At 68.8% G+C, this 47,937-nt stretch carries 40 protein-coding genes (1 of these 40 running past the window's edge); 6 read left to right on the forward strand and 34 right to left on the reverse strand.

Going from position 1 to position 47,937, the window contains the following annotated elements:
* The 3 genes in view from ACSVC7_RS06940 to ACSVC7_RS06950 are tightly spaced (at most 50 nt apart) and all read right to left on the reverse strand, a layout consistent with a single transcriptional unit that may run on beyond the window.
* Positions 1 to 414 carry the 5' end (the start) of a glycosyltransferase gene (locus tag ACSVC7_RS06940; RefSeq protein ID WP_448203923.1) on the reverse strand. 612 nt of this gene lie to the left of the window's left edge, so the window shows 414 of its 1,026 coding nt (coding positions 1-414); it begins with the start codon at positions 412 to 414; its stop codon lies beyond the left edge, outside the window.
* Positions 415 to 464: 50 nt separating this feature from the next.
* Positions 465 to 1,874, reverse strand: coding sequence for a hypothetical protein (locus ACSVC7_RS06945; RefSeq protein WP_448203924.1), 1,410 nt, complete (start codon positions 1,872 to 1,874; stop codon positions 465 to 467).
* Positions 1,875 to 1,920: 46 nt separating this feature from the next.
* Positions 1,921 to 2,400, reverse strand: coding sequence for a hypothetical protein (locus tag ACSVC7_RS06950; RefSeq protein WP_448203925.1), 480 nt, complete (start codon positions 2,398 to 2,400; stop codon positions 1,921 to 1,923).
* On the opposite strand from ACSVC7_RS06950, the gene oxlT reads away from it, so the two are divergent.
* On the forward strand, positions 2,399 to 3,616 hold the full coding sequence (gene oxlT / locus ACSVC7_RS06955; RefSeq protein WP_448203926.1) for an oxalate/formate MFS antiporter: 1,218 nt from the start codon (positions 2,399 to 2,401) through the stop codon (positions 3,614 to 3,616). The genes ACSVC7_RS06950 and oxlT overlap by 2 nt on opposite strands.
* Before the next feature lie 321 nt (positions 3,617 to 3,937).
* Here the strand turns inward: oxlT and lipA are convergent, their stop codons facing one another.
* From lipA to ACSVC7_RS07005, 10 genes are all read right to left on the reverse strand, one after another.
* Positions 3,938 to 4,852: a lipoyl synthase gene (lipA, locus tag ACSVC7_RS06960; protein ID WP_448203927.1), complete on the reverse strand. Its 915-nt coding sequence runs from the start codon at positions 4,850 to 4,852 to the stop codon at positions 3,938 to 3,940.
* A gap of 5 nt (positions 4,853 to 4,857) precedes the next feature.
* A complete protein-coding gene (locus tag ACSVC7_RS06965; RefSeq protein WP_448203928.1) occupies positions 4,858 to 5,946 on the reverse strand; it encodes a 2,3-butanediol dehydrogenase in 1,089 nt (362 codons plus the stop codon).
* 62 nt (positions 5,947 to 6,008) lie between these two features.
* On the reverse strand, positions 6,009 to 6,794 hold the full coding sequence (locus tag ACSVC7_RS06970; RefSeq protein WP_448203929.1) for an SDR family NAD(P)-dependent oxidoreductase: 786 nt from the start codon (positions 6,792 to 6,794) through the stop codon (positions 6,009 to 6,011).
* Between the two features lie 60 nt (positions 6,795 to 6,854).
* The gene (locus ACSVC7_RS06975) at positions 6,855 to 7,988 is read right to left on the reverse strand and encodes an acetoin dehydrogenase dihydrolipoyllysine-residue acetyltransferase subunit (RefSeq protein ID WP_448203930.1); all 1,134 of its coding nucleotides are present in this window, start codon (positions 7,986 to 7,988) and stop codon (positions 6,855 to 6,857) included.
* 18 nt (positions 7,989 to 8,006) lie between these two features.
* Positions 8,007 to 9,038, reverse strand: a complete 1,032-nt coding sequence (locus ACSVC7_RS06980) for an alpha-ketoacid dehydrogenase subunit beta (protein ID WP_448203931.1) — start codon at positions 9,036 to 9,038, stop codon at positions 8,007 to 8,009.
* Between the two features lie 41 nt (positions 9,039 to 9,079).
* The gene (locus tag ACSVC7_RS06985; RefSeq protein WP_448203932.1) at positions 9,080 to 10,093 is read right to left on the reverse strand and encodes a thiamine pyrophosphate-dependent dehydrogenase E1 component subunit alpha; all 1,014 of its coding nucleotides are present in this window, start codon (positions 10,091 to 10,093) and stop codon (positions 9,080 to 9,082) included.
* A 23-nt stretch (positions 10,094 to 10,116) separates the two neighbouring features.
* Positions 10,117 to 11,160: an ATP-NAD kinase family protein gene (locus ACSVC7_RS06990; RefSeq protein WP_448203933.1), complete on the reverse strand. Its 1,044-nt coding sequence runs from the start codon at positions 11,158 to 11,160 to the stop codon at positions 10,117 to 10,119.
* Positions 11,161 to 11,546: 386 nt separating this feature from the next.
* Positions 11,547 to 13,496 (reverse strand): sigma-54-dependent Fis family transcriptional regulator, encoded by a 1,950-nt coding sequence (locus ACSVC7_RS06995; RefSeq protein ID WP_448203934.1) that lies wholly within the window; start codon positions 13,494 to 13,496, stop codon positions 11,547 to 11,549.
* A 135-nt stretch (positions 13,497 to 13,631) separates the two neighbouring features.
* Positions 13,632 to 15,014, reverse strand: a complete 1,383-nt coding sequence (locus tag ACSVC7_RS07000; RefSeq protein WP_448203935.1) for a sigma-54-dependent transcriptional regulator — start codon at positions 15,012 to 15,014, stop codon at positions 13,632 to 13,634.
* Positions 15,007 to 16,851 carry a sensor histidine kinase gene (locus tag ACSVC7_RS07005; protein WP_448203936.1) on the reverse strand — a complete coding sequence of 615 codons (1,845 nt, stop codon included), beginning with the start codon at positions 16,849 to 16,851 and terminating at the stop codon, positions 15,007 to 15,009. Before ACSVC7_RS07005 ends, ACSVC7_RS07000 begins: the two co-directional genes overlap by 8 nt.
* Positions 16,852 to 17,045: 194 nt before the next feature.
* Between ACSVC7_RS07005 and ACSVC7_RS07010 the strand changes: the two genes are divergently transcribed.
* Both ACSVC7_RS07010 and ACSVC7_RS07015 read left to right on the forward strand, forming a co-directional pair.
* The gene (locus tag ACSVC7_RS07010) at positions 17,046 to 18,383 is read left to right on the forward strand and encodes an MFS transporter (RefSeq protein ID WP_448203937.1); all 1,338 of its coding nucleotides are present in this window, start codon (positions 17,046 to 17,048) and stop codon (positions 18,381 to 18,383) included.
* A gap of 390 nt (positions 18,384 to 18,773) precedes the next feature.
* Positions 18,774 to 21,092, forward strand: a complete 2,319-nt coding sequence (locus tag ACSVC7_RS07015) for a DUF4347 domain-containing protein (protein ID WP_448203938.1) — start codon at positions 18,774 to 18,776, stop codon at positions 21,090 to 21,092.
* A 169-nt stretch (positions 21,093 to 21,261) separates the two neighbouring features.
* Here the strand turns inward: ACSVC7_RS07015 and ACSVC7_RS07020 are convergent, their stop codons facing one another.
* The 8 genes from ACSVC7_RS07020 to ACSVC7_RS07055 all read right to left on the reverse strand — a co-directional run bounded on the left by ACSVC7_RS07020 (position 21,262) and on the right by ACSVC7_RS07055 (position 29,804).
* Entirely contained in the window at positions 21,262 to 21,747 is a 486-nt protein-coding gene (locus ACSVC7_RS07020) for an acyl-CoA thioesterase (RefSeq protein WP_448203939.1), read from the reverse strand.
* A 153-nt stretch (positions 21,748 to 21,900) separates the two neighbouring features.
* Positions 21,901 to 22,188 (reverse strand): hypothetical protein, encoded by a 288-nt coding sequence (locus ACSVC7_RS07025; RefSeq protein WP_448203940.1) that lies wholly within the window; start codon positions 22,186 to 22,188, stop codon positions 21,901 to 21,903.
* A 215-nt stretch (positions 22,189 to 22,403) separates the two neighbouring features.
* A complete protein-coding gene (locus tag ACSVC7_RS07030; RefSeq protein ID WP_448203941.1) occupies positions 22,404 to 23,660 on the reverse strand; it encodes an acetate/propionate family kinase in 1,257 nt (418 codons plus the stop codon).
* Between the two features lie 10 nt (positions 23,661 to 23,670).
* Positions 23,671 to 25,113 carry a bifunctional enoyl-CoA hydratase/phosphate acetyltransferase gene (locus tag ACSVC7_RS07035; RefSeq protein ID WP_448203942.1) on the reverse strand — a complete coding sequence of 481 codons (1,443 nt, stop codon included), beginning with the start codon at positions 25,111 to 25,113 and terminating at the stop codon, positions 23,671 to 23,673.
* Positions 25,114 to 25,384: 271 nt separating this feature from the next.
* The gene (locus ACSVC7_RS07040; RefSeq protein WP_448203943.1) at positions 25,385 to 26,209 is read right to left on the reverse strand and encodes a formate/nitrite transporter family protein; all 825 of its coding nucleotides are present in this window, start codon (positions 26,207 to 26,209) and stop codon (positions 25,385 to 25,387) included.
* Between the two features lie 109 nt (positions 26,210 to 26,318).
* Positions 26,319 to 27,101, reverse strand: a complete 783-nt coding sequence (pflA, locus tag ACSVC7_RS07045) for a pyruvate formate-lyase-activating protein (protein ID WP_448203944.1) — start codon at positions 27,099 to 27,101, stop codon at positions 26,319 to 26,321.
* Positions 27,102 to 27,170: 69 nt separating this feature from the next.
* Positions 27,171 to 28,694, reverse strand: coding sequence for a pyruvate kinase (pyk, locus tag ACSVC7_RS07050; RefSeq protein ID WP_448203945.1), 1,524 nt, complete (start codon positions 28,692 to 28,694; stop codon positions 27,171 to 27,173).
* A 36-nt stretch (positions 28,695 to 28,730) separates the two neighbouring features.
* Positions 28,731 to 29,804 carry an aldose epimerase family protein gene (locus tag ACSVC7_RS07055; protein WP_448203946.1) on the reverse strand — a complete coding sequence of 358 codons (1,074 nt, stop codon included), beginning with the start codon at positions 29,802 to 29,804 and terminating at the stop codon, positions 28,731 to 28,733.
* A 592-nt stretch (positions 29,805 to 30,396) separates the two neighbouring features.
* Here ACSVC7_RS07055 and adhE point away from each other — a divergent pair.
* On the forward strand, positions 30,397 to 33,063 hold the full coding sequence (gene adhE, locus ACSVC7_RS07060; RefSeq protein WP_448203947.1) for a bifunctional acetaldehyde-CoA/alcohol dehydrogenase: 2,667 nt from the start codon (positions 30,397 to 30,399) through the stop codon (positions 33,061 to 33,063).
* 271 nt (positions 33,064 to 33,334) lie between these two features.
* A complete protein-coding gene (locus tag ACSVC7_RS07065) occupies positions 33,335 to 34,618 on the forward strand; it encodes an MFS transporter (protein WP_448203948.1) in 1,284 nt (427 codons plus the stop codon).
* A gap of 79 nt (positions 34,619 to 34,697) precedes the next feature.
* On the opposite strand, the gene ACSVC7_RS07070 is transcribed toward ACSVC7_RS07065, so the two are convergent.
* The 13 genes from ACSVC7_RS07070 to ACSVC7_RS07130 all read right to left on the reverse strand — a co-directional run bounded on the left by ACSVC7_RS07070 (position 34,698) and on the right by ACSVC7_RS07130 (position 46,738).
* Positions 34,698 to 35,507, reverse strand: a complete 810-nt coding sequence (locus tag ACSVC7_RS07070; RefSeq protein WP_448203949.1) for a MetQ/NlpA family ABC transporter substrate-binding protein — start codon at positions 35,505 to 35,507, stop codon at positions 34,698 to 34,700.
* 425 nt (positions 35,508 to 35,932) lie between these two features.
* Positions 35,933 to 37,168 (reverse strand): threonine ammonia-lyase, encoded by a 1,236-nt coding sequence (locus ACSVC7_RS07075; protein WP_448203950.1) that lies wholly within the window; start codon positions 37,166 to 37,168, stop codon positions 35,933 to 35,935.
* Positions 37,169 to 37,244: 76 nt separating this feature from the next.
* Entirely contained in the window at positions 37,245 to 37,592 is a 348-nt protein-coding gene (locus tag ACSVC7_RS07080; protein ID WP_448203951.1) for a RidA family protein, read from the reverse strand.
* A 30-nt stretch (positions 37,593 to 37,622) separates the two neighbouring features.
* A complete protein-coding gene (locus ACSVC7_RS07085) occupies positions 37,623 to 38,399 on the reverse strand; it encodes a transporter substrate-binding domain-containing protein (protein ID WP_448203952.1) in 777 nt (258 codons plus the stop codon).
* A 71-nt stretch (positions 38,400 to 38,470) separates the two neighbouring features.
* The gene (locus ACSVC7_RS07090) at positions 38,471 to 38,833 is read right to left on the reverse strand and encodes a RidA family protein (RefSeq protein ID WP_448203953.1); all 363 of its coding nucleotides are present in this window, start codon (positions 38,831 to 38,833) and stop codon (positions 38,471 to 38,473) included.
* 30 nt (positions 38,834 to 38,863) lie between these two features.
* A complete protein-coding gene (locus ACSVC7_RS07095) occupies positions 38,864 to 39,991 on the reverse strand; it encodes an NAD(P)/FAD-dependent oxidoreductase (protein ID WP_448203954.1) in 1,128 nt (375 codons plus the stop codon).
* Between the two features lie 12 nt (positions 39,992 to 40,003).
* Positions 40,004 to 41,413 (reverse strand): FAD/NAD(P)-dependent oxidoreductase, encoded by a 1,410-nt coding sequence (locus ACSVC7_RS07100; RefSeq protein WP_448203955.1) that lies wholly within the window; start codon positions 41,411 to 41,413, stop codon positions 40,004 to 40,006.
* On the reverse strand, positions 41,410 to 41,706 hold the full coding sequence (locus ACSVC7_RS07105; RefSeq protein ID WP_448203956.1) for a (2Fe-2S)-binding protein: 297 nt from the start codon (positions 41,704 to 41,706) through the stop codon (positions 41,410 to 41,412). Before ACSVC7_RS07105 ends, ACSVC7_RS07100 begins: the two co-directional genes overlap by 4 nt.
* On the reverse strand, positions 41,687 to 42,817 hold the full coding sequence (locus ACSVC7_RS07110; protein WP_448203957.1) for an NAD(P)/FAD-dependent oxidoreductase: 1,131 nt from the start codon (positions 42,815 to 42,817) through the stop codon (positions 41,687 to 41,689). Before ACSVC7_RS07110 ends, ACSVC7_RS07105 begins: the two co-directional genes overlap by 20 nt.
* 8 nt (positions 42,818 to 42,825) lie before the next feature.
* Positions 42,826 to 43,626, reverse strand: coding sequence for an ABC transporter permease (locus ACSVC7_RS07115; RefSeq protein WP_448203958.1), 801 nt, complete (start codon positions 43,624 to 43,626; stop codon positions 42,826 to 42,828).
* The gene (locus ACSVC7_RS07120; protein ID WP_448203959.1) at positions 43,623 to 44,561 is read right to left on the reverse strand and encodes an ABC transporter permease; all 939 of its coding nucleotides are present in this window, start codon (positions 44,559 to 44,561) and stop codon (positions 43,623 to 43,625) included. Before ACSVC7_RS07120 ends, ACSVC7_RS07115 begins: the two co-directional genes overlap by 4 nt.
* Positions 44,558 to 45,610 (reverse strand): ABC transporter ATP-binding protein, encoded by a 1,053-nt coding sequence (locus ACSVC7_RS07125; RefSeq protein ID WP_448203960.1) that lies wholly within the window; start codon positions 45,608 to 45,610, stop codon positions 44,558 to 44,560. The genes ACSVC7_RS07120 and ACSVC7_RS07125 overlap by 4 nt, the downstream gene beginning before the upstream one ends.
* A gap of 93 nt (positions 45,611 to 45,703) precedes the next feature.
* Entirely contained in the window at positions 45,704 to 46,738 is a 1,035-nt protein-coding gene (locus ACSVC7_RS07130) for an ABC transporter substrate-binding protein (protein ID WP_448203961.1), read from the reverse strand.
* Positions 46,739 to 46,913: 175 nt separating this feature from the next.
* Between ACSVC7_RS07130 and ACSVC7_RS07135 the strand changes: the two genes are divergently transcribed.
* Positions 46,914 to 47,813, forward strand: a complete 900-nt coding sequence (locus ACSVC7_RS07135; protein ID WP_448203962.1) for a LysR substrate-binding domain-containing protein — start codon at positions 46,914 to 46,916, stop codon at positions 47,811 to 47,813.
* Positions 47,814 to 47,937: the final 124 nt, after the last annotated feature.

A 47,937-nucleotide genomic window follows, 5' to 3' on the forward strand; every position in this document is an offset into this window, starting at 1 on the left:
GCGGCGCTGCGCCACCACGACCGAGGCGGGGGCGCGCTCATGCTCCGTGATCAGGGTGAGGAAATCCTCCGGCCGGTCCTCGCCGTCGGAATCGGCGACGATCACCATGTCGAAGCCGCCCTGCGCCGCCACCTGGGTCAGCCCAACGGCGATGGCCCGCTGGTGGCCGAGGTTGCAGGACAGCTGGATGACCGCCAGCCGCTCCAGGTTCCCGGCGACCGCCTCCAGCCGGCGGGCATCGACCGGCTCCGTCGACCCGTCGTCCACCGCGAAGACGCTGACCCGGCCGAGGCGCGGCGCCAGCGCGTTGACCGCCAGCAGGAACGCGTACAGGCAGTCCCAATCGTTCAGGACCGGGGTCACGACGGCGATCCGTCGCCCGGAACGCAGGCGGGGCACGGGAGTCTCGATCATGCGTCCTTCCCCCATCGGTCTTTCCCCATCGGCCGGCCGGACCGGCCGGATCAGTTCGTTCGGGCGGCGCGCTCGGCCGCGTCGAGGTAGCTTTCGTAATAGCTGCGGAAGACGGGCCAGACCGGCCCGCCGGCCTCGACGTTGCGGTTGGCGAGGCTGACCCAGCCGTCGTTCTCGGTTGGAACCGCCGGCTCGACGGGCGCCGCATCGGCCGGGGCTTGCGCGGTGGGCGCCGACGCCCACGCCCGCAACGCGACCGCCCTGGGCTGCATGACCGGCAGGGTGGTCCCCGCCAGATAATCGACGGCGGCCAGGGCGAAGATGACCGCGACCATCCCGTGCACGCGCCCGAGCTGCCGGAAGACTTCGCAGCCGAACCAGACCACGCCCAACGGCACCAGCGCCATGGAGGCGATCCACTGGCGCGGCAGGATCCAGTAATGGCGGACGTAGGACGCCGCGCCGAGCAGCACCGACACGGCCAGCGCGAGCAGGATCAGCACGGACGCCGCGACCAGCCCCCGCAGGACGGGCTTCACCCGTCGCGGCGCCACCGGGTAGAGCAGCGGACAGGCCGCGGCGACGGCCAGCACGGCGGTGACGTCGTCGGGGATGAACTGAAAGTGGCTGCCCCGCGTGAAGCCGTGCCACAGCCCGTTGGTCAGCCACTGAAACGGGTCGAAGGCGAAGCTGGGGCCGCCCTGGAGCCACGTCACCGCACCGATGCCGAACACCAGCAGCGTGCCAGTGATCGACAGCGGAAGGTTGGCGAAGGTGATCGCGCTCCGCAGGGTGACCGTCTGCCGCCCCTCCAGCCAGGCCATCCAGAAGCCGAACAGGCAGAGCACGAACCAGTAGACCGGAAAATACGGGTGCATCGACGCGCCGAGGATCACCGAGACCCAGCCGAGCGCGGCCACGGGCCAGCGCCGGCGCTCGTCGAGCGGCGTCGCGTAATAGGCCAGCACCCCGACCACGGAGGCGGCCAGCGGCATGTAGGGACGCGCCTCGCCCACGTAATGCATGAGGTCCGGCTGCCCCGCGACCGCCAGGAGGAAGGCGACGGTGCCGATGACCCCGACCTTCCGGGCGCGGAAGAACAGGAAGGCCGCCGCCAGCAGCAAAACGCCGCTCAACAGGCTCGGCAGCCTCAGCGCGAAGGCGCTGGCGCCGAAGGCCTGGAGCAGGGCGTAGTCCAGCAGCATGTAGGCGCCGGTCTGCCCGTGGTTGACGGCCTTCGTCGTCTCGTGGATGACCGCCAAGGCCTCATGAACGGAACGGCTGGCGCCCAGCGCGAAATGCAGGAACTCGTCGATCCAGATCGGCCGGCCCAGCGAGCCATACACGGCGATCAGCCAGAAAGACGCCAGCGCAATCGCCAGGGCCGATGCTGCGGAGAGACTTCGCCTCCACGGGAACGCGCGCAGGGACGTTTGGGAATTGCATGCGATGTCGGACATCCCTACGGACCGCCCTTCGCCAAAAACCAATGAAATATCCGGTTCGTCATACCTCTTTTCGAGTCTTCGATAAATCGGTATAAATGTAAGCGAATGGCATGCGTTCCGCCGATATTTCTGTTGTCGATGCTTCTCCTAATGTTCTGCCATAGGCCATTGGCTTTGGCAACAAACGGCTCAGCCCGTGCGTCTGTTGTCCTGAATCACGGCCGGTGGCGCCGTTCGTGGCGCACCGGCGGCACAGGCGTGCTGGCCCGGATGGTTTTGGAAAAAAGCAAGCCAGGCCCGGCTGGATTTCCGCAGCGTGGAATTTGGGCAGCTCTGCGCAAAGTGTATTTGGAATACCAAATACGCGGTGCGACGCTGCTCCCCAGAACACGTGCGGCTCGACGCCCGGCCGGTTCCGCGGCCGGACTCGCAACGCCGCCCGCAATGGGATCGAGGAAATGTCCGAAAGCAGCAACAGCACCACGAATTCCCTCGTCAACACAAAGTGGTTCCAGCTATCCGTCGGGTTGCTCTGCATGGCGATGATCGCCAACCTGCAATATGGCTGGACCCTGTTCGTCGACCCCATCGACGCCAAACACGGCTGGGGCCGCGCGGCGATCCAGATCGCCTTTTCCATCTTCGTGTTCACCGAAACCTGGCTGGTCCCGGTCGAGGGCTGGTTCGTCGACCGCTACGGCCCGCAGGTCGTGGTGATGGCCGGCAGCGTCCTGGTCGGGCTGGCCTGGGTGATCGACTCCGTCGCGGACTCGCTGCCCATGATCTATCTGGGCGCGGTGGTCGCCGGCGTCGGGGCCGGCGCGGTCTACGGCACCTGCGTGGGCAACGCGCTGAAGTGGTTCCCGACGCAGCGCGGCCTTGCCGCCGGCATCACCGCCGCCGGCTTCGGCGCCGGCGCCGCCGCGACCATCATCCCCATCGCCAACATGATCCAGTCGGCCGGCTACGAGCAGGCCTTCCTGTTCTTCGGCACCGCCCAGGGTCTGGTCATCTTCGTGCTGTCCTGGTTCCTGCGGAAAGCGCCCAAGGCCCCGGCCGCCGCCAAGGCGAGCCGGCTGGTCCAGACCAAGGTCGACGTCCGGCCGGGCAAGGTGATCCGCACCCCGGTGTTCTGGCTGCTCTACATCATGTTCGTCATGGTGGCGTCCGGCGGCCTGATGGCGTCGGCCCAGATCGCGCCCATCGCCCACGACTTCCACGTCGCCGACGTTCCGGTGAACCTGCTGGGCCTCGTCCTTCCGGCGCTGACGCTCGCCATTTCGCTAGACCGCGTGCTCGACGGGCTGGGCCGGCCCCTCTTCGGCTGGGTGTCGGACAACATCGGCCGCGAGAACACCATGTTCATCGCCTTCGGCACGGCGGCCATCGCCATCGTGCTGGTGACGCAGCTCGGCCGCAACCCGTTGCTGTTCGTTCTTTTCACAGCGCTGTTTTTCTGCGTGTTCGGCGAGATCTACAGCCTGTTCCCGGCCACGGCCGGCGACACCTTCGGGTCGAAGTTCGCGGCGACCAACGCCGGCATGCTCTACACCGCCAAGGGGACGGCGGCGCTGCTCGTCCCGCTCAGCAGCATCATCGCAAGCCACTTCGGCTGGCACGCGGTGTTCTACATCGCCGCGTCCTTCAACGCCGTGGCGGCCATCCTGGCGCTGTTCGTGCTGAAGCCGTTGCGCGCCTCCTACCTCCAGCAGGGCGAGACCCCGGACGCCGTCCTCGACGGCAGCGTCGCGTAAGACCGGCCGCCGTTCCCGGCCTCCGGCCCCTCTCCCCTTGTGGGCTACGGCATTCACAGATTTCGCTGGTGCGGTAAGTCATTGATGAGGCATTGCGGATAACCCTTCTCCCCTCCGGCCTCTCGCGCAAGCGAAGCTTGCGCTGCCGGCGACAGGCGGCCTTTGGCCGCCGAGAGCGGGAGAAGGGTTGGGATGAGGGGGAGCCCCGCCAGGGGCTATAAACGCCGGCATAGTGGCGATTTTTCCGGGCTGCCGCCCGTAACCACCCTCACCCCAACCCCTCTCCCCTCGAGGGAGAGGGGCTTTCCCTTTTAAGGCGGGTCAGGCGCCCCGGCGGCGGCGCAGTTCCGCGAAGTCCTGCCCGGCGTGGTAGGAGGAGCGGGTCAGCGGGCTGGCGGAGACCATCAGGAACCCCTTGGCCCGCGCGATGCTCTCATACTCCGCGAACTCCTCCGGCGGGGCGTAGCGAACGACGGGATGGTGGCGGGGCGTCGGGCGCAGATACTGGCCGATGGTCAGGAAATCGACGCCGGCCACCCGCAGGTCGTCCATGACCTGAAGCACCTCCGCCCGCTCCTCCCCCAGGCCCAGCATGATGCCGGACTTGGTGAAGATCGCCGGATGCCGCTCCTTCACCCGGTCGAGCAGGCGCAGCGAGTGGTAATAGCGCGCCCCCGGCCGCACCGTCGCGTAGAGGCGCGGCACCGTCTCCAGATTGTGGTTGTAGACGTCCGGCCGGGCGTCGGCCACCGCCTCGACCGCGCCGGACTTGTTGCGGAAGTCGGGGGTGAGGATCTCCACCGTGGTGGCGGGGGAGGCTTCGCGGATCCGCTCGATGCAGCGCACGAACTGCCGGGCGCCGCCGTCCGGCAGGTCGTCGCGGTCGACCGAGGTGACCACCACATGGCGCAGGCCGAGTTCCACCACCGCCTCGGCCACCCGGTCCGGCTCATGCGGGTCGAGCGCGTCGGGCCGGCCGGTCGCCACGTTGCAGAAGGCGCAGGCCCGCGTGCACACGCTGCCCAGGATCATCATGGTGGCGTGCCGCTTGCCCCAGCATTCGCCGAGGTTGGGGCAGGCCGCCTCCTCGCAGACGGTGTGCAGGCCGTGCCGCCGGACCAGCGCGCGCGTGTCCTCGTGCGTGCCGCTGGAGGACACGCGGGCGCGCAGCCAGACGGGCTTCTCGGCCTGATGGACCGGCTGATGAGTTGGTGCGGATGCGTGCGACGCGGGCATGGGCCTTACTCCGCCGCGACGGCCGGGGCCGCCGGCTGCACGATGATCTTCACGTTGCGGTCCTTGTTGTGGACCAATTCCTCGAACCCGCGCGCGACGATGTCCTCCAGAGTGATGCGGCCGGTGATCAGCGGCTGCACGTCCAGCCGCCCGTCGGCGATGAAGCGGATGACATCGGCGAATTCGCCGTTGTAGGCGAGCGAGCCGATGACCTGCTTTTCCGTCGCGACGATCTCGAAGAAGTTGAACTCGCTCGGCTCCTCGAAGATGCCGATCAGCACGGCCTTGCCCGCCTTGCGGATCACGTCGAGCGCGAGCTTCGCCGTGCTGCGGTGGCCGATGCATTCGAAGGACACGTCGGCGCCATAGCCGCCGGTCAGCGCCTTCACCTCGGCGACGGCGTCGCATTCCTTGGGGTCGAGCACGACGGTGGCGCCGACCTCCAGGGCCTTCTGCTTGCGGGCCGCCGACATCTCCAGCACGATCACGCGCCCGGCCCCGGCGGCCTTGGCGCACATGATGGTGCAAAGCCCGATGGTGCCGGCCCCGACCACCACGACCGTCTCGCCGACGATGCTGCCCGCCTTCTTCACCGCGTGCATGCCGACGGCCAGAGGTTCGATCAGCGCGCCGGCCTCGGTCGGAAAGCCGGACGGCAGCTTGTAGAGAAGCTCCGCCGGAACGTTCACGTAGCTGGCGAAGGCGCCGTTGTTCATCAGGCCGGTGAAGGCCAGCTTCTCGCAGATGTTGTACAGGCCCTTTTTGCAGTAATAGCAGGTGCCGCAATGCTGGCAGGCGTCGGCCGCCACGGGGTCGCCGATGTCGAAGCCGGTCACGCCCTCGCCCAGCGCGACGATCTCGCCGCTGAACTCGTGACCCAGGATGCACTGGCCCTTCAGGCCGGTCAGCGGGTGCGGCTCGTTCACCGGGATGAACACCGGCCCGGCCACATATTCGTGCAGGTCCGATCCGCAGATGCCGCACCAATGCACCTTGATCCGCGCCCAGCCGGCGGGCGGCGCGTCGGGCTGCGGCACCTCCTCCACCCGGATGTCCCCCCGGCCGTGCCACACGGCGGCCTTCATCATGTTCATGGGTGTTTCCTCCATTCTTGTCGTTGAACTGTGCGCCTTGGCTCAAAACCGCTGAATTGCGGTCAGGCGAAGACCATTCCGCCGTCGACCAGCAGGGATTGGCCGGTCATGAAATCGGAATCGGACGAGGCAAGGAAGCGCGCCACCCCCACCAAATCCTCCGGCGTCGAAGGACGGCCCAGCACGGCACCGGCCGCGAAATGGTTGAACGCCTCGTCCTCGGCCGTCGTCAGGCCGGTGTCGCGGAAGCCCTTGTCGATGATCTTCCACATCTCCGTCGCGACGACGCCGGGGCAGATCGCGTTGGCGGTGATCTTGTCCTTGCCGAAGGCGCGCGCGGCCGCCTGGGTCAGGGCCACCACCGCGAACTTGCTGGCCGAGTAATGAGCGAGCGGTTCGTACCCCTGCTTGCCGGCGATGGAGGCCGTGTTGATGATCTTTCCACCCCCGCCTTGCGCGCGAAAGGTCTTGATCGCTTCCTGCATGCCGATCAGCACGCCCAAGGCGTTGACGTCGGTGACGAAACGCCAGTCCTCCTCCGTGATGTCGAGAAAAGGCTTGGTCTGAGCGACGCCCGCGTTGTTGAAGATGACGTCGAGGCGTCCGAAGGACGTGACGGCCGTATCGATCATGTGACGGACCGCAGCGCGGTCGCGGACGTCCACCGTGACCGGGACGGCGGCGCCACCCTTCGCGCGAATGGAATCCGCCACCGTCCTCGCATCGTCCTCCGTGCGATCGGCGATGATCAGCCGCGCGCCGTCGGCCGCGAGCGCGCGGGCTATGGTTGCGCCGATCCCGCGGCCGGCACCGGTGACGATGATGCTCTTGTCTTTGAGGTTGGGCATGGTTCGTCTCCATGGGCCGGCGTGGGGGAGAGCCGCACGCCGGCCGGACGGGTGGAAAGGTCAGGCGTTTTTCGTGACGTGTTCCTTGATGAGGGCGTTGACCTTCCCGGCCGCCTCCATCTGCACCATGTGACCAGCGCCGGGGATGACCTCGGCCCGTGCGGTGGAGCCGAGCGCCGTGGCGTGGGCGGCGGGAATGACGCGGTCTTCCGCACCCCAGACGACCAGCGTCGGCACGTTGGCGGCGCCGATGGCGGCGTCCAGGACCGCGCTCTGCTCACCGTCCGCGAACATGGCGGAGGACAGCGCCCGAAGCGCGCCGTCCACGCCGTCCAGCCGCTTGTACTTCAGCAGGTCGTCGATCATCTGGCGGCTGACGAGCCCGGCGTCGGCGAACAGGTGCTCCAGCGCCGGCTTCAGGTCGCGCCGCGACGTGGCGTTCACGAAGCCGTCGATGTAGCCGAGGTTGATCTCCCGCCCCAGACCGGCCGAACAGATCAGCGACAGCGACGTTACACGCTCAGGCGCGTCGAGCGCGGTGCGCATGGAGACGGCGCCGCCCATGGAGTGGCCGACCAGATGCGCGGCCCCGATCCCCACCGCGTCCATGAAGGCCAGCACCGCCTTCGACAGGCCGGACAGCGACGGGTTGGCGATCTGCTTGGTGGACTGGCCGTGCCCCGGCAGGTCGAGCGCGTAGACCGTGGCACCTTCCGCCAGCGCGTCGATGGTGAACAGCCAGTTGTCGAGGTCGCCGCCGAAGCCGTGGACCAGCAGGACGGTCTTTGCCCCGTCGCCGCGCCGGGCGTAGCGGAGGCTGCCGGCCGCCGTCTCGGCGAACTCGTAGCGCGGGCCGGCCTCCGCCCCCTCTTCCCCGTCGTCCGCGGACGGCACGGCGTAGGAGGCGATGAAGGCGTCGATGTCGCTGTCCGGCACGTCGGGTTCGGCCAGCACGGCGATCAGCGCCTTCACGGGGTAGACGGTGCCGGGCTCGCCCAGCACGCGGCGCAGGATGCCGGTCTCGCCAGCCTCGACCACGTTGGTGATCTTGTCGGTCTCAACCTCCAGCAGCTCGTCGCCGAGGTTGACGGTGGCCCCCGGCTGCTTCAGCCAGCCGGTGACCTTGCCCTCCGACATGGACAGGCCCCACTTGGGCATGACGATGGGCTTGATGCGCTCGTGAACGGTGGACATGGAAACGGTGCTCCGGGATCAGGCGGCGACGCTGGAACGCGACGCGGGGGACAGGGTCTTGCGGACGGCGGCCGCGATGGCGTCGGCGCTGGGGATGTAGAGGTCTTCCAGCGAGGGCGAGAAGGGCACCGGCGTGTGCGGCGGCGTCACCATCTGGATGCCGGCCTTCAGCGCGCCGAAAGCGTTCTGCGCGACGAAGGCGGAGATGTCGGTGGCGAGGTTGCAGCGCGGGTGCGCCTCGTCCACCACGACCAGCCGGCCGGTCCGCTCCACGCTGTCGATGATGGTGTCCCAGTCAATGGGCGACAGGGTGCGCAGGTCGATGACCTCCGCCTCCACCTTCTCCCTGGTCAGGGCGTCGGCGGCGTCCATGGCGCGGTGCACGGTCAGGCCGTAGCTGACGATGGTGACGTGGTCGCCGTCGCGCAGCACGTTCGCCTCGCCGAAGGGGATGGCGTAGGACTCGGCCGGGACCTCCGTCTCGTGGCCGTAGAGGTTCTTGTGCTCGCAGAAGATGACCGGGTCGTTGTCGCGGATCGACTGGATCAGCAGCCCCTTGGCGTCGTAGGCGTTGGAGGGGCAGACGACCTTCAGGCCGGGGATGTGGGTGAACAGCGGGGTCAGCATCTGCGAATGCTGGGCCGCCGCGCGGAAGCCCGCGCCGACCATGCCGCGGATGACCACCGGCGTTTCCGCCTTGCCGCCGAACATGTAGCGGAACTTGGCCGCCTGATTGAAGATCTGGTCGAAGCAGACGCCCATGAAGTCCATGAACATCAGCTCGGCCACCGGGCGCATGCCGCAGGCGGCGGCGCCGATGGCGGCCCCGATGTAGGCGGATTCCGACAGCGGCGTGTCCATCAGCCGGTTGCCGTGCTTGGCGAACAGGCCCTTGGTGACGCCCAGCACGCCGCCCCAGGCGTCGTCCTCGCCGGGCGCGCCGGTGCCGCCGACGATGTCCTCGCCCATGAGGATCACGGTCGGGTCGCGGCGCATTTCGAGGTCCAGCGCCTCGTTGATCGCCGTCTTCATGCTGATCTTGCGGGACATGATGTTTCCTCCGGTGAATGCCGTTTTTTGGGAGCGGGCGCTCAATAGGCGACGTAAACGTCCTTCAGAAGGTCGGCGGCGGCGGGCAGCGGGGCCGCCTTGGCGCAGCGGACGGCATCCTCGATCAGGGCGGCCACCTCGCCGTCGACGGACTCCAGCTCCGCGCGGGCGACGGTGCCGGCCTCGATCAGGCGTTCGGCGAGGATCTTGATGCAGTCGCGGCTGGCGCGCAGGGCCTCCACCTCGCCCTTGGCGCGGTAGGTCTGGGCATCGCCTTCGAAATGGCCGTAGAAGCGGACCATGTTGCATTCCAGCAGCGCCGGGCCGCCGCCCTCGCGGGCGCGCTTGATGATCTCGCCGGCCGCCTCGTACACCGCGAAGAAGTCGGTACCGTCCACCGTCACGCCCGGCAGGCCGAAGCCGGTGGCGCGGTCGACGTAGCTGTCGCAGGAGACCGCCCATTCCATGGCGGTGGATTCGGCGTAGTGGTTGTTCTCCACCACGAAGATCACCGGCAGGTTCCACACCGCCGCGAGGTTCAGGCTTTCCAGGAAGGTGCCCTGGTTCGACGCGCCGTCGCCGACGAAGGTGATGCCGACCCCGCCGTCGCCGCGGAACTTGGCGGCCAGCGCCGCCCCGCAGATCAGCGGCGCCCCGGCACCCAGGATGCCGTTCGCACCCATCATGCCCTTGGACAGGTCGGCGATGTGCATGGAGCCGCCCTTGCCCCGGCAGGCACCGGTGGCGCGCCCGTAGATCTCCGCCATCATCTCGTGCACGTCCACGCCCTTGGCGATGCAGTGGCCGTGGCCGCGGTGGGTGGAGGCGATGCGGTCGTTGTCGTTCAGGTGCATCATGATGCCGGTGGCGCAGGCCTCCTCGCCGGCGTAGAGGTGCACGAAGCCCGGAATGTCGCCCTTGGCGAAGTCGATGTGCAGACGCTCCTCGAACTCGCGGATGGTCCGCATGGTGCGGTAGGCCTGGAGCAGGTCCGCCTTGTTCAGCGGGAACGGTCCAAACTCGTTGGCCCCGGATTCTTTCAAAGTGTCGGACACGGTCGTTTCTCCCTTTTGGTTCTTCAAAGCGTGGCCACGGCCGGCACGGGGGTGCTGGTCAGCAGCCTGTTCTGGGCGGCGTGCCGCATGCAGCCGCCCACGTTCACGGTGCGGAAGGCGTCGTCCCGGAGCGTCAGGGACACGCGGTCGCGCGCCGAAAAAGCGATTTCCCGCTCACCGTCGAGCGCGATGGAGCCGGCCTTGGCCTCCGGCACGAAGGGCACGCCAGCCGGCATGCGGCGCCAGTCGGTGACGCCCACCGGCGCCATCAGCCCCGGCGCGATGGGGGCGCGCAGAACAGTGGCGCCCGCGTCCGGCTGGGCCAGCCGCACCATCAGCCCGCCGCTCTCCGCCCGCGACACCGGCTCCAGCAGGCCGGCGATGGCCGACATGCCGATGGCCTCCGGGTCGGCGAAGGTGACGAACAGCTCCCGGAAGCTCTCCGGCTTCCACAGGGCGCGGGCGCCGACATAGCGCTCCGCCACCAGGGCGACGTCGACCAGCGCGATCTCCACGGGCTGGCCGTTGACCGAAACGTCGATGCGCTTGTTCGGCGTGAAGGCGATGTGGGCGGGCACTTGGCCGGTGACGGCAAGGCCCGTGGCGAGCCCGGTGATGGTCGGCTCGCGGTGTTCGGGGAAGGCGTTGTTGGTGCCGGTGGAGATGCCGGCGATGGGCACGCTCCCGCACTGCGCCACCACGGCCCGGTGCGTGCCGTCGCCGCCCAGCACGACGATGGCGGCCACCCCGGCGTCGCGCATCTCCGCCGCCGCGCGGTGGGTGTCCGCGACGGTGCCGGTGACCGGCATCGGCAACGGGTGGATGGCGGGGTAGGGCGCCTCGCCGTGCGCCGCCGCCCGTGCGATGCCGCGCGCCACATGGCGGCCGATGCCGCCATGCTCCGGCATCATCAGGACGTCGGCGACCCCGCAGGCGCGCAGCGCCGCCAGGACCCGCAGGACGATGTTCGCACGGTCCGTGATCTGCAGGTTCGCGGCGTTCGCCACGACCCGGCGGATGTCGCGGGCGGAGACTGGATTGGCGATGATGCCGACGACCGGTGCCACGCTGCCTTCCCCTTCGAGCGGATGGTTCGATGGGCTACAAGGCAATCACCGTGCCAGATGATGAGTGGGGCCGATTGTTGAAGGATTGCAGTGGGTTGCGCGGAAAGGGCCGTGCAGCGCCCCCTGTTGCGGCCACCACACCTGTTGCAGCGGCTGTTGCACGGCCCGTGCAACAGGTGTGGCGCGCTTAGGCGTGACTTCAGCCGTTCGACGCGACCTGCCACCGGCAACCACCATCCCATCCCGTCATCCCCGCGAAGGCGGGGATCCAGAAGGCTTCGCGCTTGAGTGCCTAAACGGCCTGGATCCCCGCCTTCGCGGGGATGACGACGGAAAGGTGGCGGAAACCCGGTTCAGTCGCACAGCGGTTGCGGAATACCGGACGCTTACTCCGCGCGGTGCGGGGGGACGATGCCGTAGCGGCGCATCTGGCGGTGGATGGTCGAGCGGTCGACGCCCAGCTCCCGCGCCGCCGCCGAGACGTTCCAGTGCAGGCGGCGCAGCACGTCGCGCAGGCGGCCGGCGGGATCGTCGCCGTCCCCACCAAGTTCCATAATCGGTTCCGGGGCGGGGGCGGGCCAGGCTTCGAAGACGCCCGTGCGCTGCACGGGGTCGGGAATGTCGGCCAGTTCGATCAGGCCGTCCGTGCAGACGGCGCAGGAGTAGTCGAGCGCGTTGACCAGCTCGCGCACGTTGCCGGGCCAGCCGTGGGCGCGCAGCGCGGCCATGGCGGGGGCGGCGATGCGGTAGTCGATGCCGTCGCGCTCCGCCCGCTCGGCCAGCACGCGGTCGATCAGCCAGTCGAGGTCGCCGCGCTGGCGCAGCGGCGGCAGCGTGAACACCGCACCGTTCAGGCGGAAATAGAGGTCGTCGCGGAACTTGCGGGCCTTGACCAGCTCCACGAGGTCGCGGTGCGTCGCGGCGATCACGCGCACGTCCACCGACACCGCCTTGGTGCGGCCGATGGGCGTCACCTCGCGCTCCGCCAGGACGCGCAGCAGGCGGGTCTGGGAGGACAGCGGCATGTCGCCGATCTCGTCCAGGAACAGGGTGCCGCCGTCGGCCTCCAGGATCAGGCCCTTCTTGCCGCGCGAGGTCGCCCCGGTGAAGGAACCGGGCTCGTAGCCGAACAGCTCGCTTTCGATCAGCGCCTCGGGCAGGGCGGCGCAGTTCACCGCGACGAAGGGTTTGCCCGCCCGCACGCTCGCCCGGTGCAGCGCCTTGGCGAGATGCTCCTTGCCGGTCCCGGTCTCGCCGTGAATCAGCAGGCTCATGCGGGTGTTGACGAGCTTGGCGGCGCGCGTCAGCAGCGCCTTCAGCGCCGGGTCGCCCCCGGACACGGCCTGGAGGGGCTTGGGCAACCGATCCTCCTCGCCGCTGGACGGGCGCGGCACGGTGATGGCCGGCGGCGGCATGGCCTGGGCGAAGAGGGGCGTGCCGCTGCGGCGCAGGCGGATGGTGCGCTGGTCGGTCGGCAGGGAGCGGACGAACCGCACCAGATCGTCCACCCGGCAGTCGAACAGGTCGGAGAAGGACCGCCCCAGCAGCCCCGCCCGCCCGACGCCGCTCTCCCGCTCCAGCAGCTGGAAGGCCCGGTGGTTGAAGCCGATGATCCGGCCGGCGCCGTCCAGCGCGATCACGAAGTCCGGATCGACCTCCGCGAACTCCTGCGAGGCGGAGAGCTTGACCACCCATTCCCGGCGGAAGCTGTTGTAGAGGTTGGCGTTCTCGATCTTGTGGGCGTAAGCCTTGATCAGCTGCAGGGCGAGGTACTGGCTGATCTTCGGCTCCGGCGAGCGCAGCGCGGAGATGTCCAGCACCGCCGCGAGGTCGCCGCCGCTGTCGAAGACCGGCGCGGCCGTGCAGGTCAGCGGGATGTGCGTCGCGTCGAAATGGTCGGTCTGGTGGACGGTCAGGGCCTCGCCCGTGGCGATGCAGGTGCCGACCGCGCAGGTGCCGGCCCGCCCCTCGTTCCAGTCCGCACCCAGATAGAGCCCCGCCCGCCGCAGCGAACCGTCGGCGGCCGGATCGCCGATGAAATCGACCGTGACGCCCTTGCTGTCGGTCAGCAGCAGCGCGTAGCCCATGCCGGCGACCTGCCGGTACAGCGCCTCCAGCCCGAAGCGGGCCATGCGCAGGAACTCGTCCATGGCGTCGCGGTGCACGCACAGTGACTCGTGCGGGACGATGTAGGCCTCGCGCCGGACGGTGGGGTCCAGCTTGTGATCCGTCACGCAACGGCGCCAGGAATCCGCGATGATGGCGTCGCGGCCCGACGGGACGCCTTCCGAAACGCGGACCAGCTCGTTGATGTGCGCCGCTTTGGCGTTCTCCATCAGCGTATCCTCCCCTTGGCGGAGCCGGTCGAGCAGCCCTGCCGAAGGGACGGATGGTACCAACCGACGCGCCTTTTGGGCAACTTGTGCAAAAGCATGGTGTGTTGCCGGCGCGGAAGGGGCGGAAATTGCGGTTTATACGCCCTTTCGGCCCGCCGGCAGGAAGGCTTGGCGGTCGATGCCGTAGCGCTGCATCTTTTCGTTCAGCGTGCGGCGGGGGATGTCCAGCCGTTCCATCACCCGGCCGACGTCGCCGTCGCAGGCGGCGAAGGCGGCGCGGATTTTGCGGCTTTCGAAATCGGCCACCAGCTCGGCCAGGGGGCGGAGGTCGGCGGGCGACGGGCTTCCACCGCCGCTTCCCGGCCCCGGGGACAGCGCCCCGTCCCCGAGGCTGAGCGCGAAGCGCTCCGCCGCGTTCCGCAGCTCGCGCACGTTCCCCTGCCAGCCGTGGGCGACCAGCGCCGCCCGATCGTCAGCGGTGGGCGCGCGGGGCGTGCGGTTGTGGACGCGCGCCGCCTCGGCCACGAAATGCTCGAACAGCAGCGGGATGTCCTCGGCCCGGTCGCGCAGCGCCGGGATGCGGATGTCCGCCACCGACAGGCGGTAGTAGAGATCCTCGCGGAAGCGCCCCGCCCGCACCGCCTCCAGCAGGTCCACCTTGGTGGCCGCGACCGTGCGCACGTCCACGGGGATCGACCGGTTGGAGCCCAGCGGCTCGACGGTCCGCTCCTGAAGGGTGCGCAGCACCTTGACCTGCAAGGCCATCGGCATGCTCTCGATCTCGTCGAGGAACAGCGTACCCCGGTGCGCGTGCTCGAACTTGCCGGCCCGCCGCCCGACCGCCCCGGTGAAGGCGCCGGCCTCGTGGCCGAAGAACTCGCTTTCGAACATGCTTTCGGGGATGGCGCCGCAGTTGACGGCGACGAAGGGATGGCCGGCGCGCGGCCCCAGATCGTGCAGGCAGCGGGCGACCAGCTCCTTGCCGGTGCCGGTCTCGCCATGGATGATGACGTTGACGCTGGTGCCCGAGAGGTCGAGCACCTGCCGCCGCAGCGCGTCCATCACCGCCGAGGTGCCGAGCAGGCGCGCCTCGATGCCGCTGTCGGCGGTCACCTGCCGGCGCAGCCGGCGATTTTCCAGCACCAGCCGCCGCTTCTCGCAGGCCCGGCGCAGCGTGTCGACCAGCCGGTCGGGCACGAAGGGCTTTTCGATGAAGTCGTAGGCACCCTGCCGCATGGCGTCCACCGCCATGGCGATGTCGCCGTGCCCGGTGACCAGCACGACCGGCAGGTCGGGGTCGCGCTCCAGCGCGTGGCGCATCAGGGTCAGTCCGTCCATCCTGGGCATGCGGATGTCGGTGACCAGGATGCCCGGAAAGTCCGTGTCCAGCCGGTCCAGCGCCGCCGATGCGTCCTCCAGCGCCACGGTGCGCAGCCCGGCCAGCCCCAGCCACTGGACCAGCGCCAGCCGCACCGGCTGTTCGTCGTCGACGACAAGGACGTCGCAGGGCTCAGACATGTAAGGTCTCCGATCCGGGGGAGGGGGCGGCCGCCTTGGGCAGGGAGACGGCGAAGACGGCACCGCCGCCGGGACCGTTCTCCGCCCGCAGGGTGCCGCCGAAGTCTTGCACGATGCCGTAGGACAACGAAAGACCCAGCCCGAGCCCCTGCCCGACCTCCTTGGTGGAGAAGAAGGGGTCGAACAGCTTGTCCAGGTCCGCCGCGGCGATGCCGGTGCCGGTGTCGGCGACGCGCACCTCCCACAGATCGCCGCCATCCGCCACGGTGACCGTCAGGCGGCGCTGCGGCGCGTCCTTCATGGCGTCGGCGGCGTTGCGCAGCAGGTTGACGAAGACCTGCTCCAGCCGGATCGCGTCGCCCATCACCCAGGCGTCGGGGCCGGGCTGCCGGTCCAGGTCGATGCCGTCCTGGCGCAGGGACGGCTCCACCAGCAGAAGCGCGCGGTCGAGCGCCCGCTCGAGCGCCACCGCCTCGCGCCGGCCGGGGCTCTTGCGGGCGAAGGTCTTCAGGTGGCCGGTGATCTCCGCCATGCGGCCGGTCAGGTCGTCGATCATGTCGAGGTTGGTCGCGACGGTGGCGAGGTCGCCCCGCTCCGCGAAGACGCGGGTGGAGGCGATGAAGGTGCGGATCGCCGCCAGCGGCTGGTTGATCTCGTGCGCCAGCGCCGCCGACATCTGGCCCAGCGCCGCCATCTTGCCGGCGTGGACCAGCTCCTCCTGCGCGCCGCGCAGGTCGGCGGTGCGCTCCTCCACCTTGCGCTCCAGCTCGTCGCGGGCGGCGCGCAGCGCGTCGGCGACGGCGGCGCGCGCCTCCAGCAGCGTGCGCTGGCGCAGGCGGCGCTGGCGCAGCGCCAGGACCAGCAGCCCGGCCGCCAGAATGCCCGCCCCCGCCATGACGCCGGTGTCGCGCTGGCGTTGCGCGACCGGGGCGAGGTCGCTGACGAAATGCAGAGTCCAGCCGAGGTCCGGCAGCGGGCGCGACAGCATCAGCGCGCGGCGCTTGCCGGTGCTGATAATCCGCTCCCCACCCGGCAAACGCTCGGTCTCCACAAAGTTCAGGCGGTGGAGCGTCGCGTCGGCGTATTGCCGGGTGGCGGCGATCTCCGCAGCGATCTCCGGCGTGGGGTCGGCCAGCGTGCCATAGCGCCAGTCCGGGCGGCTGGCCAGGATGGCGACCTTGTTGGCGTCGGTCAGCATCACCCCCTCGCCGCCGCGCGCCCATTCCTGCTGCAGGGGGTCCAGGTCCACCTTCACCACCACCACCCCGGTCACCGCCCCGTCCGGGCCGTGGGCGGAGCCGGCGATGAAGTAGCCCGGCCGGCTGGTCGTCACCCCGACGCCGTAGTAGCGCCCGCTGCCCCGGGCGACCGCCTGCATGAAATAGGGCCGGAACTCGTAATGGTAGCCGACGAAGGAACCCGGCTCCCGCCAGTTGCTCGCCGCCAGCGCCACACCGTGGCCGTCCATGACGTACAGGGCGGCGGAGCGCGCGTCCGCGTTGACGACCTCCAGGTTGCGGTCGACCCGCTCCGCCAGCGCGGCGTCGCCGGGTGCCGCCAGCAGGGCGCGGATGTCGGGATCGCGGGTCAGCAGGGACGGCAGGTAGGAGTATTTCTCCAGCGCCGTGGACACCATGCTGGCGTAGAGGTCCAGGCGCTGGTAGCCGGCCGCGCGCATGTCGTCCAGCGCCCGCCGCCGCACGGCCTCGCCGGCCACCCACCCCGACAGCGCCGCCAGCAGGGCGAGCAGGACGATCATCCCGCCGGTCCCGCGGGCGACGAGCCGCCTCGCCGCCGCGGACAGCCTGTCCCCTCTCCGTCCCACCTGCATGCCCATCGTCCTTGCTCCCGCCATCATCGGCGGATATCCGCCGACGGTGGCGCGGGTTTTCGGCGGAAACCCGCCGACGACCATCACTCTTTCCGCATATTCTTGTTGAAAGTCAAAGCCTTGCCAAGCCCCGGCGCGTTGGTCCCGATCTTGTAAGGGGTGCCCCGAACGTTCACACAGCAAGAAACGGGAGGACAGCCTTGAAGCCCGCGTCCGTGACCGCCAACGACTCCACCCTCGCCGACTCCGCGACGGCCGGCGGCTTTGCCGACATGCGCCGCCGCCTGAAAGCCATCTTCATCGGCTCCATCGGCAATCTGGTGGAATGGTACGATTTCTACGCCTACGCCGCCTTCGCGCTCTATTTCGCCAAGTCCTTCTTTCCGGATGGGGACGAGCTGGTCCAGCAGCTGAACGCCGCGGTGCTGTTCGCCGCCGGCTTCCTGGTCCGCCCCATCGGCGGCTGGCTGTTCGGCCACATCGCCGACCGCTACGGCCGCCGCACCTCGCTGACCATTTCGGTGCTGCTGATGTGCTTCGGCTCGATGGTCATCGCGGTGACGCCGTCCTACGCCTCCATCGGCTTCGCGGCCCCGGTCATCCTGGCCTTCGCCCGCATCGTGCAGGGCCTCAGCCTGGGCGGGGAGTACGGGACCAGCGCCACCTACCTCAGCGAGATGGCCGATTCCAAGAACCGCGGCTTCTATTCCAGCTTCCAGTACGTGACGCTGATCGGCGGGCAGCTCTGCGCCATCTCGGTGCTGCTGCTGCTCCAGCAGGTCTTCCTGACGGCGGACGAGCTGCGCGCCTGGGGCTGGCGCATCCCGTTCGCGGTCGGCGGCCTGCTCGCCATCATCGCCGCGGTCATGCGCCGCAACCTGCATGAAACCGACAGCTTCCTCGCCGCCAAGAAACAGGCACCACAGGAAAGCGCGCTGCGCGCCCTGATGCGCCACCCGCGCGAGGTCATGCTGGTGATCGGCCTGACCATCGGGGGCACCGCGGCCTTCTACACCTACACCACCTACATGCAGAAGTTCCTGCGCCTGTCGGTGAAGCTGTCTGACAACGAGACGACGCTGGTCACCGCCGGCTCGCTGATCTTCGCGCTGATGCTGCAGCCGATCTACGGCGCCATCTCCGACCGGATCGGCCGCAAGACGCTGCTGATCGCCTTCGGCGTGTCGGGCACGCTGTTCACCATCCCGCTGCTGACCGCCCTGCAGCACGCCCACGACGCGACGACCGCCTTCCTGCTGGTGGCCGCCGCCTGGATGATCGTCACCGGCTACACCTCCATCAACGCCGTGGTGAAGGCGGAGCTGTTCCCGGCCGGCGTGCGCGCCACCGGCGTCGGACTGCCCTACGCCCTGACCGTGTCGATCTTCGGCGGCACCGCCGAGCCCATCGCCCTGTGGTTCAAGTCGATGGGCCACGAGCCGTGGTTCTACTATTACCTGACCGGCTGCATCGCGGTGTCGCTGCTGGTCTACCTGCTGATGCGCGACACCAAGAAGCACTCCACCATCACCGCCTGATCTTGCGGGCGGACACCGGTGCGCGGCGCGACCGCACACCGGTGTCCCTACCCGAAAGATCGGGTGCCGCGTCGTTCGGGCTGGCCGTCGACGCAAGAGGTAACGCTTGCCGGCGCAATAACACGAAGGACTGATCCCCCGCATAAAGACTCTTCACATTATTATCTATACAGTTCATCGAAGATCATAAGGCCGAAGAGACCACCTCTTCAAAATATGAGATACCTGCAAGACTGCCTCCGCGTAGAGGAGGCGGTATTTCTTCTTAGGGAATTGCGGAAACAGGCCTTGGAAACTCATGTGTTGGTTCGTCGCGAGGTTCGCCACGTACGCGAACGATGCGACAGGGCGCCCCCTGCGACCAACAACACATTCCAAGGAGTGTTACCCTTGATCGAATTCATCATCGCGGACGCCGGGCTTGCGGATCTCGACACCCTGCTCGGCCACCAGCGCTCCGGCATTCATACCGTGCGCGTTTCCCCCACCGATGATGCCCACGCCATTCTGGCCTCGGTGCTTGCCCAGCGACCGGCCGCCGTGCATCTGGTCGCCCATGGCGAGCCGGGGCGGGTCTGGCTGGGCGCCCGGCCGCTGGACGCGATGTCGCTCCTCGACCGCGCCTGGCCGGACGCGCAGGGCACCGAGATCCACATCCACGCCTGCCGCGCCGGTGCGGGCGAGGCCGGGCAACGCTTCATGAGCCGGCTGGCCGCCGCCACCGGCGCACGGGTCGCCGCGGCGACGCGCCCGCTGGGCCATGCCGACCAGGGCGGCGTGTGGGATCTGGACGTCGCGACCGGTCCGATCCGCGCCGCGTCCCCCTTCGCCGGGCAGGAAGCCTGGCCGCACCTGCTGGCCGTCACCGGCACCGCGACCGCCGGCAACGACACGCTGATCGGCGACAACACCCCCAACCTGATCAACGGCCTGGGCGGCAACGACTCCCTGGTCGGCGGGATGGACGAGGACACGCTGATCGGCGGCGCCGGCAACGACACGCTGATCGGCAACGAGGGCAACGACACGCTGAACGGCGGCCCGGGCGCCGACCTGCTGAACGGCGGCAACAACTTCGACGTCGCCACCTACGAGGACGCCACGGCGGGCATCGTGCTCGATCTCGGCAACCCGGCCAACAACGCCGGCGAGGCCGCGGGCGACACCTTCGTCAGCATCGAGCGATGGATCGGCACCAACTACGACGACCGCTTGGTCGCCGGCAACAGCCCCGTCTGGTTCTGGGGCCATGCCGGCAACGACGTCGAGATCGGCAGCGTCGGCGACGACACGCTGGAGAGCGGCGACGGCAACGACACCATCCACGCCGGCGCCGGCAACGACCAGCTCTTCGGCCGCGCCGACCGCGACGTGCTGTACGGCGAGGACGGCAACGACCTGATCGTCGGCGGCGGCGGCGAGGACTCCATCGAAGGCGGGGCCGGCAACGACACCATCTTCGGTGACTGGGACGCCGACACGATGCACGGCGGCGACGGCGACGACATCTTCTACAATGGCGACCACGGCACCTACGCCGAGGCCGACGTCATCACCGGCGACGCCGGCAACGACACCCTGGTGATCGGCAACTCGCTGGACGCGGGCACGGTGTCCTTCGACGGCGGGGCCGGCAACGACACGCTGCGCATCACCTCCGACAACATCGCCGGTCCGGAAGGCCAGAGCTACACCGCGACGCCGCAAATCAACATCTCCGGCATGACCCTGGCCAATGTGGAGACGCTGGATCTGGTCGGCAGCGCCCGCCACACGGTGACGATGACCGCCGCCCAGGCGAACGGCTTCACCAACGGCATCACCGGGGCCGCCGTCGGCGACGTCTTCACGATCGTCGGCACGGCCATGGGCGGCGGCGTGACCGCCGGCAACGGCGCGGCGCTCGGCGCCGGGCAGGTCCAGGCGGAGACGGTGAACGGCGTCACCCTGCTGCACATCGGCACCGACGCCAACCCCGGCGGCGACGTCACGCTGCGCTTTGCCGGCAGCTTCTCCGCCGACCAGTTCCAGGTCAGCGGCAGCAACGTCTCGCTGGTGAGCGGGCAGCCGACCTCCAACCCGCCGGCGGACCAGCCCACCACCAATCCGCCGACGGATCAGCCGACCACCAACCCGCCGACCACGACCCCGCCGGCGGACAACCGTCCTTCGGTCGCCATGCAGCGCATCGTGGACGGGGTGCAGGAGGACGTGAAGGCCTACGCCTACGACGGGCCGGTCACGACCCTGCAGTGGACCTTCATGGGCGACGGCCGCAGCGAGGTGCTGGGCGGCTCCGACGGCAACGACTTCATGAACCTGCTGGGCGGCAACGACGCCGCCTTCGGCGGGGCGGGCGACGACGTGCTGGACGGCGGGTCCGGCTCCAACTGGCTGATCGGCGGCGCCGGGCAGGACACCTTCTTCGTGGACGGCCGCAACCCCGAAGTCACCTGGTCGACCGTCACCGACCTGGAGCAGGGCGAGTGGGCGACGATGTGGGGCTACAAGGCCGGCGTGTCGAAGCTGAGCTGGGAGGAGATGGGCGGCGCCGACGGCTACAAGGGGGCCACGGTCCATTGCGACATGGACGGCAACGGCACCATCGACGCCAGCATGACCTTCACCGGCAAGTCGGTCGGCGCCATGACCACCACCACCGGCACCATCGGCGACCAGAGCTACATCGCTTTCATCACGCTCAAGTGAGCGTGTGGGCCTTCATCACGCTCAAGTGAGCGTGCGGGCCTTCGTCACGCTCAAGTGAGCGTGCGGGCCTTCGTCACACCGAAGTAAGCGTTCGGGGCGCCTACCCCGCCCCGAACGCCTGCGAACCCCGGCCCGGATGCCTTGGACTCCGGGCCGGGGCCTTTTCTGCTCAGGCGTTGCAGGCGTCGCGGTAGGCCTCCAGCGTGGTCCGCAGGGCGTCCGGGATCGGAATGCCCGCGAAGCCGTCGAGTTGCGTCGTCACCACCGTGAGCTGGCCGGACAGCCGGACCACATCGTCCTTCTGCCCGATGATCCGCAGGCCCAGGGACCGCCGCCCGATGTGTTCGACGAGAACGCCGAGCGTCAGCATCTCCCCCATCCGGCTCGGCCGCAGGAAATCGCATTCGGCGTGGACGATGGGCAGGCCGATCCTCGATTCCAGGACCATGGCCGCGTAGTTCAGGCCAAGGCCGAAGGTGAACCAGTCTTCCACGACCCCGTTGAACATGTCGAAATAGACGGGGAAATACACGATCCCCGCAGGGTCGCAATGCGAGAAGCGGATCGGCCTCTCGACCCGGAAAGCCGCGGGCGGCAGGGGGGAGACTGTGCCCCCTGCATTGTCCGATCCCTCCATCCGGTCCTGCCGCGTCATGCGCTTTTCCCCCGAACCGGTTGGGGCGTGTTCCGGGCGCTGGGGGGATCGCCATGGATCATGATCGGTTCTCTCCGTTGATGCCGGATCCGTTATACGAACAAACGGTTCGAACCGGTCAATTGGCAAATCGTAGGAAAACCCCGCAACCGCTCACTTCAGGGTGGCTTTGGGCAGGTCCGGATGGCGGCCTTTCAGGACGCGCTGGTTGAGGGTGACGACCGCCGCCATGGCGATCGCCAGGCCGGCCATAAGCTCCAGAACGGCATGATCCGCGACGTTGCCGGTCAGGCCGGCGGCGATGAGGACGGCGAAGCTGACGACGCTGGCGAGAAGACAGCTGTTTCCGCGCCGTTCCGTTTCGGCCTTCGGCAACTCGTGCAGGCCCAGGACGAACAGCGCCAGTCCGGCCAGATACAGGACGGGATACAGGATTTCCATGGTGGTCTTCCTTTGTCGTCCGCTTCCGAACGCCTCCAGGAAGCGGAACCGCGCGGCGCCCTTGACCGCGCCGCCGCGTCGCGCCGCCCCCACGGAACCGGGTCGGGGGAACCGGGTCGGGGGCGGCGGGCCGCAACATCAAGACCCGGCATCATGGGGCCGAATGCCCGCCGGGCTGTGTGACTTCGCGGGGATCTCGCCGCGACGGAGGTTGCTTATTCGGCGGCGACCGGCAACAGGCTGTGGGCGGAGGTCGCGGGCGCCAGGATGTCCAGCGTGTGGCTGGCGATCATGCGCTCCTCGTCGGTGGGGATGACGAAGACCGGGATGCGGCTTTCGGCCGCCGAGATGCGCGTCGCCCGCGCCCGGTTCGCCGCGCCGTCCAGCGTCAGGCCAAGCCAGCCCAGCTTTTCGGTCACCCGCGCCCGCACCGGGGCGGAGTTCTCGCCCACCCCGGCCGTGAACACCACGGCGTCCAGACCGCCCATGGAGGCGGCAAGCGCCGCCACCTGCTTGGCGACCTGGAAGCAGAACAACTCCACCGCCTCGGCCGCCTGCGGGCTTTCGGAATCCAGCAGCGCCCGCATGTCGTTGGAGACGCCGGACACGCCCAGCAGGCCCGACTTGTGGTAGAGCAGCTTCTCGATCTCGTCCGCGCCCATCCCCTTTTCGCGCATCAAATAGATCAGCACGCCGGGGTCGATGGAGCCGGGGCGCGTGCCCATCGGCACGCCGTCCAGGGCGGTGAAGCCCATGGTGGTGTCCACGCTGCGCCCGGCGCGCATGGCGCACAGGCTCGACCCGCTGCCGAGGTGGCAGACGACCACCCGCGCGTCGGCCAGCTCCGGCGCGATCTGCGGCAGGCGCTGCGCGATGTATTCGTAGGACAGGCCGTGGAAGCCGTAGCGGCGCACCCCCTCCTCCGTCAGTTCGCGGGGGATGGCGAAGGTCTGCGCCTGCCAGGGGCGCGTCTGGTGGAAGGCGGTGTCGAAGCAGGCGACCTGCGGCAGCTCCGGATAGACCTCGGCCAGCGCGGTCATGGCGGCGACGTTGTGGGGCTGGTGCAGCGGCGCCAGCGGCACCAGCGCGGCCAGATCGGCCAGCACTTCCGGCGTGATGCGGACCGGCTTGGCGAAGCGGGTGCCGCCGTGCACGACGCGGTGCCCGGCCGCGACCAGCCGCGTGTCCTTCAGTTCGTGCCGCATCCAGGTGAGCAGGAAGCCCAGCAGGGCCGCGCGGTCGCCGGGGCCGACGTCGTCCACGGTCCCGCTGGCGAGCACATGGCGGGCGGCGTCCTTCGCCTCGAAGCGCGGTTCGGTGCCGATGCCGGAGATCTGGCCGCTGAGAACAGCCTCCAGGTCGGCCTTGCCGGCCCCGCAGAAGACCGAGAACTTCAGGCTGGAGGAGCCCGCGTTGATGACGAGGTAGGCGTCGCGCTGCCCCGCCTGTTGGCCCGTGTGTTTGATTGACATGGTTCGGTCCTCACTCGGCGGCGAGAGTGGTGGCGGCGCGGCGGCGCGAGGCGGCCACCAGGGCGGCGACGGCGCAGCTCGCCAGACGGGTGCGGACGTTGTCGGCGCGGCTGGTCAGGATGACCGGCACGCGGGCGCCCAGCACGATGCCGGCGGCGTCGGCGTTGGCGAGGAAGGACAGCTGCTTGGCCAGCATGTTGCCGGCCTCCAGGTCCGGGACCAGCAGGATGTCGGCCTGCCCCGACACGGGGGAGGCGATGCCCTTGATGCGCGCGGCCTCCGCGCTGATGGCGTTGTCAAAGGCCAGCGGGCCGTCGAGGATGCCGCCGGTGATCTGGCCGCGGTCGGCCATCTTGCAGAGTGCTGCCGCCTCCAGCGTCGTCGCGATCTTCGGGTTCAGCGTTTCCACCGCCGACAGGATCGCCACGCGCGGGGTCTCCACGCCCAGCACCTTCGCCAGATCGATGGCGTTCTGGACGATGTGGACCTTGTCTTCCAGCGTCGGGTAGATGTTGATCGCCGCGTCCGTGATCAGCAGGGCGCGCGGGTAGGTCGGCACGTTCATCACGAAGACGTGGCTGATGCGGCGCGACGTGCGCAACCCGGTTTCCTTGCGGACGACCTCGGCCATCAGCTCGTCGGTGTGCAGGCTGCCCTTCATCACCGCCTCGGCCTCGCCGTTGCGGGCGAGCGCCACGGCGGTGGCCGCCGCCGCATGGCTGTGCTCCACGTCCACGACGCGGAAACGGGCGATGTCCAGGCCATGGATGGCCGCCAGCGCGCGGATCTTCGCCGCCGGGCCGACCAGAATCGGTTCGATCAGGCCGGCCTCCGCCGCCTCGACCGCGCCGCGCAGGGAGCTTTCGTCGCAGGGATGCGCCACGGCGGTCGGTACGGGGTCCAGGCCGTCGCACTTGCGCAGCAGCGCATCGTGCTTGTCGTGCCGGATCATCTGGACCTGCGGCAGCTCGTGGGCGGCGCGGCGGACCTTGCGGGTCGGCGCGATCACCTCCGCCGTGCCGGTGACGACGGTCTCGCCGTTCTGGTTCGTGCACAGGCAGTCGAAGACGACGATGTTCCGGTCGTCCCGCTTCTCCGTGACGGTCACGGTGGCCGTGACCACGTCGCCCAGTCCGACCGGCAGCCGGAAGCGCAGGTCCTGGCCGGCGTAGATGGTGCCCGCACCCGGCAGCTTGGTGCCGAGCACGCCGGAGATCAGCGCGCCGGACCACATGCCCGGCCCGATGACCTTCTGGTAGCGGCTGTCGGCGGCGAACTTCGCGTCGAGATGGGCCGGGTTGATGTTGCCCGACACGGTGGCGAACAGCTCGACGTCCATGAGCGTCAGCTCGCGCGTCAGGCTGGCCGTCTGGCCGATCCGGATCTCGTCGAAGGTGACGTTCTCGGTCGGGGCCGCATGGCCGTCACCGACGAGTTCACCATTGGGAGTCATTGTTCGGTACTCCGGTGGAAATGACGTAGGCGTGCTGCCCGTTTCAGCCGATTCCTCCCGGTGCGCGCCTTATCCTGGGTCCTGTTGTCCGGGTTCCTGTCGGAAGGCGGACGGCGCGTCGCGCGGTCTCTCATGCAAGCGCCCGGTGCGGGACTGGCCGGGCGCGCGCTGTATGTGTACTGATATATTAGTTGTCTTGCCAGTGACCAACAGCGGCTCCGGCGGGTATGGACACTTTGTCGCAGCCCGCCGGCGCCCATGCGGTTCGGCGTCAGCGCCCGGCGAGGCGGCTCGGGCGGCGGTAGATGAACCAGTAGACGGCGCCGACGAGCACCGCGCCGCCGACCCAGTTGCCCAGCGTCACCGCGGCGAGGTTGACGAGGAAATGCCCCACGGGAATCGCCGGGGCGCTCCGCCCCAGGTCGTGCCAGAAGGCGTCCGGCGCGCCATACTCGATCAGCAGGCCGAGCGGCACGAAATACATGTTCGCCACGCAGTGCTCGAACCCCGCCGCGACGAAGGCGCTGACCGGGAAGACGATGGCGAGGATCTTGTCCGTCACGCTGCGCGCGCCGAGCGCCAGCCACACCGCCAGACAGACCAGCACGTTGCACAGGATGCCCAGGAAGAAGGCCTGACCGGTCGGCAGTCCGCTCTTCGCCGTGGCGAAATAGAGTGCGGAGGCGCCGACCGCGCCGTGGCCGAAGGTGTATTGCCCGGACAGGAAGACCAGCAGCGCCGTGCCGGCCGCACCGACGAAGTTGCCGATCCACACGGTCGTCCAGACGCGCAACATGGTGGTGGTCTTGATCCGGCCGCTGGCCCAGGCCATGACCATCAGCGCGTCGCCGGTGAACAGCTGCGCGCCGCCGACGATGACCAGGATCAGCCCCAGCGAGAAGACCAGCCCGCCCAGAAGCCGCGTGACGCCGTAGGACAGGATGCCCTCCGCCCCCGACATGGCGACGGTGGCGAACAGCCCGCCCAGCGCGATGAAGGCGCCGGCCAGGACGGCCAGCGCGAACAGCGTCGCGGTATCGTAATGGGCCTTCTTGACGCCCAGATTCTCGGCGGCCAGCGCAATGGCATCGGGCATCAGCGCATCAAGCGTGGGGGCGAGCGTGGGAGGCGGGGTTACGGAAGACTTCGGTTCGATCCCCGGCAAGTCATGCGTATCCATCGTTTCGATCCTTGTTCCCTTCTCCTCACGCCACATGCAGGCCGTGCGCGCGGAACAGGTCGCGCACGTGCCCGGTCAGTTCGGCGGAGGGAGGCTCCGTGTCGGCGAGCGTGTAGGGCAGGCCCAGCTCGCGCCATTTGAATTCGCCCATCTTGTGGAAGGGCAGAACGTCCACCCGCTCCACCACGCCGAGCCCGGCGGCGAATTCGGCCAGCCCGTCGATTTCCGTCAAGTCGTCGGTCAGGCCGGGCACCAGCACGTAGCGCAGCCAGATCGGCTTGCCCATCAGGCTCAGCCGCTCGGCGAACTCCAGCGTCGGGCGCAGCGGCACGCCGGTGACGGCGCGGTAGGTGAATTCTTTGAAAGCCTTGATGTCCAGCAGCACCAGATCGACATCGGCCAGCAGATGGTCGTCTGCGTGCGCCCCCAGAAAGCCCGACGTATCGAGTGCCGTGTGCAGACCCAATTCCTTGGCTCCGCGGAAGATGGCCGCGCAGAACTCCGGCTGGACCAGCGGCTCCCCGCCGGAGATGGTCAGGCCGCCATGCGCGCGGTGCAGGAAATCGGCGTAGGTGGCGATCTCCGCCAGCACGTCGGACGACTGCGACGGCGCGCCGTCGTGCATGTGGCGGGTGTCGGGGTTGTGGCAGTACTGGCAGCGCAGCGGGCAGCCGGCCAGGAACAGGACGTAGCGCAGGCCGGGGCCGTCCACGGTGCCGCCGGTCTCCACCGAATGGACCCAGCCGCGCACGGACGCGGCGGTCCCGGACTGGAACTCCGGATGGCTCTGGAACAACGGGCTGAGCATGACAGGCACCTCGCAAAAAAGGCGCCGATGCACGCGCTGCTGCGGCATCGGCGCGGTGCCGATCCTAGGTCAATCGTCACCCCCGGCCATGACCGGGGTCAATTGAACGGACGGGGCCTCTTGCACGTCCCGCGCGTGGGAGCCCGCCGGACGGCTGGGCCGCTCCACCCAGGCGATGCGCAGGATGTTGGTGGAACCGGGCATGCCGAAGGGAACGCCGGCCGTGATGACCAGCCGCTGCCCGTCCTCGGCCAAGCCGTGGGCGTAGGCGATGCGCGCCGCCTTGTGCACCATGTCGGAGAAGTTCTGAATGTCCTCCGTCAGCACGCTGTGCACGCCGTAGGCCAGCACCAGCCGGCGCGACGCCGCGACGGTGGCGGTCAGGCAGAGGATCGGCACCTCCGGCCGCTCGCGCGCGGCGCGCAGCGTGGTGGAGCCGCTGGTGGTGTAGGTGACAATGGCCGCCGCGTGGATGGTGTGGGCGACCTGCCGCGCCGCCGCGGTGATGGCGTCGGCCGCCGTCTCCTGCGGGTCGGCGTGCTGGGCGTCCATCATGGTGCGGTAGGTCGGATCCGTCTCCACGCGCCGGGCGATGCGGTCCATGATCGACACCGCCTCGATCGGGTAGGCGCCCGACGCCGTCTCCGCCGACAGCATCACCGCGTCGGTGCCGTCGAAGATGGCGGTCGCGACGTCCGAGGCTTCCGCACGGGTCGGGGCGGGGGCGGAGATCATGGATTCCAGCATCTGCGTGGCGACGATCACCGGCTTGCCGGCCAGCCGCGCCTCGCGCACGATGCGCTTCTGGATGCTGGGCACGTCCTCCGGCGGCATCTCCACGCCCAGGTCGCCGCGCGCCACCATGACGCCGTCCGACAGCTCCACGATGCGCGGCAGGTGCTGGATGGCCTGCGGCTTTTCCAGCTTGGACAGCAAGGCGGCGCGGCCGTCGATCAGCTTGCGCGCCTCCGCCACGTCCTCCGGCCGCTGCACGAAGGACAGGGCGACCCAGTCCACCCCCTGGTCGAGCGCGAAGACGAGGTCGGCGCGGTCCTTCGCGGTCAGCGGCGACAGCGGCAGCACCACGTCCGGCACGTTGACGCCCTTGCGGTCCGACAGGCGGGTGCCGGCGACCACGATGGTCTCCGCGAAGTTGGGACCGCAGGCGACCACGCGCAGCCGCACCTTGCCGTCATCCAGCAGCAGGTCGGTCTCCGGCGTCAGAGCGGCGAAGATCTCCGGATGCGGCATGCCGATACGGCGCGCGTCGCCCGGCTCCGCCGAGAGGTCCAGGCGGAAGCTCTGTCCGACCGTCAGCTCCACCGGGCCGTTGGCGAACTTGCCGAGGCGCAGCTTCGGGCCTTGCAGGTCGGCCATGATGGCGATGGGGCGTTCAAGCTCCCGCTCCAGCGCGCGAATGGCGCGCACGCGCTCCCCATGGTCCTGGTGGGAGCCGTGGCTGAAGTTCAGGCGGAAGACGTCCACGCCGGCCTCGAACAGGGACCGGATCATGGCGGGGGAGGAGGAGGACGGCCCCAGCGTGGCGACGATCTTCGTCTGCCGAAAGCGCCGGATCGGTTTTCCAGTGGTCATGTCGAAGCAAGCTCCGCGAGGGAAAGGGGAAGGGCGTCAGGCGACGCCGAAGGCGTAGACGATGCGGCCCGCGTACCATTGGCCGGGCGTCAGCACGGTGGACGGGAAGCCGGGCAGGTTGACCGCGTTCGGAAAGTGCGAGGGTTCCAGGCAGAAGGCGCTGTGGCGGCCGTACAGGGTGTTGCCCTTGCCCAGGTCGCGCGGCGCCTTGCCCTCCAGAAAATTGCCGGTGTAGAGCTGCACGCCCGGTTCGGTGGAGCGGACCTCCAGGGTGCGGCCGCTGCCGGGGTGCAGGACGCGGGCGTGCAGGCCCAGCGCGCCCGCCGGCTTGTCCACCGCGTAATGCAGGTCGTAGCCCTTGCCGAGCGCCAGCATCGGGTCGTCGGCGCCGATGCGCGCGCCGAAGGCGGTGGGCGTGCGGAAGTCGTGCGGCGTGCCGGTCACGTCCACCATCGCGCCGGTCGGCACGGCCGTCTCGTCCAGCGACAGATAGCGGCCGCCGTTGATCGTCGCGACATGGTCGAGGATCGAGGCGCCGGCGTCGCCGGACAGGTTGAAAAAGGTGTGGTCGGTGAAGTTGGCGACCGTCGTCTTGTCGGCCGCCACAGCGGTCCAGGCGATGGTCAGCGCGTTGTCCTCACCCACCGAATAGACGAGGCGGACGGGCAGGGTGCCGGGAAAGCCTTCCTCCCCATCCTGGAAGACGTAGGTCAGCTCCAGGCTGGACTCGTCGAGCTGACGCGCGTCGAAGACGCGGAAGCGCGAACCGCGCTGGCCGCCGTGCAGCGTGTTCGGCGGGGCGTTGACGCTGGTGTGGTGCTCCACCCCGTCCAGCGTGAAGCGTCCGCCGGCGATGCGCCCGCAATAGCGCCCGATGAAGGAGCCCATGGAGGGCTGGCCGTTCATCACCTGATCGATGGTCTCATAGCCCTGCACCACATCGCCGAGTGCGCCGTCGCGGTCGGGGACCAGCAGCTGCTCGATCTTCGAGCCGTAGTTGGTGACGCGCACCACCATGCCGTTGCGGTTTCGCAGGGTGAACAGGTCCACCGGCCGGCCATCGACGGCCGTGCGGAAATTCTCACGCCGGAGTTCGACATAATGCGTCATGATCCGGGTATCCTTTGCCCCAGAAGTCGTCTGGGAGCGTATTATACTAGTATATCAGTTCGGATTGCAAAGGAGATGTGAGGCGAGCCGCAAAAAGGCCCCAGGGGGCAAAAAAGGATGTGATGCTGTTGAGCCCCATAGGCGCCAGGACCAACCGTTGCGCGACTGAATGGGGCTTCTGCCGCCTCTCCATCGTCATCCCCGCGAAGGCGGGGATCCAGAAAGCTCCGCACATAAGTGCTTGGACGGGCTGGATCCCCGCCTTCGCGGGGATGACGGGACGGAATGGTGGTTGCTGTGGCGGGCAACACCGAACGGCCAAAGTTAGCGCCTATGAGGTCATGCCCGGCCATGGCAACGGTATGGCGCAATCCGCTGTGACATGAAGGGGCCACGGGCATGGGCCTTGACCTGTGTCACGCGGGCGCTGGCGGTCCGACACCATAGTCGGCCCATCCAACGGTCGTTAACCATGGTTCCCGCGGTTTCGGCCATCCCCGCGCGCGCTCGCCGGCTTCAGCCCGGTGCCCGGATCGACGCGATCCGCCGCGCGCCCCAGGTTGAGGCGCCCCGTCCGGGGCGAAAGAACAGAATGCCCGTCACCACGCTCGCCGAACTGAACGACCTCGTCGCCAGGGTCAAGGACGCGCAGAGGATCTACGCCGACTTCCCGCAGGAAACGGTGGACCGCATCTTCCGCAGCGCCGCCCTCGCCGCCGCCAACGCACGCATCCCGCTGGCCAAGCTAGCGGTGGAAGAGACGCGCATGGGCGTGATGGAGGACAAGGTCGTCAAGAACCACTTCGCGTCCGAATACATCTACAACAAGTACAAGGACGAGAAGACCTGCGGCATCCTGGAAGAGGATCCCGAATACGGCATCATGACGATCGCCGAGCCGGTCGGCCTGATCTGCGCCATCGTGCCGACGACCAACCCGACCTCCACGGCCATCTTCAAGGCGCTGATCAGCCTGAAGACGCGCAACGGCATCGTCTTCTCCCCGCACCCGCGCGCCCGCAAGGCCACCTGCGAGGCCGCCCGGCTGGTGCTCGCGGCGGCGGTGGAGGCCGGCGCGCCGGAAGGCATCATCGGCTGGATCGACGAGCCGTCGCTGGAGCTGTCGAACGCGGTGATGCACCACCCGGACATCAACCTGATCCTCGCCACCGGCGGGCCGGGCATGGTGCGGGCGGCCTATTCGTCGGGCAAGCCGGCCATTGGCGTGGGTGCGGGCAACACGCCGGCCGTGATCGACGAGTTCGCCGACATCAAGCGGGCCGTCGCCTCCATCCTCATGTCCAAGACATTCGACAACGGCGTGGTCTGCGCGTCGGAGCAGTCGGCCATCGTCGTGGACGCGGTCTATGACGCGGTGCGCGACCGCTTCGCCCACCACGGCGGCCACATCCTGTCGGCGGAGGAGACGGCGGCGGTGCGCAAGGTGCTGCTGAAGGACGGCGCCCTGAACGCCGCCATCGTCGGCCAGTCGGCGCGGACCATCGCGGAGATGGCCGGCATCGCCGTGCCGGTCACCACCAAGGTGCTGATCGCGGAGGTCACCGACGTCACCAACGACGAGGCCTTCGCGCACGAGAAGCTGTCGCCGACGCTGGCGCTCTACCGCGCCAAGGACTTCACGGAGGCCTGCGACAAGGCGGCGGCGCTGGTCGCGCTGGGCGGCATCGGCCACACGTCGGTGCTCTACACCGACCAGGACCAGCAGCCGGAGCGCATCCGGGTCTTCGGCGACCGCATGAAGACGGCGCGCATCCTGATCAACACGCCTTCTAGCCAAGGCGGCATCGGCGACCTCTACAATTTCCGGCTGGCGCCGTCGCTGACGCTCGGCTGCGGCTCGTGGGGCGGCAACTCCATCTCGGAGAATGTCGGGCCGCAGCATCTGCTGAACCGCAAAACCGTCGCCAAGCGGGCCGAGAACATGCTGTGGCACAAGCTGCCGAAGTCCATCTACTTCCGCCGCGGCTGCCTGCCCTTCGCGCTGGAGGAACTGCGCGGCAAGAAGCGCTGCCTGATCGTCACCGACCGCTTCCTGTTCGAGAACGGCCATGTCGACGAGACGGTGCGCATCCTGAAGTCCCTGGGGCTGGCGGTGGAGACCTTCTTCGAGGTGAGCGCCGACCCGACGCTGGCCGTGGTGCGGCGCAGCCTGGCGCTCGCCAACGCCTTCCAGCCGGACGTGATCCTGGCGCTGGGCGGCGGATCGCCCATGGACGCGGCCAAGATCATGTGGGTGATGTACGAGGCGCCGGACGTGGCGTTCGAGGATCTGGCGCTGCGCTTCATGGACATTCGCAAGCGCATCTACACCTTCCCCAAGCTGGGCGTGAAGGCGCAGTTCGTCGCCGTCCCGACCACCTCGGGCACGGGGTCGGAGGTGACGCCCTTCGCCGTGGTGACCGACGAGCGCACGGGGATCAAGTACCCCATCGCCGACTATGAACTGACGCCGACCATGGCGATCCTCGACGCCAACCTCGTCATGGACATGCCGAAGTCGCTGACGGCGGCCGGCGGCATCGACGCCGTGACCCACGCGCTGGAGGCCTACGTCTCCGTCCTGGCGAACGAGTACACCGACGGGCAGGCGCTCCAGGCGCTGAAGCTGCTGAAGGAGCATCTGCCCTCGGCCTACGTCAACGGCGCCAAAGACCCGAAGGCGCGGGAGCAGGTGCACAGCGCCGCCAGTCTCGCCGGCATCGCCTTCGCCAACGCCTTCCTCGGCGTCTGCCACTCCATCGCGCACAAGCTGGGGGCGGAGTTCCATCTGGCGCACGGCCTCGCCAACGCGCTGATGATCGCCAACGTCATCCGCTACAACGCGGCCGACATCCCGACCAAGCAGACCGCCTTCAGCCAGTACGACCGGCCCAAGGGCGTGGCCCGCTACGCGGAGATTGCCAAACACCTCGGCCTCGGCGGCAACCGCGACCATGAGCGGGTGGAGAAGCTGATCGCCTGGGTGGAGGAGTTGAAGAGCACGCTCGACATCCCGCCGTCCATTCAGGCCGCCGGCGTGCCGGAGGCGGAGTTCCTGGCCAAGCTGGACGCCATCGCGGAAGCCGCCTTCGACGACCAGTGCACGGGCGCCAACCCGCGCTTCCCGCTGGTCGCCGAAATCCGGCAGCTGCTGCTGGACAGCTACTACGGCCGGGCCTACGCGGAACCGTCGGAGGAAGGGGATGCTCCCGCCAAGGCGGCCGACCGCAAGGCCGTGGCGCTGGTCCACTCCCGCTGACTCCATTTTCCTGATCCTGGGGGCCGGGGGGCGGGCGTCCCGACCGGCGCACCGGCCCCCGGCCTTCCTTCGCATGCGACATTTTGGTCGAACATCACCGTGACCCGAAATCGTGCTTGCGTCGCTAACTGATATATTAATATAACGAGCCAACGGCGATCGCAGCGCTATCATGGGCGCAGGACACCATCGCAACATCCGCCGAAAAGCCCCTGCCGGGCCAGCCGGCGAGCATCATGGCGCTGTCGAACGGCAGCCAAGTGAGGACAACATGAAGAAGATCCGCGGCTTGAGGTGGCAAATCCTCGCCCTGGTCATGCTCGGCACCATCGTCAACTACATCGACCGCAACACGCTGGGCATCCTGGCGCCGACGCTGAAGGAACAGCTGCACTTCTCGACCGAGCAGTACTCCTTCGTGGTCAGCGCGTTCCAGCTCTGCTACAGCCTGATGCAGCCGATCGCCGGCTACATCACCGACCTGATCGGCCTGAAGTTCGGCTACTTCATGTTCGCCTTCCTGTGGGGCACCGCGGCGGCGCTGCACGCCTTCGCCGGCGGCTGGCAGTCGATGGCCTTCTTCCGCGGCCTGCTCGGCGTCAGCGAAGCGGCGGCCATGCCGTCGGGCGTCAAGACCTCGACCCTGTGGTTCCCGGCGCGCGAGCGCTCCATCGCCACGGGCTGGTTCAACACCGGCAGCTCCGTCGGCGCCATGGTCGCCCCGCCGCTGGTCATCTGGATCTCGGTCACCTGGAGCTGGCAGGCCGCCTTCATCGTCACCGGCCTGCTCGGCGTCGCCATGTCGCTGATCTGGGTGTCGCTCTACCGCAACCCGGAGAACCACCCGCGCCTGACCAAGGAGGAGCACAGCTACATCCTCGACGGCCAGGAGCAGGTCCCGCTGCCCAAGCCGTCGATGAAGGCGGTGCTGGTCCAGCGCAAGTTCTGGGCGATCGCCGCCGCCCGCTTCCTGACCGAGCCGGCGTGGCAGACCTTCAGCTTCTGGATCCCGCTGTACATGGTCAGCACGCGCGGCATGGACATCAAGCAGTTCGCCCTGTTCGCCTGGCTGCCCTTCCTGTTCGGCGACCTGGGCTGCATCGTGTCGGGCTACCTGTCGCCGTTCTTCGCGAAGCGTTTCAAGATGTCGCTGGTCAACTCGCGCATCGCCGGCGTCGGCATCGGCGCGGTGTGCATGATCGGCCCGGCGCTGATCGGCTTCGCCGCCAGCCCGATCACCGCGATCTTCCTGTTCTCCCTGGGCGCCTTCGCCCACCAGTGCCTGTCGAGCCTGCTCTACGCCCTGGTCACCGACACCTTCGAGAAGCAGGACGTCGCCACCGCGACCGGCTTCGGTGGCATGGCCGGCTACCTCGGCGGCATGATCTTCTCCCTGATCATCGGCCAGCTCGCCAACACCATCGGGTATGAGCCGCTGTTCGCCTGCCTCTCGGTCTTCGACCTCACCGCCTTCGCCGTCGTCGCCCTGGTGCTGGGCCAGCGCGCCAAGCCCACGATGATCGGCGCGACCCCGGCCGGTGCCGGCGCCGACTGATCCGGTCACACTCCACGGAAGAAAAAAGAAACGCCCCCGGGTTCCGCACCCGGGGGCGCTTCCTGTTTGCAAGGCTGTTTTACCAAGCCGGCAGGATGGCGCCCTTGAACTGCGTCTCCAGAAAGTCCTTCACCTCCTGCGACTGGTAGGCGCTGACCAGCGTCTTGAAGACCGGCCGGTCCTTGTCCTTCTCGCGCACGGCGATGAAGTTGCCGTAGGGGTTGCCCTGGCGCGGCTCCTGGATCAGGGCGTCCTTGGCGGGGTGGAGGCCGCTGTTCACGGCGAAGTCGGTGTTGATCACCGCACCGTCGAAGTCGTCGAGCGCGCGCGGCAGCTGCGGCGCCTCGATCTCCACCAGATCCAGCTTGCGCGGGTTCTCGGCGATGTCGAGCACGCTGGGCGTCAGGCCCTTGCCCTCCTTGATCTTCAAAAGCCCGTTCGCCGCCAGCAGGTTCAGCGCGCGGCCGCCGTTCGACGGGTCGTTCGGGATGCCGATCTTGGCGCCGGGCTTCAGGTCGGCGATGCTCTTCACCTTGCGCGAATAAAGCCCCATCGGCTCGACGATCGTGTAGCCGATGGGCACGATGTGATAGCCGCGCGCCTGGATCTGCGCGTCCAGATACGGCTTGTGCTGGAAGGCGTTCGCGTCCAGATCGCCGGAATCCAGGGCGGCGTTGGGGATGGCGTAGTCGGAGAAGGTGATCAGCTCCACGTCCAGCCCGTTCTTGGCCGCGACCTTCTTCGCCACCTCGGCGATCTGCTCCTCGGCACCACCCATGACGCCGAGCTTGATCTTCTCGGCCGCCGAGGCGCCGAACGACAGCAACGCCAGCGCCATGCCACCCGCCACGCCGGCCCGGCGCAGCCACGAACCCGTTCCAGTCCTCATTCTTTTCCCTCCAGCGCGCCTTTCCGGCGCATTGAACAATCCGAGTGCGTTGTTTGAGCCCTTATAACAACGCAGGCCACCTATTCAGGAAGCCTCACGGCTGGATTGTCAATAGGCTATCGGATTTATGGGGATTGTTGATAAATTCACTGATCTTTTGACGGGAATGCAATTGAGCGAGGGAGCGGGAGTCCGCCAAGGCTCTCAGCGGATTTTCAATCCGCCTGACATGCGAAAAGCCCTTCTCCCCTTGGGGGAGAAGGGTTGGGATGAGGGGTCATTACCGCTCGAAGAGCGGGAAGAAATCCGGCCGGCCATAGGCCGGCTGCCACCCTCACCCCAACCCCTCTCCCCTCAAGGGAGAGGGGCTTTTGATTGCTAATCAGCCACTTACCGTGCTTGCGAAATCTGTGCATCCAAAGCCCTCAGACGGAGGAGGGCGGAGCGATCTCGGGCGCGCCGGCGTTCCGCACGGAGAGGCCGGCCTGCCGCAGGGCCGTGACGACGCGGGCGCCGTGCGCCTCGTCCTCGACCTCGATCAGCAGCGCGACTTCGGCCGACTTGACGGAGAAGGCGCCGAACAGCCGCTGGTGCTGCACCTCCACGATGTTGCCGCCGCTTTCGCCGACGATGCGCGTGACCTGCGCCAGCGCGCCGGGCTGGTCGGCCACGTCCACCTCCAGGTTCAGCAGCCGGCCGTCGCGGGCGAAGCCGCGCATCAGGACGTTCGCCAGGGTGCGCGTGTCGATGTTGCCGCCGGACACGATCAGGCCGACCCGCTTGCCGCGGAACCGCTCCGGATGGGTCAGCAGCGCGGCGAGGCCGGCGGCGCCGGCGCCTTCGGCGACGGTCTTTTCCACCTCGATCAGCATGGCGATGGCGCGTTCGATCATCGCTTCGGGCACGATCTCCACGGTGCAGCCGTGCTCGCGCAGGATGTCCATCGGGCGTTCGCCCACGTCGCGCACGGCGATGCCCTCCGCCACGGTGGCGCCGCCGACCTGAACCGGCTGGCCGGCGAGGCGCTGTGCCGCGGCCGGGTAGGTTTCCACCTCCACCCCAACCACTTCCAATTCCGGACGGAGCGCCCGCGCCGCGACCGCAGCCCCGGCGGCCAGCCCGCCGCCGCCGACCGGGAAGGCGAGGACATCCAGATCCGGCGCGTCCTCCAGCATCTCCAGCACGACGGTGCCCTGGCCGGCGATGACCGCGTCGTCGTCGTAGGGATGCACGAAGATCAGCCCTTCGCGCCGGGCAAGCTCATGGGCGAAGGCGGCGGCTTCCGCCAGCGTGTCGCCTTCCAGAATGACGGTGGCGCCGTGATAGCGCGTGCGCTTCACCTTCACGAAGGGCGTGAAGCGCGGCATGACGATGGTCGCGGCGATGCCCAGCTTCTTGGCGTGGTAGGCCACGGCCTGCGCGTGGTTGCCGGCGGACATGGCGATGACGCCGGCCCGCCGCTCCTCCGGCGACAGGAGCAGCAGCCGGTTGGCCGCGCCCCGCTCCTTGAAGGAGGCGGTGAACTGCAAATTCTCCAGCTTGACCCACACCTCCGCGCCGGTGATCAGCGACAGCGTCTCGGAGCGCAGGAACGGCGTGCGGCCGATGCGGCCGGAAATGCGCGCGGCGGCGGCGCGAATGTCGTCGATGGTCACCGGCATCCCTGAACCCTTCTGAAGTCACCACCGCCCCTGGCGCGGGCGGGCCCCCGAAACCGGGAGCCCGCCACCATAGCCGTCAGACGGCCGCCGTCACCACCACTTCGATCAGGATGGACGGATCGCCCAGATCGGCCACGCCGATGGTGGCGCGGGCCGGCAGGTCGTTGCCGTCCAGCCATTCCAGCCACGCGGCATTCATGGCGTCCTTCGCCTTCATGTCGGTGATGAAAAGCTGAGCGGACAGCAGCTTCGTCTTGTCCGAGCCGGCCATGGCCAGCACCGCGTCCAGTTTCTTGCAGATCTGGGCGGTCTGCTCCTGCATGCCGACGCTGACGTCGTCGGCGATGATGCCGCCCAGGAAGGCGATGCCGTTGTGCACCACGACGCGGTGCATGATCTTGGTCTTTTCGATGCGCTGAACCACAGGTCTCTCCCGTTTTTTAAAGTGTAAAGCTCAAGGGGTGACGGAGAAGTCCACGTACTTTGCCGCGATGCGGGTGAGCGTGCCGTCCTGGATGACCGACGCGATGGCCGCGTCGAAGGCCTTCTTCAGATCGGCGTCCTCCTTGCGCAGGCCCACGCCGACGCCCGGACCGAACACGTCCGCATCGACCAGCGGCTGGCCGACCAGCTGAAGGCTCTTCGACGCGTCGGCCTTCACCCAGTCCGACGCGGTGGCGCCGGTGGTGATGGCGGCGTCGATGCGCCCGCTTTTCAGGTCGGCCAGCAGGTTGCCGGCCGTGTCGTAGCTCTTCAGCGACACGGCGTTGCCGAAGTGCTTTTCGACGTAGCGGTAGTGGGTGGTCGAGGTCTGGGCGCCGACGCTCTTGCTCTTCAGGGTCTGGGCGGTGCCGTCGATGCCGCTGTTGGTCGCCGCCACGAAATAGGCCGGCACGACCATGTAGGGGGCGGAGAAAGCGATGGTCTTCGCCCGCTCCGGCGTGATGTTCATGGTCGCCATGATCGCGTCGAACTTGCGCGCGAGCAGGCCCGGAATGATGCCGTCCCAGTCCTGCGCGACGATGGTGCAGCTTCGCTTCATGCGCTCGCACAGCGCGTTCGCCAGTTCCACCTCCAGCCCGCCGAGCTGCCCGTCCGGCTTGGTCAGGTTGAAGGGCGGATAGGCGCCCTCCGTCGCGATGCGCAGGGGCGGTCCCTCGGCCTGGGCGGCCGATAAGGCCGTCACGGACGCAAGGAGGCTCAGCGCCAGGCCGAAGGCCAGACGTTTCATGGTGTGCTCCCGGATTGTGGTGGTTGTGAAAGCTCCCTCTCCCCGGAGGGTAGAGAGATTTGGGGGAAGCCCTACCGCGCGGCGATCACCTGAATTTCGACCCGGTACTCCGGGCCGGCAAGCCGGGCCTCGACGGTGGCGCGGGTGGGCGGGTTGGCGCGGTCGACCCAGGTGTCCCAAGCCGCGTTCATAGCCGCGAAGCCGCCCATGTCGGCGAGGTAGACGGTGGCGGTCAGGAGCTTGCTCTTGTCCGTGCCGGCGCGGGCCAGCAGGGCGTCGATCTGGCGCAGCACGTCGCGGGTCTGCGTTTCCACGTCCAGCGTGCCCTCGCCGATGACGTCGAAGTCGGCGATCTGGCCGCACAGATAAACGGTGTCGTTGTGGATGACCATCTCGCTCATGCGCGGGCCGCAATCGAAGCGCTGAATCGGCACGGGTTTGTCTCCTGATGAAAAAGGGTCTGGTCAGGCGGCGACCGCCGCTTGGCGGAAACGCTGGATGCGAAAGGCCTCGATGGGCAGGTCGGTGGCGCCGTCGGTCACGAGGTCGGCGGTGATCCGCCCGACGATGGGGCCGAGCTGGAAGCCGTGCGCTGAAAAGCCGAAGGCGTGGAAGACGCCGGATTCCGTGCCGCTGGGGCCGATCACCGGGATGTCATCGGGCATGCGCGCCTCGATCCCCGCCCAGGCGCGGACGACGGTGGCGCCGCGCATGATCGGGAACAGGTCCCAGACCGTGCGGGCGTTGACCGACAGCTTGGCGTAGTCCAGTTCCGTCCGGTTCTCGTCGCGCACCGCCCGGCCGAGCAGCCCGCCGCCGATCAGCACCGTCCCGTTGGGGAACTGCTTGAAGGACAGCGTGCGGCCGGTCGCCCCGACCACGGGCTTGAGGAAGGGCGGCATGCGCGCCGTGATCATCAGCATCGGCGCAATGGCCTCCAGCGGCACCGGTTCGCCAAGCTGGGCGGCGATGCGGTCGGCCCAGGCCCCGGCGCAGTTGACCAGCACCGGAGCCTCGTGCCGCCCGCCGTCCGCCGTCTCGAGGCGCCAGCCGGTGCCGGAGCGCGCGATGCGGACCACCGCCGCCCCCTCCGCGAAGCGCGCGCCGAGGCTTTCCGCCTTGCGCTTGAAGGCGAAGGTGGTGCGGTAGGGGATGGCCGCCCCGTCCCGGCGGGACACGACCGCGCCCACGCAATGCTCCGCGATCGCGGGGACGAGACGGCGCAGTTCCGCCCGGTCCACCACTTCCTCATGCATGAAGCCCAGCGCGTTGAGCTGGGCGACGCGCGCCCGGCCTTGCTCCAACTCGGCATCGGTCTCGGCGACCTTGATCTGGCCGTGGCACTCGAACCCGCAGTCGTCGTCCACCAGCTCCCCGATGCGGTGCCACAGCGCCATGGACGCGACGGACAGCGGCACCTCCGCCACATGCCGGCCGAGCTGGCGCACCCCGCCCGCGTTCACGCCGGAGGCGTGACGGCCGATGTAGTCCTTCTCGATCACCAGCACGCGGGCGCCGCGCATCGACAAGTGCAGGGCGGCGGAGCAGCCGTGCAGGCCGCCCCCGACGACGATCACGTCCGGCTGAGACATCGCGCGGCTCCGTCAGTGGTGCAGCACGGCGTTGACCTCGTCCTCGCTCTTGGGGAGCGAGGCCAGCTCGGCCAGCGTGATCGGCTTCACCGGCGGGCGCAGGCGGTAGTAGCCGACCTCCGCCGGGGAGACTCCGCGCGCGTCGGCGATCACCTCCGTCACGGTCGGACCGCACAGCCGGCCCTGGCAGGGACCCATGCCGCAGCGCAGGAAGGACTTGGTCTGGTTCGGCCCGCTGGCGCCCAGCCTCACGGCCTCGCGCACCTGCCCGGCGGTCACCTCCTCGCAGCGGCAGACGATGGTGTCGTCCTGCGGCACGCGGAAGTCCTTGCCCGGCCGGTAGAGCGTGTCGAGGAAGACGCGCCCGCGCTGCGCCTTGTCCAGGGCCTCGCGGTGTGGAACGGCGTCGCGGTCGCGCTGGTCCCGGTCGATGCGGCCCAGGCGGTGCAGGGCGTCCAGCGCGGCCAGCCGGCCCCGGTGCTCCGCCGCCAGCGCGCCGCCGATCCCCGCACCGTCGCCGGCCAGCGACACGCCCTCCACCGTCGTGGCGCCCCAGCCGTCCACGGTCGGGATCCAGCAGCGCTGCGTCTCGTCCCAATGCTGGGCGCAGCCGATCGCATTGGCGAGGTTGATGTTGGGAACCACGCCGTGGTGCAGCAGCAGGGTTTCCGCCGGGCTGTGCTTCTCCGCCCCGTCGCCCTGGCGGTAGACGACCGACTGAACCCGCCCGTCGCCCTCGGCCCGCAGGCTGGTGACGTTGTCGATCACCTTGACCTTGCGCCGGACCTCCAGCAGCAGCTTCAGGCCCTTGCCGATGTAGCCGGAGCGCAGGAAGGCCGTCATGTGCGGCATGGCCTGCCGCCAGTTCTCGCGCGGGGTGGTGTCGAGGATCGCGTCGATGCGCGCCCCGGCCCGCAGATACTGCCACGCCAGCAGCCACAGCAGCGGCCCCGTCCCCGCCAGCACCACGTTGCCCGACGCGACAAGGCCGGAGGTCTTCAGCAGGATCTGCGCGGCCCCCGCGCCCATCACGCCCGGCAGGGTCCAGCCGGGAATGGCGAAGGGCCGCTCCAGCGCGCCGGTGGCGAGGATGATGTGGCGGGCCGGCAGGATGCGCGCCGCCCCCTCCCGCGACAGGCCGATCTCCAGGCTGCGGGAGACGCTCCACACCGTCGAGCCGGGCAGGTAGTCCGCACCGCTATCGCGGAACGGCCCCACCAGATCGGCGCCGTGCCAGTAGTCGGAGCCGAGCACGCTGGGGTTGCGCACCGGCGTGTTGGTGATGGCGCGGTAGATCTGGCCGCCGGGGGCGGGCTGCTCGTCCAGCAGAACCGTGGAGACACCGCCCTTGGCGGCCAGCGTCGCGGCGGCGAGGCCCGCCGGGCCGGCGCCGATCACGGCAAGATCGTAGGGCTTGGTCATCGGGCGATCTCCCGCTTGCCGTTCTGCGTCTCGACCCGCATGCCGGGGCGCACGCGCACCTGACAGCCCTGCTGGTTGCCCACGTCGTCGATGGTCACCAGGCAGTCGAAGCACACGCCCATCATGCAGTAGGGCGCGCGCGGGGCACCGGACACCGGCGTGTTGCGGCAGGTCTGCACCCCGTTGGCGAAGAGGGCGGCGGCGACGCTGTCGCCGGACAGCGCCTCGGCCGGGCGTCCGTCGATGGTGAAGGACACGCGCTCGCCGGACGCGTTAGGCAGCCTTTGGAACATCGAACCTCCGGGCGCTGAAGACGGTGAACTCCTCGGGCAGGCCGCCGGCCGCGATGTGCGGCGCCAGCGCGAGGGCATGGTTGGCGGCAAGGGTCACGCCGCTGTGGCAGGTGGCGACGAAGGCGCCGGGCGCGCTCGCCGACTGTTCGTAGATCGGGAAGCCGTCGGGGCTCAGCACGCGCAGCGCCGCCCAGGTCCGCACCACGTTCAGCTTGCCCAGCAGCGGGAAGATGCGCATCGCGCGTTCCGCGATGGTGGAGGTCACGCCGTTGCGCACCGCGGTGTCGAAGCCGGCGTCCTCGAAGCTGTCGCCGATCATCACGCCGCCCTCGTCGGTCTGGCGGATGAAGCCGACCGGGAATTTCAGGAAGGGGGCGGTCTTCTCCGTCACGATGATATGGCCGCGCTCCGGCCGCACGGGGGCTGACAGCCCGACCATGGGCGCCAGCCGCGCGCTGTCGTGCCCGGCGGCCAGCACGATCTTGCCGGTCCGCAGCTCGCCCGCGGCGGTGTGCAGCCGGAAGCCGCCGTCGCGGTGCTCGATCCGCTCCACGCGATGGTTCGGCAGGTAGGCGGCCCCGGCGAGGTTCAGCCCGGTGTGCAGCGCGCGCAGCAGCTTCAGGGAGTTGCAGTGGCCGTCCAGCGGGCAATAGCTCGCCCCCACCACGTCCTTGCCGATGTAGGGCATCTCCTTCGCGACGGCGGCGTGGTCCAGCATCTCGTAGTCGTAGCGGACCATGGAGGGCTGGTTGTGCAGGCGGCTGAGCTGGGCGGCGCGCGCCTCCACCTCCGCCTCCGACAGCAGGGGCATGAAGCCGCCGGGCCGCTCGTAACGCACGTCGATGCCCGTCTGGTCGCGCAGCAGGGACGCGAACTCCGTCCAGCTGTCGGAGGAGCGCTTGGTCCAGCCCGCGTATTCGGGCATGCCCAGCCCCTTGCCCTGCACCCAGACCAGGGCGAAGTTGCCGCGCGACGGGCGGACGGCGATGTCGCCCTCGTCCAAAATCGCGACCTTCTGCCCGAGCCGCGCGAGGCCCCAGGCGGTCGCCGACCCGACGAGCCCGCCGCCCACCACGGCGACGTCGTATTCGGGCCTCTGTTGTCCGGTCATGGTTGGCTTTACTCCTGTCCGCGGCCGACCAGCAGCCGCTCAAGCCCGTACAGGCGGTCCAGCACCAGCATCGCGGCAACCGTCATGAAGATCAGCGCCGCCGACACGGCCGCCACCAGCGGGTCGATGTTGTCCTGGATGTAGAGGAAGAGGCGCACGGGCAGCGTCGTCGTCTCCGGCGAGGCGATGAAGACGGTCATCGTCACCTCGTCGAAGCTGTTGATGAAGGCCAGCACCCAGCCGCTCGCGACACCCGGCAGGATCAGCGGCAGCGTCACCCGGCGGAAGGTCGTCCAGGCCGAGGCGCCGAGCGACGACGCCGCGTTCTCGATGGAGCGGTCCATGCCGGTGGAGGCCGCCAGGATCAGCCGCAGCGCGAAGGGCAGGATGATCACGATGTGGCTCAGCACCAGCCCGGCGAAGGTGCCGCCCAGCCCGATCTGCGTGAAGAAGCGCAGGAAGGCGATGCCCAGCACGATGTGCGGCACCATCAGCGGCGACAGGAACAGCGCCGTGACGGCCTCCCGCCCCGGAAAGCGGTGGCGGGCGATGGCCAGCGCCGCCGGGATGGAGAAGGCGACCGCGAAGGTGGAGGAAAGGGCGCCGACCACAAGGCTGTCCCGGAAGGCGCGCACGAATTCCGGATTGTCCGCGATGGCCCGGAACCAGCGCAGCGACAGGCCGTGCGTCGGCAGCGACAGGTAACCTTCGGACGTGAAGGCGACCGCGCAGACGATCAGGATGGGCGCCAGCAGGAATCCCAGGAACAGAACGTGGAAGACGAGGGAGAGGGGGCCGTTGCGGTTCATTCGAACACCTGCTTGTAGCGACGCTCGATCAGCCGGTTGCAGCCGACGATGATGACCACGTTGGCGAGCAGCAGCAGGATCGCGACCGTGGCGCCCAGCGGCCAGTTCAGCGTGTTCAGGAACTCGTCGTAGGCCAGCGTCGCCGCGACCTTCAGACGCCGCCCGCCGATGATCGCCGGGGTGGCGAAGGCGCTGGCCGCCAGCGCGAAGACGATGATCGAGCCGGACAGGATGCCGGGGACGACCTGCGGCAGCACCACGCGGCGCAGCACCGTGAAGGGCTTGGCGCCCAGCGACAGGGCCGCGTTCTCCACCTGCGGGTCGAGCCGCTGCAGCAACGCCCACACCGACAGCACCATGAAGGGCACCAGAACGTGGGTCAGCGCGATGATCACGCCGGTTTCCGTGTACATGAACTCGATGGGCGTCGCGATCAGCCCGACCGCCATCAGTCCCTGGTTGATCAGGCCCGTGGAGCCGAACAGCAGCGCCCAGCCCAGCGTGCGCGACACAACGGAGATCAGCAGCGGCCCCAGCACGATCAGCAGGCAGATGCCCCGCCAGGGGGAAGTCATGCGGCGCAGGATGTAGGCCTCCGGCGCGCCGAGAACGGCGGACAGCAGCGTCACGACGACCGCGATGCGGAAGGTTCGCAGGAAGATCTCGTGGAAATAGCTGTCGGTGAAGACGTCGATGTAGTTGCCGAACTGCCAGACGTCCTGGATGCCGGTGTAGAAGCCGAAGCTGTTCAGCGACAGCAGCATCGTCATCGCCAGCGGCACCAGCAGCAGCACCGCGAACAGCGCCAGCGCCGGCAGGCTCAGCAGATAGGGCACCGGCGACGGGCGTTCCGTCGTGGACGGGGCGGGCGGGGCGGCAGCGGCGGCGGGGGAGGTCGTGTCGGTCATCATGTCGTCGTTCGGTACGGCGGTCATGACGCGCCGGCCTGACCGGCCATCACCCGCATGTCCTCGGGGCGCCAGCCGACCATCACGCGCTCGTTCTCCTGCGGCAGGGTCTGCCCGTCGTTCTGGCGGATCACCATCATTTGACCGGCGGGCGTTTCCACCTCGAACAGCCACTGGGTGCCCTGGAAGACGCGGGCCTGCACCGTGCCGGGGACGCCGGCCTCGCCGACGAAGGAAACCTTTTCGGGGCGGACGGTCATCACGCCGGGGCCGGCGGGCACCTCCTCGACGACCGGCCAGACGGCGCCGGCCACGTCGATGCGCCGCGCGCCTCCCTCCTGCCTGACCACGCCCTGGAGCAGGTTCGTGCGGCCGAGGAAGTTGGCGACGAAGGCGCTGGCCGGGCGGTCGTAGGCCTCCTGCGGGGCGGCAACCTGCTCGACCCGGCCCTTGTTCATGACCACCACGCGGTCGGACAGGGCCATGGCCTCCGCCTGATCGTGGGTGACCAGGATCATGGTGGTGCCGACGGTGCGCTGGATGCGGCGCAGTTCGATCTGCATTTCCTCGCGCATCTTGGCGTCGAGGTTGGACAGCGGTTCGTCGAGCAGCAGCAGGCTCGGCTTGATGACCATGGCGCGGGCCAGCGCCACGCGCTGCTGCTGGCCGCCGGACATGCGCCGGGGATAGCGGTCGCCGAAGGCGCCGAGCCCGACGAGCTGAAGCGCATCCTTCACCATGCGGTCGCGGTCGGCGCGGGGAACGCCGCGCATCTCCAGCCCGAAGGCGACGTTTTCCGCCGCCGTCATGTGGGGGAACAGCGCGTAGCTCTGGAACACGATGCCCAGCCCGCGCTCGTTGGGCTTCTTCGCCAGCAGGTCGGCCCCGTCCAGCGTGATGCGCCCGCCGGTCGGGTCAAGGAAGCCGGCGATCATCTGAAGGGTGGTGGTCTTGCCGCAGCCCGACGGGCCGAGCAGCGAGATCAGCTCCCCCTTCTCGACCGTCAGCGACAGGCCGTCCACGGCGAGCCAGGGGCCGAACCGCTTGGTCAGGTTGTCGAGGACAAGGTAGGCCATGGTTCCGTCTCCACGTCCGTGCGCCATCATTTCCGCGAGGGCGCGGTTGCTCTCCCCCTCTCCTATCGTCGATGGGAGAGGGGAACCGGGCGGTCAGCGCTCGATTTCGCGGGTCCAGCGCTTGTTCCAGGCCTCGCGGTTGGCGTTGATGGTGTCCCAATCGACGACCAGCAGCTTGTTCATCTGCTCCGGCCCGTAGGGGATGCCGACCTGCTGGTCCGGGGTCAGTTCCACGGTCTTGTTCACCGGGCCGAAGCCTGCGCTGACGGCCAGCGCCTTCTGCGCTTCCGGCATCAGCAGGTGCTGGATGAACTGCTGGGCCTCGGCCGACTGCTTGCTGCCGTTGATCGCGCAGGCCGCGGAGGCGAGCACGATGCCGCCCTCCTTCGGATAGACGAAGGCGGCCGGGAAGCCGGTGTCGGCCAGCGCCTTGGCCCGGCCCGAGCCCCAGACGGCGATGTCGGCCTGACCGCTCTGGAACAGCTCCGTCATCTTGCCGGGCGACGGTTCGTAGGCCAGGACGTTCGGGTTGATCTTGTCGCGGAATTCCTTGAAGCCCGGGTCGATGTTCTTCTCGCTGCCGCCGTGCAGGCGCGCCATCATGACCAGGGCGTGCAGGCCGTAGGAGTTGTTGATCGGCGGGATGACCAGCTTCTTCTTGTACTTGGCGTCCTCGATGTCGTTCCAGGAGGCCGGGGCCGGCCAGTTCTTCTCCTCGAAGACCTTCTTGTTGTAAACGATGCCGGTGCCGACGGCGCCGAAGTTCACAGCCTTGTTGGACGGAATCCTGGCCAGATCGTAAAGATCGCCGTAGACGGGCGCCTTCGCCAGATCGGAACAGAAGCCGAGCGCCACCGCCTGATACATCGGGCCGTCGTCCAGGATCGCCACGTCGATCTGCTGGTTGCCCTTCTGGGCCTGGAGCTTGGCGAGGTTGTCGGTGGAGTTGCCGGCGACATACTCGACCTTCACGCCGGTCTTCTGCTCGAAGGCGGGGATGACGTCCTTGCGCATGACCTGCTCGAAGGAACCGCCGTAGGCGGCCACGTAGAGCGTCTTCTGCTGCGCCTGCGCCGTCCCGCACCACAGCGCGGCGGTTGCCATCAAGCCGTAGACGAAAGCCCGCATCTGTCCCTCTCCTGTTTTTTGGTCGGATGCGCGGTGCGCATCCAGCGGTGCGCGTTTTGTCGCACCCCGAGAGGGTCGCCTTCCCAACATATAATCGTCAAATCGAATTGCTGGGGGATTCCATGCCGAAATGTTATGCTGCAACGCGCAAGACCCATTCCGGACGGACCGCCGCGTGCTCAACCCCCGCCAGATCGAAGCCTTCCGCGCCGTCATCCTGACCGGCGGCATCACCTCGGCCGCCGAGCTGCTGAACATCTCGCAGCCGGCGGTCAGCCGCCTGATCGCCGATCTTCAATACGCGGTGAAGCTGACCCTGTTCGAACGGCGCGGGTCGCGGATCACCCCGACCAGCGAGGCGCTGGCGCTCTATCAGGAGGTGGAACGCTCCTTCGTCGGGCTGGAGCGGATCGAGCAGGCGGCGCGCGACCTGCAGGCGCGCCGGTCGGGCACCCTGCGCGTCGCCGCCATGCCGGCGCTCGCGATCGGATTCCTGCCGCGCTTCGTGGCCCGCTTCCTGGACCAGCGCCCGCGCGTGGACGTGTCGCTGTGGGGCAGCAGCTCGACCCAGGTGCTGGATTGGGTGGCGGCGGGGCAGTGCGAACTGGGCTTCGGGCAGACGCCGGTGGAGCACGGAACGGTGCTGAGCGAGAAGCTGCCGCCCGTCCCGGCCGTCGCCGTCGTGCCCAGCCATCACCCGCTGGCCGAGAAGAGCCATCTGGAACCGAAGGACTTTGCGGGCGAGAACTTCATCTCGCTGGGGCAATCGACGCTGCTGCGCTACCGGATCGACGCGGTCTTCGCCGACCAGGGCGTCAACCGCAAGCTGCGCATCGAAACGCAGCTGACGATGATTGCCTGCGCCATGGTCGCCGCCGGGGCCGGCGTCGCCATCGTCGATCCCTTCACGGCGGAGGAATACGCCGGCTTCGGCGCGGTCGTCCGCCCCTTCGAGCCGCGCATCCAGGTGGAGATGGCCGTGCTGCGCTCGGCCCAGCGGTCGCTCTCCACCCTCGCCCAGGACTTCCTGGACGGTTTCCAGGCCGAGGTCGCGGCTTTCGGCCGGGCGCCGTGACCCTCAGGCTGGCGAAGACTCAGAGTCCGTTTGACAACCTGTTCAGTGGCAGACACGCCGGAGTAGCAGGCTTGCCATGGCGAGTTGTATCATGCCGCTGGAGACGTCGATCCGGGCTTCATAG

This window comes from Azospirillum mesophilum, from assembly GCF_053470405.2.

Bases quoted from the DNA above. Each gene is read 5' to 3' on its own strand.
- ACSVC7_RS06945 (WP_448203924.1), bottom strand. From the start codon at position 1,874: ATGTCCGACATCGCATGCAATTCCCAAACGTCCCTGCGCGCGTTCCCG.
- oxlT (WP_448203926.1), top strand. From the start codon at position 2,399: ATGGCGATGATCGCCAACCTGCAATATGGCTGGACCCTGTTCGTCGAC.
- ACSVC7_RS06950 (WP_448203925.1), bottom strand. From the start codon at position 2,400: ATGCAGAGCAACCCGACGGATAGCTGGAACCACTTTGTGTTGACGAGG.
- lipA (WP_448203927.1), bottom strand. From the start codon at position 4,852: ATGCCCGCGTCGCACGCATCCGCACCAACTCATCAGCCGGTCCATCAG.
- ACSVC7_RS06965 (WP_448203928.1), bottom strand. From the start codon at position 5,946: ATGAACATGATGAAGGCCGCCGTGTGGCACGGCCGGGGGGACATCCGG.
- ACSVC7_RS06970 (WP_448203929.1), bottom strand. From the start codon at position 6,794: ATGCCCAACCTCAAAGACAAGAGCATCATCGTCACCGGTGCCGGCCGC.
- ACSVC7_RS06975 (WP_448203930.1), bottom strand. From the start codon at position 7,988: ATGTCCACCGTTCACGAGCGCATCAAGCCCATCGTCATGCCCAAGTGG.
- ACSVC7_RS06980 (WP_448203931.1), bottom strand. From the start codon at position 9,038: ATGTCCCGCAAGATCAGCATGAAGACGGCGATCAACGAGGCGCTGGAC.
- ACSVC7_RS06995 (WP_448203934.1), bottom strand. From the start codon at position 13,496: ATGGAGAACGCCAAAGCGGCGCACATCAACGAGCTGGTCCGCGTTTCG.
- ACSVC7_RS07000 (WP_448203935.1), bottom strand. From the start codon at position 15,014: ATGTCTGAGCCCTGCGACGTCCTTGTCGTCGACGACGAACAGCCGGTG.
- ACSVC7_RS07005 (WP_448203936.1), bottom strand. From the start codon at position 16,851: ATGGGCATGCAGGTGGGACGGAGAGGGGACAGGCTGTCCGCGGCGGCG.
- ACSVC7_RS07020 (WP_448203939.1), bottom strand. From the start codon at position 21,747: ATGACGCGGCAGGACCGGATGGAGGGATCGGACAATGCAGGGGGCACA.
- ACSVC7_RS07025 (WP_448203940.1), bottom strand. From the start codon at position 22,188: ATGGAAATCCTGTATCCCGTCCTGTATCTGGCCGGACTGGCGCTGTTC.
- ACSVC7_RS07030 (WP_448203941.1), bottom strand. From the start codon at position 23,660: ATGTCAATCAAACACACGGGCCAACAGGCGGGGCAGCGCGACGCCTAC.
- ACSVC7_RS07035 (WP_448203942.1), bottom strand. From the start codon at position 25,113: ATGACTCCCAATGGTGAACTCGTCGGTGACGGCCATGCGGCCCCGACC.
- ACSVC7_RS07040 (WP_448203943.1), bottom strand. From the start codon at position 26,209: ATGCCCGATGCCATTGCGCTGGCCGCCGAGAATCTGGGCGTCAAGAAG.
- pflA (WP_448203944.1), bottom strand. From the start codon at position 27,101: ATGCTCAGCCCGTTGTTCCAGAGCCATCCGGAGTTCCAGTCCGGGACC.
- pyk (WP_448203945.1), bottom strand. From the start codon at position 28,694: ATGACCACTGGAAAACCGATCCGGCGCTTTCGGCAGACGAAGATCGTC.
- ACSVC7_RS07055 (WP_448203946.1), bottom strand. From the start codon at position 29,804: ATGACGCATTATGTCGAACTCCGGCGTGAGAATTTCCGCACGGCCGTC.
- adhE (WP_448203947.1), top strand. From the start codon at position 30,397: ATGCCCGTCACCACGCTCGCCGAACTGAACGACCTCGTCGCCAGGGTC.
- ACSVC7_RS07065 (WP_448203948.1), top strand. From the start codon at position 33,335: ATGAAGAAGATCCGCGGCTTGAGGTGGCAAATCCTCGCCCTGGTCATG.
- ACSVC7_RS07070 (WP_448203949.1), bottom strand. From the start codon at position 35,507: ATGAGGACTGGAACGGGTTCGTGGCTGCGCCGGGCCGGCGTGGCGGGT.
- ACSVC7_RS07075 (WP_448203950.1), bottom strand. From the start codon at position 37,168: ATGCCGGTGACCATCGACGACATTCGCGCCGCCGCCGCGCGCATTTCC.
- ACSVC7_RS07085 (WP_448203952.1), bottom strand. From the start codon at position 38,399: ATGAAACGTCTGGCCTTCGGCCTGGCGCTGAGCCTCCTTGCGTCCGTG.
- ACSVC7_RS07095 (WP_448203954.1), bottom strand. From the start codon at position 39,991: ATGTCTCAGCCGGACGTGATCGTCGTCGGGGGCGGCCTGCACGGCTGC.
- ACSVC7_RS07100 (WP_448203955.1), bottom strand. From the start codon at position 41,413: ATGACCAAGCCCTACGATCTTGCCGTGATCGGCGCCGGCCCGGCGGGC.
- ACSVC7_RS07105 (WP_448203956.1), bottom strand. From the start codon at position 41,706: ATGTTCCAAAGGCTGCCTAACGCGTCCGGCGAGCGCGTGTCCTTCACC.
- ACSVC7_RS07110 (WP_448203957.1), bottom strand. From the start codon at position 42,817: ATGACCGGACAACAGAGGCCCGAATACGACGTCGCCGTGGTGGGCGGC.
- ACSVC7_RS07115 (WP_448203958.1), bottom strand. From the start codon at position 43,626: ATGAACCGCAACGGCCCCCTCTCCCTCGTCTTCCACGTTCTGTTCCTG.
- ACSVC7_RS07120 (WP_448203959.1), bottom strand. From the start codon at position 44,561: ATGACCGCCGTACCGAACGACGACATGATGACCGACACGACCTCCCCC.
- ACSVC7_RS07125 (WP_448203960.1), bottom strand. From the start codon at position 45,610: ATGGCCTACCTTGTCCTCGACAACCTGACCAAGCGGTTCGGCCCCTGG.
- ACSVC7_RS07130 (WP_448203961.1), bottom strand. From the start codon at position 46,738: ATGCGGGCTTTCGTCTACGGCTTGATGGCAACCGCCGCGCTGTGGTGC.